This is a genomic window from Streptomyces sp. NPDC030893, from assembly GCF_055571535.1.
Genome location: NZ_JBVIFC010000009.1, coordinates 230,083 through 276,826, shown reverse-complemented (window position 1 = coordinate 276,826; position 46,744 = coordinate 230,083). Strand labels below are relative to the sequence as shown.

Annotated in this window: 41 protein-coding genes and 2 pseudogenes (1 of these 43 cut by a window edge); 23 read left to right on the top strand and 20 right to left on the bottom strand. The window is 72.5% G+C overall.

The window, feature by feature from the left end; translation table 11 throughout:
- Positions 1–409: 409 nt before the first annotated feature.
- Together ACZ434_RS19525 and clpB are read right to left on the bottom strand one after the other, a co-directional pair.
- Complete coding sequence (locus ACZ434_RS19525; protein ID WP_468457369.1) at positions 410–940, bottom strand: YbjN domain-containing protein; 531 nt, start codon at positions 938–940, stop codon at positions 410–412.
- Between the two features lie 182 nt (positions 941–1,122).
- On the bottom strand, positions 1,123–3,720 hold the full coding sequence (clpB, locus tag ACZ434_RS19520; protein ID WP_468457367.1) for an ATP-dependent chaperone ClpB: 2,598 nt from the start codon (positions 3,718–3,720) through the stop codon (positions 1,123–1,125).
- 173 nt (positions 3,721–3,893) lie between these two features.
- Here clpB and ACZ434_RS19515 point away from each other — a divergent pair, with 173 nt between their 5' ends.
- Positions 3,894–4,310 (top strand): pyridoxamine 5'-phosphate oxidase family protein, encoded by a 417-nt coding sequence (locus ACZ434_RS19515; RefSeq protein ID WP_468457365.1) that lies wholly within the window; start codon positions 3,894–3,896, stop codon positions 4,308–4,310.
- Between the two features lie 168 nt (positions 4,311–4,478).
- Here ACZ434_RS19515 and ACZ434_RS19510 read toward each other — a convergent pair whose 3' ends face one another.
- Together ACZ434_RS19510 and ACZ434_RS19505 are read right to left on the bottom strand one after the other, a co-directional pair.
- Complete coding sequence (locus ACZ434_RS19510; protein WP_468457404.1) at positions 4,479–4,775, bottom strand: (2Fe-2S)-binding protein; 297 nt, start codon at positions 4,773–4,775, stop codon at positions 4,479–4,481.
- A gap of 40 nt (positions 4,776–4,815) precedes the next feature.
- A complete protein-coding gene (locus ACZ434_RS19505) occupies positions 4,816–4,962 on the bottom strand; it encodes a hypothetical protein (protein ID WP_468457363.1) in 147 nt (48 codons plus the stop codon).
- A 117-nt stretch (positions 4,963–5,079) separates the two neighbouring features.
- On the opposite strand from ACZ434_RS19505, the gene ACZ434_RS19500 reads away from it, so the two are divergent.
- Complete coding sequence (locus ACZ434_RS19500) at positions 5,080–6,081, top strand: helix-turn-helix transcriptional regulator (RefSeq protein ID WP_468457402.1); 1,002 nt, start codon at positions 5,080–5,082, stop codon at positions 6,079–6,081.
- Between the two features lie 19 nt (positions 6,082–6,100).
- Positions 6,101–7,090, top strand: a complete 990-nt coding sequence (locus ACZ434_RS19495) for a helix-turn-helix transcriptional regulator (protein WP_468457361.1) — start codon at positions 6,101–6,103, stop codon at positions 7,088–7,090.
- On the opposite strand, the gene ACZ434_RS19490 is transcribed toward ACZ434_RS19495, so the two are convergent.
- The 7 genes from ACZ434_RS19490 to ACZ434_RS19460 all read right to left on the bottom strand — a co-directional run bounded on the left by ACZ434_RS19490 (position 7,053) and on the right by ACZ434_RS19460 (position 14,981).
- Positions 7,053–8,084 (bottom strand): helix-turn-helix transcriptional regulator, encoded by a 1,032-nt coding sequence (locus ACZ434_RS19490; RefSeq protein ID WP_468457359.1) that lies wholly within the window; start codon positions 8,082–8,084, stop codon positions 7,053–7,055. The genes ACZ434_RS19495 and ACZ434_RS19490 overlap by 38 nt on opposite strands.
- Positions 8,085–8,288: 204 nt before the next feature.
- Positions 8,289–9,395: a sugar ABC transporter substrate-binding protein gene (locus ACZ434_RS19485; protein ID WP_468457357.1), complete on the bottom strand. Its 1,107-nt coding sequence runs from the start codon at positions 9,393–9,395 to the stop codon at positions 8,289–8,291.
- Between the two features lie 274 nt (positions 9,396–9,669).
- Positions 9,670–10,119, bottom strand: a complete 450-nt coding sequence (locus ACZ434_RS19480; protein ID WP_468457355.1) for a heat shock protein transcriptional repressor HspR — start codon at positions 10,117–10,119, stop codon at positions 9,670–9,672.
- Positions 10,120–10,125: 6 nt separating this feature from the next.
- Positions 10,126–11,307 carry a molecular chaperone DnaJ gene (gene dnaJ, locus ACZ434_RS19475; RefSeq protein WP_468457353.1) on the bottom strand — a complete coding sequence of 394 codons (1,182 nt, stop codon included), beginning with the start codon at positions 11,305–11,307 and terminating at the stop codon, positions 10,126–10,128.
- A 36-nt stretch (positions 11,308–11,343) separates the two neighbouring features.
- On the bottom strand, positions 11,344–12,009 hold the full coding sequence (grpE, locus tag ACZ434_RS19470; protein ID WP_468457351.1) for a nucleotide exchange factor GrpE: 666 nt from the start codon (positions 12,007–12,009) through the stop codon (positions 11,344–11,346).
- On the bottom strand, positions 12,006–13,850 hold the full coding sequence (gene dnaK, locus ACZ434_RS19465; RefSeq protein ID WP_468457349.1) for a molecular chaperone DnaK: 1,845 nt from the start codon (positions 13,848–13,850) through the stop codon (positions 12,006–12,008). The genes grpE and dnaK overlap by 4 nt, the downstream gene beginning before the upstream one ends.
- A gap of 93 nt (positions 13,851–13,943) precedes the next feature.
- Entirely contained in the window at positions 13,944–14,981 is a 1,038-nt protein-coding gene (locus tag ACZ434_RS19460; RefSeq protein ID WP_468457347.1) for an MraY family glycosyltransferase, read from the bottom strand.
- 299 nt (positions 14,982–15,280) lie between these two features.
- On the opposite strand from ACZ434_RS19460, the gene ACZ434_RS19455 reads away from it, so the two are divergent.
- Positions 15,281–17,611, top strand: a complete 2,331-nt coding sequence (locus ACZ434_RS19455) for a heterodisulfide reductase-related iron-sulfur binding cluster (protein ID WP_468457345.1) — start codon at positions 15,281–15,283, stop codon at positions 17,609–17,611.
- A gap of 118 nt (positions 17,612–17,729) precedes the next feature.
- Here ACZ434_RS19455 and ACZ434_RS19450 read toward each other — a convergent pair.
- From ACZ434_RS19450 to ACZ434_RS19430, 5 genes and pseudogenes are all read right to left on the bottom strand, one after another.
- Positions 17,730–18,638, bottom strand: a pseudogene (locus tag ACZ434_RS19450) (FAD-dependent oxidoreductase).
- 36 nt (positions 18,639–18,674) lie between these two features.
- A complete protein-coding gene (locus tag ACZ434_RS19445) occupies positions 18,675–19,079 on the bottom strand; it encodes an NUDIX hydrolase (protein WP_468457343.1) in 405 nt (134 codons plus the stop codon).
- Positions 19,080–19,128: 49 nt separating this feature from the next.
- Positions 19,129–20,067, bottom strand: coding sequence for an FAD-dependent oxidoreductase (locus ACZ434_RS19440; RefSeq protein WP_468457341.1), 939 nt, complete (start codon positions 20,065–20,067; stop codon positions 19,129–19,131).
- Between the two features lie 4 nt (positions 20,068–20,071).
- The gene (locus ACZ434_RS19435) at positions 20,072–20,497 is read right to left on the bottom strand and encodes an isochorismatase family protein (RefSeq protein ID WP_468457338.1); all 426 of its coding nucleotides are present in this window, start codon (positions 20,495–20,497) and stop codon (positions 20,072–20,074) included.
- A 271-nt stretch (positions 20,498–20,768) separates the two neighbouring features.
- On the bottom strand, positions 20,769–21,059 hold the full coding sequence (locus ACZ434_RS19430; RefSeq protein WP_468457336.1) for a hypothetical protein: 291 nt from the start codon (positions 21,057–21,059) through the stop codon (positions 20,769–20,771).
- A 183-nt stretch (positions 21,060–21,242) separates the two neighbouring features.
- On the opposite strand from ACZ434_RS19430, the pseudogene ACZ434_RS19425 reads away from it, so the two are divergent.
- The 4 genes and pseudogenes from ACZ434_RS19425 to ACZ434_RS19410 form a co-directional block, all read left to right on the top strand.
- A pseudogene (locus ACZ434_RS19425) lies at positions 21,243–21,326 on the top strand (histidine phosphatase family protein); the annotation flags it as partial.
- A gap of 69 nt (positions 21,327–21,395) precedes the next feature.
- Positions 21,396–21,593: a Scr1 family TA system antitoxin-like transcriptional regulator gene (locus ACZ434_RS19420; protein WP_468457334.1), complete on the top strand. Its 198-nt coding sequence runs from the start codon at positions 21,396–21,398 to the stop codon at positions 21,591–21,593.
- A gap of 65 nt (positions 21,594–21,658) precedes the next feature.
- A complete protein-coding gene (locus ACZ434_RS19415; protein ID WP_468457332.1) occupies positions 21,659–22,543 on the top strand; it encodes a DNA-processing protein DprA in 885 nt (294 codons plus the stop codon).
- Positions 22,544–22,557: 14 nt separating this feature from the next.
- On the top strand, positions 22,558–23,307 hold the full coding sequence (locus tag ACZ434_RS19410; protein WP_468457330.1) for a hypothetical protein: 750 nt from the start codon (positions 22,558–22,560) through the stop codon (positions 23,305–23,307).
- A gap of 378 nt (positions 23,308–23,685) precedes the next feature.
- Here the strand turns inward: ACZ434_RS19410 and ACZ434_RS19405 are convergent, their stop codons facing one another.
- Positions 23,686–26,562 carry an AAA family ATPase gene (locus ACZ434_RS19405; protein WP_468457328.1) on the bottom strand — a complete coding sequence of 959 codons (2,877 nt, stop codon included), beginning with the start codon at positions 26,560–26,562 and terminating at the stop codon, positions 23,686–23,688.
- 471 nt (positions 26,563–27,033) lie between these two features.
- On the opposite strand from ACZ434_RS19405, the gene ACZ434_RS19400 reads away from it, so the two are divergent.
- The 3 genes from ACZ434_RS19400 to ACZ434_RS19390 all read left to right on the top strand — a co-directional run bounded on the left by ACZ434_RS19400 (position 27,034) and on the right by ACZ434_RS19390 (position 30,531).
- On the top strand, positions 27,034–27,642 hold the full coding sequence (locus tag ACZ434_RS19400; RefSeq protein ID WP_468457326.1) for a helix-turn-helix transcriptional regulator: 609 nt from the start codon (positions 27,034–27,036) through the stop codon (positions 27,640–27,642).
- 163 nt (positions 27,643–27,805) lie between these two features.
- Positions 27,806–28,450, top strand: a complete 645-nt coding sequence (locus ACZ434_RS19395) for a Pvc16 family protein (protein WP_468457324.1) — start codon at positions 27,806–27,808, stop codon at positions 28,448–28,450.
- The gene (locus ACZ434_RS19390; protein WP_468457322.1) at positions 28,447–30,531 is read left to right on the top strand and encodes an ATP-binding protein; all 2,085 of its coding nucleotides are present in this window, start codon (positions 28,447–28,449) and stop codon (positions 30,529–30,531) included. The genes ACZ434_RS19395 and ACZ434_RS19390 overlap by 4 nt, the downstream gene beginning before the upstream one ends.
- Before the next feature lie 36 nt (positions 30,532–30,567).
- Here the strand turns inward: ACZ434_RS19390 and ACZ434_RS19385 are convergent, their stop codons facing one another.
- From ACZ434_RS19385 to ACZ434_RS19375, 3 genes are all read right to left on the bottom strand, one after another.
- Positions 30,568–31,938: a ricin-type beta-trefoil lectin domain protein gene (locus ACZ434_RS19385; protein ID WP_468457319.1), complete on the bottom strand. Its 1,371-nt coding sequence runs from the start codon at positions 31,936–31,938 to the stop codon at positions 30,568–30,570.
- Between the two features lie 114 nt (positions 31,939–32,052).
- Positions 32,053–32,433: a hypothetical protein gene (locus ACZ434_RS19380; RefSeq protein WP_468457317.1), complete on the bottom strand. Its 381-nt coding sequence runs from the start codon at positions 32,431–32,433 to the stop codon at positions 32,053–32,055.
- Complete coding sequence (locus tag ACZ434_RS19375) at positions 32,430–33,449, bottom strand: eCIS core domain-containing protein (RefSeq protein WP_468457315.1); 1,020 nt, start codon at positions 33,447–33,449, stop codon at positions 32,430–32,432. The genes ACZ434_RS19380 and ACZ434_RS19375 overlap by 4 nt, the downstream gene beginning before the upstream one ends.
- A gap of 219 nt (positions 33,450–33,668) precedes the next feature.
- On the opposite strand from ACZ434_RS19375, the gene ACZ434_RS19370 reads away from it, so the two are divergent.
- The 12 genes from ACZ434_RS19370 to ACZ434_RS19315 form a co-directional block, all read left to right on the top strand.
- A complete protein-coding gene (locus ACZ434_RS19370; protein WP_468457313.1) occupies positions 33,669–35,261 on the top strand; it encodes a phage tail sheath family protein in 1,593 nt (530 codons plus the stop codon).
- Between the two features lie 71 nt (positions 35,262–35,332).
- Entirely contained in the window at positions 35,333–35,776 is a 444-nt protein-coding gene (locus ACZ434_RS19365; protein WP_073933159.1) for a phage tail protein, read from the top strand.
- Positions 35,776–36,306 carry a hypothetical protein gene (locus ACZ434_RS19360; RefSeq protein WP_468457310.1) on the top strand — a complete coding sequence of 177 codons (531 nt, stop codon included), beginning with the start codon at positions 35,776–35,778 and terminating at the stop codon, positions 36,304–36,306. The genes ACZ434_RS19365 and ACZ434_RS19360 overlap by 1 nt, the downstream gene beginning before the upstream one ends.
- Positions 36,303–36,461, top strand: coding sequence for a DUF6760 family protein (locus tag ACZ434_RS19355; RefSeq protein ID WP_468457308.1), 159 nt, complete (start codon positions 36,303–36,305; stop codon positions 36,459–36,461). Before ACZ434_RS19360 ends, ACZ434_RS19355 begins: the two co-directional genes overlap by 4 nt.
- A 3,093-nt stretch (positions 36,462–39,554) precedes the next feature.
- Positions 39,555–40,019, top strand: coding sequence for an extensin (locus tag ACZ434_RS19350; protein ID WP_468457306.1), 465 nt, complete (start codon positions 39,555–39,557; stop codon positions 40,017–40,019).
- 66 nt (positions 40,020–40,085) lie between these two features.
- On the top strand, positions 40,086–40,511 hold the full coding sequence (locus tag ACZ434_RS19345) for a phage tail protein (protein WP_468457304.1): 426 nt from the start codon (positions 40,086–40,088) through the stop codon (positions 40,509–40,511).
- 74 nt (positions 40,512–40,585) lie between these two features.
- Positions 40,586–41,323, top strand: a complete 738-nt coding sequence (locus ACZ434_RS19340; protein ID WP_468457301.1) for a CIS tube protein — start codon at positions 40,586–40,588, stop codon at positions 41,321–41,323.
- Positions 41,323–43,233, top strand: coding sequence for a VgrG-related protein (locus ACZ434_RS19335; RefSeq protein ID WP_468457299.1), 1,911 nt, complete (start codon positions 41,323–41,325; stop codon positions 43,231–43,233). Before ACZ434_RS19340 ends, ACZ434_RS19335 begins: the two co-directional genes overlap by 1 nt.
- Positions 43,233–43,691: a GPW/gp25 family protein gene (locus ACZ434_RS19330; protein WP_468457297.1), complete on the top strand. Its 459-nt coding sequence runs from the start codon at positions 43,233–43,235 to the stop codon at positions 43,689–43,691. The genes ACZ434_RS19335 and ACZ434_RS19330 overlap by 1 nt, the downstream gene beginning before the upstream one ends.
- Positions 43,691–45,649: a putative baseplate assembly protein gene (locus ACZ434_RS19325; protein WP_468457294.1), complete on the top strand. Its 1,959-nt coding sequence runs from the start codon at positions 43,691–43,693 to the stop codon at positions 45,647–45,649. The genes ACZ434_RS19330 and ACZ434_RS19325 overlap by 1 nt, the downstream gene beginning before the upstream one ends.
- Complete coding sequence (locus ACZ434_RS19320; protein ID WP_468457292.1) at positions 45,646–46,266, top strand: phage tail protein; 621 nt, start codon at positions 45,646–45,648, stop codon at positions 46,264–46,266. Before ACZ434_RS19325 ends, ACZ434_RS19320 begins: the two co-directional genes overlap by 4 nt.
- On the top strand, positions 46,263–46,744 hold the 5' end (the start) of the coding sequence (locus ACZ434_RS19315) for an NADase-type glycan-binding domain-containing protein (RefSeq protein ID WP_468457290.1). Its footprint extends 1,015 nt past the window's final position; the window shows 482 of its 1,497 coding nt (coding positions 1–482); its start codon is at positions 46,263–46,265; its stop codon lies beyond the right edge, outside the window. Before ACZ434_RS19320 ends, ACZ434_RS19315 begins: the two co-directional genes overlap by 4 nt.

Below are 46,744 nucleotides of genomic sequence, written 5' to 3'. Positions count from 1 at the left end.
CGGACCCCCAGCGTCCCTCTCGCCGCATGACCGCCCCAAACAGCCCCAAACCCGGCGCCACATCCTTGACGAACGACATAGAGACACCCCCCCCGCAAGCCGGTCACTCGCACGAGTGACGCGGGCCTTCCGGCGGGGAGGGTGGGCGGGCGGGTAGTTCTTTCCCCCGGTTCTTTGGGGAGGTCAGCGCCCCACCGAACCCTCGCGGGCAGGGAACCGGTGGGCCGGGAGGACCCGCTACGGCCGAAGGGTCCGGCGTCGTCCGTGGCGCACGTCCACACCGTCAGCAACGGCACACCGAAAAGCCCGGCTCCGGCGGTCGACCTCGAGGGTCGCCGACCGGGCCGGGCTCTTCCGCGAACCGGCGGGTGCCTGTGCGCGCCCGTCCGAACGCCGTGCTCGGGACGGACTACTCGTCGTCCCCGGGCTTGTCCGTCTCGTTGATGTCCTGTTCCAGGCCGAGCTGCTCGACGAGCCACTTGTCGAACTCGATCGCGGCCCGCACCCAGCTGACCGTCGACGAGACGAAGTGCTCCAGGCTGACGCCCATGCCGATCAGCATCTGGGCCTCACCGATGAGACGGACCGTGCCGTCGTCGTGGGTGTGGGTGTACACCTTGGGCCACAGGGTGCGCCGGTTCCAGTCGTCGATGGACTCGAGCAGCTGGGGCTTCTCCTCGATCTCGTGCGGCCGGTCGTAGAACGTCCGGACGGAGAAGATCTGCTGGTCGCCCTCCCCACGGAACATGAAGTAGGTGCGGAACTGCTCCCACGGCGCCGCGAGGTCACCCTCGTCGTCGACGACGTACTTGAGCTCCATCTGGTCGAGGAGCTGCTTCACGAGGTCCTGATCCGGGACGACGGGGCCCGCCGGTCCTTGGGGCTGCGGCTCGGGCTGCTGGCCCCCGAAATTCGGAATCGAGGACGGGTCGATGGTCACCGTGAATTTCCCTTCGTACGGATCCCGCCATCCTCCCCCATGCGGGGAGGGGGGTGGCAAGCCCCGACGGGCCTGTCAGCCGTCGGCTGACTCGATCCGGTCAATGCCGGAGTACCCGGTGCCGGGGCGGGCCCAACGTCCTCGGGGGACGTCGGGCCCGGGCAGCGGAATCCGTTCGTCGCTCAGAGTGACTTCTCCGTCGCCGGTCCCACCAGCAGCCCCTCCTCGAAGCGGTCCACGCGGACCGTGTCGCCGTCCTTGATCTCGCCGGAGAGGATCTCCTTGGCGAGGCGGTCGCCGATGGCGGTCTGGATGAGGCGGCGCAGGGGGCGGGCGCCGTAGGCGGGGTCCATGCCCTCCTCGGCGAGCCAGGCCAGCGCCTCGGGGGTGATGTCGAGGGTGAGGCGGCGTTCGGCGAGGCGGCGGGAGAGGGACCGGAGCTGGAGCTGCGCGATGCGTTCCAGTTCGGGCTTGGTGAGGGCGGAGAAGACCACCAGGTCGTCGAGGCGGTTGAGGAACTCGGGCTTGAAGGAGGAGCGGACCACTTCCAGGACCTGTTCCTTCTTCTCCGCCTCGGTGGTCATCGGGTCGACCAGGTACTGGCTGCCGAGGTTGGAGGTGAGGACGAGGATGGTGTTGCGGAAGTCGACCGTGCGGCCCTGGCCGTCGGTGAGGCGGCCGTCGTCGAGGACCTGGAGCAGGATGTCGAAGACCTCGGGGTGGGCCTTCTCGACCTCGTCGAGCAGGACGACGCTGTAGGGGCGGCGGCGGACCGCCTCGGTGAGCTGGCCGCCCTCCTCGTAGCCGACGTAGCCGGGGGGCGCGCCGACGAGGCGGGCGACGGAGTGCTTCTCGCTGTACTCCGACATGTCGATGCGGACCATCGCCCGCTCGTCGTCGAAGAGGAAGTCGGCGAGGGCCTTCGCCAGCTCCGTCTTGCCGACGCCCGTCGGGCCGAGGAAGAGGAAGGAGCCGGTGGGGCGGTCGGGGTCGGCGATCCCGGCGCGGCTGCGGCGTACGGCGTCGGAGACGGCGCGTACGGCCTCGGTCTGGCCGATGAGGCGCTTGCCGAGTTCGTCCTCCATGCGGAGCAGTTTCTGGGTCTCGCCCTCCAGGAGGCGGCCGGCCGGGATGCCGGTCCAGGAGGCGACGACGTCGGCGATGTCGTCGGCGCCGACCTCCTCCTTGACCATGGTGTCCCGGGCCGCCTCCTCCTCGGCCTCGGAGGCGGCCTCCAGGTCGCGTTCGAGCGTGGGGATCTCGCCGTAGAGGAGTTTGGAGGCGGTGTCGAAGTCGCCGTCGCGCTGGGCGCGTTCGGCCTGGCCGCGCAGTTCGTCGAGCTTCTCCTTGAGTTCGCCGACGCGGTTGAGGGACTGCTTCTCCTTCTCCCAGCGGGCGGTGAGTCCGCGCAGCTCCTCCTCCTTGTCGGCGAGGTCGCGGCGCAGGCGCTCCAGGCGTTCGAGGGAGGCGGCGTCGGTCTCCTTGCCGATCGCGAGTTCCTCCATGCGCAACCGGTCGACGGCGCGCTGGAGTTCGTCGATCTCGACGGGAGAGGAGTCGATCTCCATGCGCAGGCGGGAGGCGGCCTCGTCGACGAGGTCGATGGCCTTGTCGGGGAGGAAGCGGGAGGTGATGTAGCGGTCGGAGAGGGTGGCGGCGGCGACGAGGGCGCTGTCGGCGATCTGCACCTTGTGGTGGGCCTCGTAGCGGCCCTTGAGTCCGCGCAGGATGGCGATGGAGTCCTCGACGGAGGGTTCGGCGACCAGGACCTGCTGGAAGCGGCGCTCCAGGGCGGGGTCCTTCTCGATGCGTTCGCGGTACTCGTCGAGGGTGGTGGCGCCGACCATGCGGAGTTCGCCGCGGGCGAGCATGGGCTTGAGCATGTTGCCGGCGTCCATGGCGGAGTCGCCGCCGGCGCCCGCGCCGACGACGGTGTGCAGTTCGTCGATGAAGGTGACGACCTGCCCGTCGGAGTCCTTGATCTCGGCCAGGACGGTCTTCAGCCGTTCCTCGAACTCGCCGCGGTACTTGGCGCCGGCGACCATGGCGCCGAGGTCGAGGGCGACGAGCCGCTTGTCCTTCAGCGACTCCGGGACGTCGCCCTTGACGATGCGCTGGGCGAGGCCCTCGACGACGGCGGTCTTGCCGACACCGGGTTCGCCGATGAGGACGGGGTTGTTCTTGGTGCGGCGGGACAGCACCTGCACGACCCGGCGGATCTCCTGGTCCCGTCCGATGACGGGGTCCAGCCTGCCTTCGCGGGCGGCGGCGGTGAGGTCGGTGCCGAACTTCTCCAGGGCCTTGTACTGGCCCTCGGGGTCGGCGGTGGTCACCCGGCGGGTCCCCCTGGTCTTCTGGAAGGCGTCCTGCAGCTTCTTCGCGGTCGCGCCCTGCCCGGAGAGCACCTCGCCGGCGGCTCCGCCCTTGGCGGCGATGCCGATGAGGAGGTGTTCGGTGGAGAGGTACTCGTCGCCGAGGTCGCGGGCGCGGGCCTGGGCGTCGGCGATCACGGCGAGCAGGTCCCGGTTGGGCTGCGGCGGCGCGACGGTGGAGCCCGTGACGCTCGGCAGACCGGCGAGGACCCGCTCGGTCCCGGAGCGTACGGCGGCCTGGTCGGCGTCGACGGCGGCGAGCAGGTCCGTGATGTTCTCGTTCTCCTGCCCGGTGAGCAGGGCGAGCAGCAGGTGGGCGGGGGTGAGGTCGGGGTGTCCCTCGGTCACGGCCCGGTTTCCGGCGGTCTGCAGTGCTTCCCGGCTCCGGTTGGTCAGCTCGGCGTCCACGTGTCCGTTCTCCTCCTTGGTGACCCGTCGGTGACAGTGACCCTCAGCGGCCTTCGGCAGGCCTTCAGCCGGCCTGGTGCGGCCTCACGGCTGACTCGGTCAACGTACACAAACTTGAGTCTATTCCACTCAAGGCCGTGCCCGGGAGCGCGACGGGGGCTAAGTTCCAGGGCATGACCCTCACGTACTCGGTGGATCCGGGTGATCCGGACACGTCGTATCTCAGCTTCTGGCGCGAGCGGCACCTGTGCACGCTGACCACCCTCCGTCCGGACGGCACCCCGCATCTGGTACCCGTCGGAGTGACATACGACCCCGAAGCCCGGCTCGCTCGGGTCATCACGAACAGGACGAGCGCCAAGGTGCGCCATGTGCTGGCGGCGGGCGAGGAGGGCGCGCCCGTGGCGGTCTGCCAGGTGGACGGCGGGCGGTGGGCGACGCTGGAGGGGCTCGCGGTGGTCCGTACGGAGCCGGAGCGCGTCGAGGAGGCGGTGCTGCGGTACGCGGAGCGCTACGGGCGGATGCCGTCTCCGAACCCGTTGCGGGTGGCCATCGAGATCACGCTCACCCGGGCGATGGGACGCGCGTGAGGCGGGCGGCGCCGGCCGTCGCCGCGCGGGGCGGATTCCGGCCATCGGGCGGCCGTCCGATACCCGGACATGTTCCGTAAAACTGCAGCGGCGTCACCGTGTTCAGGTCACGGTGACGCCGCTGCGGGGGGAAGCACCTGCGCGATCTTTTACGACGGGGGAATCGCGTCAGGCACTGCGGGGGGTGGCCGAGATGGTCCGGGGGACAGGGGAGTCGGACTCCACCTGCCGGTGGTCCCGCTGGTCCAGGTTCACAAAGATCATTCCGTACCGGATGGCACACCGCACGGGCTGCGGCGCTCCCCGGGGCCGCCGCAGGCACCGGTACGCCCGTACGTCCCCGTCCTCGTCCCGCGTGACCACGACCGGCTCTCCGAACACCGTCACCATCAACGAGTCACCGCTGTGGGGGAGCGCGGTGACCAGATCGATGAAGTGCCAGCCGGAGCGGTAGGCGGTCGCCATCTCGCGGCGGAAGGAGCGGTCGTCCGGTGGGGTGGTCACGTCAACGCCCCGAGTCGGCGACGATCGACGGCCAGTGGCTGTCGGCCAGCGTCTCACTCTTCGCGTCGGCGTAACCGCTCAGCGCTCCGAAGGCAGCGGCGACGGAGAGGGCGGCTGCGAGCACCGAGCGAAGCAGTCTCTTGCGCATAGTCGGCTTCGTCCTCACGTGTAAGTCTCCTCATTCCCCCGTCCAGTAAGACGATGGCTCATTCGAACACGTCGTGGCCACACAAACGGTGCATCATGTTCCTGCACGTTCAGGACCCTGGGGGGTGGAGATTTGGTGACACATCGGGCTCATACGACACATTCCCATGCGGTGACCGAACTGTGTGAGGCGGGCGGCCGACTTTATGCGAACGCCCTGCGTGTGGGGAGGGTCTCGCGTGAGGAAGCGGCGGAGGCTCCGTGTCTGATGGAACTCGCCCTGCTGCACCCCGATCCCGACGACAAGAACTGGCTGCGCCCGGTGCCTCCGACGATCGCCCTGGCCCAGCGGCTGCACCCCATCGAGCGGGACATCGCGGAACGACGGCGGCTGTCGGTCCGGCTGGCGGACGTCTTCGAACCGTTCATGGCCCTGGGTGCCCAGACCGTGACCACGGAGAACTCCATCACCGTGCTGGAGGGCGGCGAGCGCATCAACGCCGCCCTCAACCTCGCCGCGACCCAGTGCCAGACGGAGATGCTGACCATCCAGCCGAGCGACGACCGCTTCTCCGAGCGGAGCATCGTCCAGGGCCTGGAGCGGGACAAGCCCCTCATCGAGCGGGGTGTCCGGATCAGGACGCTCTATCAGCACACCGCCCGGTACAGTCCGGAGAAGCGGGCCTACGTGGAGCAGCTCTCCGCGGGCAGGGTGGAGTACCGGACCATCGACGAGGTGGTGGAACGCCTCATCGTCTGCGACGAAACGGTCGCCTTCATCCCCACCCGGGACGACCAGCAGGTCGCCCTCGAACTCCGTCAGCCCGGCCTCGTCCGCTATCTGATCAAGGTGTTCGAGTTCATGTGGAGCCGCTCGGTACCGCTGACCGCCGGCGCACCCTACGACACCGCCCCCGGAGGCATCACCGACATCCAGCACTCCATCGCCAAACTCCTCGTCGAGGGCCATGTGGACGAGGCCATCGCCCGGCGTCTGGGCATGAACGTACGCACCTGCCGCGCCCACATAGCCAAGCTCGCCGCCACCCTCGGCAGCGGCAGCCGCGCCCAACTGGGCTATCTGATCGCGCAGTCGGGAATCCTTCAGCGGGACCAATGAACCGGGGAGCTGACCAGGCATGACCGGGAACGCGCACGACACCGGACGGGAGACCCTGGGCGAGGAGGCCCTGGGCGAGGAGGCGCTGGGCCTGTACGCCCACACCCTGCACCAGGGCCACGTACCCGCCACCGCGGCCGCCGAGGCCCCCCAACTCCTCCGTCTGGGTCTGCTCCGTCCCTCCTTCGACGACCCCGGCCGGCTGGAGCCCGTCGCACCGCACGTCGCCCTGCACCGGCTGCTGCGGGCCTCCGCGGACCGTGTCGCCGGGGAACGCCGGCGCGAGGAGCGGCTCGTCGAGGCGCTGGAGCCGCTGCTGCGGGCCGGCGGGCCCTCGGTGCCGACGGCACCCCTCATCACCGCGCACAACGGCAAGGAACACATCGGGCAGGTCATCGACGAGGCGATGACCGACGCCACCGAACTGCTCTCCATCCAGCCGTACAGCAGTTACATCAACCCCGACCCGGCCCTGCACGAGCCCGCGCTCCGGCGGGACCAGGCCCTGCTCGACCGCGGTGGCCGCATCCGCGCCCTCTACCAGCACACCCTGCGCCACGCGCCCCCGCTCGCCGCCCGCTACGAACACCTCACGGGCGACGTCGAGGCACGGACGCTGGACGAGATCACCGAACGCCTCGTCATCGTCGACCGCTCCGTCGTCTTCCTCCCCGCCAACGCCGACCGCAGCTCCGCCCTCGAAGTCCGCCAGCCGGCGCTCGTGGGGTTCCTGGCGACCATCTTCGACCGGCTGTGGCGCCTCGCCACCCCGATGTACCCGCGAGCCGTCCACCGGCGCAGCCTGAACGGCGTCACCCCCCGCCAGCGGGCCATCGCCGCCCTGCTCGTCGAAGGCCACACCGACGCCGTCGTCTCCGACCGCCTCGGCATGAACGTCCGCACCGTCCGCGAGCACATCGCCAAGCTCGCCGCGACGCTGGGCAGTCAGAGCCGGGCGCAGCTCGGCTTCCTCATCGGGCGGTCCGGGATCCTCGACCACCGCGAATGACCCCGGCCCCCGCCGCCCCGTCCAGTCCCGCCTGCGCGATCCGCACCCCCAGCTGCGTACGGCTCGCCGCCCCCAGCGTCTCCGACAGGCGGGCGATGTGCGCCCGGCAGGTCCGTACGCTGATGCCCAGGCGTTCCGCGATCACCGCGTCCTGGTGGCCCTCCGCCAGCAGCGCCGCGATGGACTGTTCCCGGTGCGAGATGCCCTCGATGCCGGTGTCGGGCAGCGGGGCGGTCAGCGGGATGGCGAGCCGCCACAGCCGTTCGAAGACCGTGCCCAGGTACTCCACCAGCGCCGGGTGACGCAGCTCCAGGGCCATGGTGCGTTCGGGGTTGGCGGGGATGAAGGCGACCGTCCGGTCGAAGAGGATCAGCCGCTCGATCACCTCGTCCAGCGTGCGCGCCTGCACCGCGTCGCCCATCAGCTCCAGGTAGGACAGCAGCCCGTGCCCGTGCCGGGCCACATGCGTGTACAGGTCCCGCATGCGCACGCCCCGGCCGCGCAGCGCCGTCGCCCGGTGCAGGCCCTCCGACAGCTCCGCCTCGCGCCGGATGCCGCCCGGCTGGACGGTGAGCACCTCCGTCGTGCACGCCTGGGTCGCCTCGTCCATGGCCGCCTGGATGCGCGCGAGCCCGTCCAGCACCCGGATCGCCGGGCCCTCCGCCGCGGACGGCGAGGCGGGCAGCCGGCGGCCCAGACCGGCGTACCACTCGAAGGCCTCGACGGCCGAGCCGACCCGGCGCTGGCTCGCGCTCACCTCGTCGTACATCCCGCGCAGCAGCCGCGTCATGACCTCCTGCGGGGCGGTCGGCACCAGCCAGTCCATGTCGTCCGGGTCCGGGTGCAGCAGCGCCAGTTCCAGCAGGCAGGGCACCGGGTCCGCGTCCCGGCGCGGCAGCCGCCCGCGCCGTACGGCCCGGGAGTACACGCGGTCCCCGGCCTCGCACAGCCGGTCGGCGCCGTGTGGGTGCCCGTCCGTCCCGCGCCCGGCCATCGCCCGTCCCACCCCCGGTTCCGCCCCTCGGTTCGTGTCGGTCCGCCTCGGAGCGCTCGCGCTTCCGCAGGCGCAACTATGCGCGGACCGTCCCGGCTCCCGCAACGTGAGCGGCCCGCTCCCCCGAGCGCCTCGCCGCGAGAACGGCGAAGGCCACCCGCCGGTCCGGGACCGGCGGGTGGCCGAAAGACGACGGCGGAAGGGCTAGTTCAGCTTGAGCGCCGCGCAGGCTTCCTTGTAGTCCGCCGTGCAGATGTCGGAGACCTCGTAGATCTCGTCGGCGATGACGGTGTCCGCGATGGTGTCCTTCGTCAGGGCGACCACGGGCACGAGCTGCGCCGGGATGTCCTTGTCGGTGGGGCTGTCCACACGGTCGCGGGTCAGCGAGTCGAACTGGATGTCCCGGCCCTGGACCTTCGCCACGGCCATCTCCGCGGCGTTCTCCGCCTCCTGCGGGTAGGACTTGTAGACGCTCATGTACTGGTCGCCTGCGAGGACCCGCTGCACCGCCTCGAGGTCGGCGTCCTGCCCGGTGATCGGGGGCATGTCGGTCACGCCGGCGGCGCTCAGCGCCTTGACGATGCCGCCCGCCATGCCGTCGTTGGCGGAGTAGACCGCCGCGATGTCGTCCACGCCGATCGCGTTGATCGCCTCGGTCATGTTGGCCTGGGCGTTCTCCGCCTTCCAGTCCTTGGTGTCGAAGGACTTGGCGATGGTCACCTTGTCCTTGAGCTCGGAGAGCGCGGACGCCTTGAGCTGCTTGGCGTTGGGGTCGGTCGACGAGCCGTTCATCATCACGATCTTGTCGGTGACGCTGACCTCCTCGCCGAGCGACTCCAGCAGGGAACGCGCCTGCACCTCGCCGACCAGCCCGTTGTCGAAGGAGATGTACGCGTCGATCGGGCCCTCGGCCAGCCGGTCGTAGGCGATGACCGGGATGCCCGCGTCCTTGGCCTTGCGCACGCTGTCCGCGATGGACTTGGAGTCGACCGCGTCCAGCACGATGACGTCGACCTCGTCGTCGATCATCTGCTGCATCTGGCTCGCCTGCCGGTCCGGCTTCGACTCGGCGTTGGCGTACTGGACCTTGCCCTTCCTGTTGGTGAGGGACTCCACCTTCGACTTGAAGATCGGGTAGTCGAACTGCTCGTACCGGGCGTTCGCCTTCTCCGGCAGCAGCAGGCCGACGGTGATGTCGTCTCCCTTGGCCGGGCTCGCGTCGTCGCTGGTGCCTGTCGCGTCGAGCATGCCGCAGCCGGCGAGCATGACGGACATCGAGGTGACGGCCACGGATATGGCGATACGACGCATGCGGGGGCTCACTTCAGGTGCGTTGTGGACGTGGGCACAGCTTTGCGGCCCATGTGACTGAAAAGCCAACGCTTCAGCCCCCACCGGAGTCAAGGTCCACCACTTAACAAGATGAACACAACACGATGCGCTGAACTCGTGGAAGACCTGCGGGCGACCGGCAGGGATCATCTGGACACGCAGCCATACCATAATCACAAACGTGTTCGCGCATAAGGCAAGGGGCCCGGAGGTTCACGAACCGCCGGACCCCTTGGCCCACTTGACCTGCGAGTCAGTCGGACTGCTGCCGCTTCGGCCGCCACACCACCAGCGCGCTGGTCTGCTGCACCTCCTGGTACGGCACCAGATCACGGCGGTACGACGCGTGCACCGCGGCCTCGCGCTGCCGCATCGCCGCCGCCGCTCCGTCGAGCGCGCCCTCCAGTTCGGCCACCCGGGCCTGGAGGGCCGCGACCTGGTTCTCCAGTTCGATGATGCGCTTGATTCCGGCCAGGTTGATGCCCTCGGTCTGGGACAACTGCTGCACCTGACGGAGCAGTTCGATGTCCCGCGCCGAGTAGCGCCGACCCCGGCCCGCCGTACGGTCCGGTGACACGAGCCCCAGCCGGTCGTACTGACGCAGCGTCTGCGGGTGCAGACCGGAGAGCTGGGCCGCCACCGAGATGACGTAGACCGGGGTGTCCTGGGTCAGTTCATACGGATTGCGTCGACGGCCGTCCATCTGAGATCAAGCTCCCTTCGCGGCCTGGAACAGCTCCGCCCGCGGATCCTCGTCCGCGGTCGCCTCGCGATACGCCTCCAGCGCGTCACGAGCCTTCCCCGTCAGGTCCTTGGGAACACTCACTTCCACGGTGACCAGCAGATCCCCGCGGGTGCCGTCCTTGCGGACCGCGCCCTTGCCCCGCGCCCGCATGGTGCGGCCGTTGGGCGTGCCCGGCGGCAGCTTCAGCGTGACCGGCGGGCCGCCGAGCGTCGGCACCCGCACCTCCCCGCCGAGCGCCGCCTCCGGATACGTCACCGGCACGGTGACGGTGAGGTTGTCGTCCTTGCGGCCGAACACCGGGTGCGCGCCGACGTGCACGACGACATACAGATCGCCGGCCGGTCCGCCGCGCTCGCCCGGAGCCCCCTTGCCGCGCAGCCTGATCCGCTGGCCGTCGCTGACGCCCGCGGGGATGCGCACCTGCATCGTCCGCGAGGACTTGGCGCGCCCGCTGCCCTTGCAGACCTCGCAGGCGTCCTCCGCGATCAGCCCGCGGCCCTTGCAGTCCGGGCACGGGTCGGTCAGCGAGAAGCCGCCGCCGGAGCCGCGCGCCACCTGCCCGGTGCCGACGCAGGTCGGGCACACGCGCGGTGTGCCGTTCTTGTCGCCGGTGCCCGAGCAGGCCTTGCACGCCGCCTGCGACGACATCCGCAGCGGGACCGTCGCGCCCTCGATCGCCTCGGTGAAGCTGAGCGTCACCTCGGACTCGATGTCCTGGCCGCGGCGCGGCTGGGTACGCGTGGTCCCCGTACCGCCCCGGTTGAACAGGCCCCCGAAGACGTCACCCAGGCCGCCGCCGAAGCTGCCGCCCGTCTGGCCGCCGGCACCCTGACCCCCGAAGAGGTCACCCAGGTCGAAGTTGAAGGAGCCGCCGCCGCCCGCGCCCGGCCCCGGACGGAATCCTCCGTTGCCGAAGAGCGCGCGCGCCTCGTCGTACTCCTTGCGCTTCTTGGGGTCGCCGAGGACGTCGTTCGCCTCGGAGATCTCCTTGAACCGCTCCTCCGCCTTGGCGTTGCCCTTGTTGGCGTCCGGGTGGAACTCGCGGGCGAGCTTCCGGTACGCCTTCTTGATCTCGGCCTCGGTGGCGTCCTTGGGGACGCCGAGGACCTTGTAGAAGTCCTTCTCGATGAAGTCCTTGGTGCTCATCCCCGACGTCCCTCCTTCCCTGCGTCAGCTTCCGCGTCAGCCCTCCTCGGGGCCACCGCTCTCCTTGTTCTCCGCGTCGGCCTGCGCCTCGGCGGGCTCCTCGGCCGGCTTGACGGTCTGCGCGCCCGGCTGGGGCTCGGCGACGGCCACCCGCGCGGGGCGGATGGTGCGCTCGCCGATGCGATACCCCGGCTGGAGAATCGCCACGCACGTCGTCTCCGTGACGTCCGGCGCGTAGCTGTGCATCAGCGCCTCGTGGATCGTCGGGTCGAAGGGCTCGCCCTCCTTGCCGAACTGCTGGAGGCCCAGCTTGGCCACCGTGCTCTCCAGCGACTCGGCGACCGACTTGAAGCCGCCGACCAGCTCGCCGTGCTCGCGGGCGCGGCCGACGTCGTCGAGCACCGGAAGCAGCTCGGCCAGCACGTTGGCCACGGCCACCTCCTTGACCGCGACGCGGTCCCGCTCGACGCGGCGGCGGTAGTTCTGGAACTCGGCCTGGAGGCGCTGGAGGTCCGCCGTGCGCTCGTTCAGCGCCGTGCGTGCCTGGTCCAGCTGGGCCACCAGGGCCGCTTCCTGGCCCGTGTCCCCGGCCGGGGCCGCCTCCTCCTCCGCGGAGGGGGCGGCGGCCTTCGGCTCGGCTTCGTCGGAGGGGACGTCGGGCTGCTGCGACTGCTCGTCGAAGCCCGGGGTCTCCTCGGTCACGCCGCACCGTCCTTGCGGTCCTCGTCGACGATCTCCGCATCGACGACATCGTCGTCCGCCTTCGCCTCGCCGGCACCGGCGGACGCGCCACCGGCGGCCTGGGCGCCCTGGGCGTCGGCGTACATCGCCTGGCCCAGCTTCTGGGAGACGGCGGCGACCTTCTCCGTGGCGGTGCGGATCTCGGCGCTGTCCTCGCCCTTGAGCTTCTCCTTCAGCTCGGCGACGGCCGCCTCGACCTCGGTCTTGACCTCACCGGGGACCTTGTCGCCGTTGTCCGCGAGGAACTTCTCCGTCTGGTAGACGAGCTGCTCGCCCTGGTTGCGGGACTCGGCGGCCTCGCGGCGGGCGTGGTCCTCCTCCGCGTACTTCTCGGCCTCCTGGCGCATCCGGTCGACCTCGTCCTTCGGCAGCGAGGAGCCGCCGGTGACGGTCATCTTCTGCTCCTTGCCGGTGCCGAGGTCCTTCGCCGTGACGTGCATGATGCCGTTGGCGTCGATGTCGAAGGACACCTCGATCTGCGGGACGCCGCGCGGCGCCGGCGGCAGACCGGTCAGCTCGAACATCCCGAGCTTCTTGTTGTACGCGGCGATCTCGCGCTCGCCCTGGTAGACCTGGATCTGCACGGACGGCTGGTTGTCCTCGGCCGTGGTGAAGATCTCCGAGCGCTTGGTCGGGATCGTGGTGTTGCGCTCGATCAGCTTGGTCATGATGCCGCCCTTGGTCTCGATACCGAGGGACAGCGGGGTGACGTCGAGCAGCAGGACGTCCTTGACCTCGCCCTTGAGCACACCGGCCTGGAGGGCGGCGCCGATGGAGACGACCTCGTCCGGGTTCACACCCTTGTTGGCCTCCTTGCCGCCGGTCAGCTCCTTGACGAGCTCGGCGACGGCGGGCATGCGGGTGGAGCCGCCGACCAGGACGACGTGGTCGATCTCGGACAGCGCGATGCCGGCGTCCTTGACGACGTTGTGGAACGGCGTCTTGCAGCGCTCCAGCAGGTCCGCGGTCAGCTGCTGGAACTGGGCGCGGGTCAGCTTCTCGTCGAGGTGCAGGGGGCCCTCGGCGGAGGCGGTGATGTAGGGGAGGTTGATCGTGGTCTCGGTGGACGAGGACAGCTCGATCTTCGCCTTCTCGGCGGCCTCGCGCAGACGCTGCAGCGCCATCTTGTCCTTGGCCAGGTCCACGCCGTGGCCCGACTGGAACTGCTTGACCAGGTAGTCGACGACGCGCTGGTCCCAGTCGTCGCCACCGAGGTTGTTGTCACCGTTGGTGGCCTTCACCTCGACGACACCGTCGCCGATCTCGAGCAGCGAGACGTCGAACGTACCGCCACCGAGGTCGAAGACCAGGATGACCTGCTCGTCCTTGTCCAGGCCGTAGGCCAGGGCGGCGGCCGTGGGCTCGTTGACGATGCGCAGCACGTTCAGACCGGCGATCTCGCCGGCCTCCTTGGTCGCCTGGCGCTCGGCGTCGTTGAAGTACGCCGGGACGGTGATGACCGCGTCCGTGACCTTCTCGCCCAGGTACGCCTCGGCGTCGCGCTTCAGCTTCTGCAGCACGAAGGCGCTCATCTGCTGCGGGTTGAAGGGCTTCCCGTCGAGCTCGATCTTCCAGTCGGTGCCCATGTGGCGCTTGACCGACCGGATGGTCCTGTCGACGTTGGTCACGGCCTGGCGCTTGGCCACCTCGCCGACCAGCACCTCGCCGTTCTTGGCGAAGGCGACGACGGACGGCGTGGTCCTGGCGCCCTCGGCGTTGGTGATGACGGTGGGCTCGCCGCCCTCCAGAACGCTGACGACGGAGTTAGTCGTGCCCAGGTCGATGCCGACCGCACGTGCCATTTCGATTCCTCCAGCTGACTTGAGTGGAACGGACTCAAGCATGCATGACGACCGGCGCAGGGTCAACAGAGCTGAGTCGGCCGGACTCAAGTCTTATCCGTTCCTTACACGCAACTGCCCCGTGACCTGCGACGACGCACTGGAGGACCGTTGACGTGGACGGAAAACGGGGGTGACGGGAAGGCGTACGAGCACGAGGACGACCACCACGGCGACCCCTGCCACCCACAGCACCGCACCGCCGGACATCCGCCCGGTGTGCACACCCACCCCCACGAGTACCCCGCCCAGCGCGGCCACACCGGGCAGGACGGCCACCGCGCGCGGGGCGATGCCGAGCCGGCGCAGCCGGTGCCCGAGATGGTCCGGCCGCCCGCGGGTCAGGGGCCACCGCGCCAGCCGCCGCGCGAGCACCACCAGCACGGCGTCCGCGCACACCACCGCCGTCAGCGCGAACAGCACCCCGGCACCGGTCCCGATCCCCTGCCCGGCCCGCGCGAACACGGCCGCCGAGGCGATGACGAACCCCGTGAACAGCGAGCCGCCCGCTCCGAGCGCCGCCCGCGCGGGATGCCAGTTGTGCAGCAGGAACCCGGCGAGGGCGGCGGCCAGCACGCTCAGCAGCACCGCGATCCCGTCCATCAGCTCGGCCGCCGCACAGGCCGCCACGCCGAACGCCGTCACCGTCCCCACCGTGCCGGCCAGCCCGTCGGCATGGTCCAGGCCGCGGAAGGCGGCGGCGACGGCCACGATCCACCCCGCGGCGAGCACCCCGCCGGGCACCCCGGTCCACTCGTACGGCACGACGAGCGCCGCCGCCACGGCCGTACCGGCGACGGGAACCGGCCACCGCAGCCGCCACACGTCGACGGCGATGCCGAGCAGCCCGACGCACGCCCCGGCGACGAGGAGCCGCCCGACCCCGGTACCGAGCGGCGCGAGACCGGCCGCGTCCCCGGCGGCCGCGACCAGCCCGGTGACCAGCACGACGGCCGCTCCCCCGGACAGCGGCAGCGGGCGCCGCCGTCTGCGGTCCAGGACTCCCAGGCGCAGGGCGGGGGCCCGCAGCAGGGCCGTGAGGAGCACGGACAGCAGCAGGGCGGTGGCGGCGGCGGCGATCCCGTAGAGCACGGATATAAGTTAGGGGCGTATCGACCGATTTAGCGCGAATAACACGATCGGATCCCGGACGCCATCCGGGACACCCGCCGGAGCACACGCCGGAGCACCCGCCCGGAACCCCCTGGAGTCACCCGCGTAGGCAACCCTCAGCGATTCAGATCACCCCGCGCCCGGCTACAGTGCGGCCGGAGATCGGGGTAGTCTCGAACGGACTGCATAAGTTACCGCTTAGTAATTTCGGGGAAGCCGTACCGGAGCCCCCGAGGACCCACCCTCTCCACACCCCCTCGCAGGCCCGAGGAGCCCCCATGCAACTCGCCGCGATCATCGTGTCGCTGGTACTGACCGTGGTCGGCGTTGCGCTGCTCGCACGCGCGATCGGCCAGTTCGTCCGGTACTTCAAGCTGGGCCAGCCGGTCCCGGCCGGTACCCGGACCGACAATCCCTACCAGCGCAGTGTGACCCTGGTGAAGGAGTTCCTCGGCCACACCCGCATGAACCGGTGGGGCATCGTCGGCATCGCCCACTGGTTCGTCGCCGTCGGCTTCCTGACGCTGCCGCCGACCCTCGCCCAGGCCTTCGGCCAGCTCTTCCAGGCCGACTGGGTGCTGCCGGTCCTCGGCGGTTTCCTGCCGTTCGAGATGTACATCGAGTTCATCGGCGTCATGACCGTGATCGGCATCGCCGTCCTCATCGTCATCCGGCTGCTGAGCCTGCCGACCCGCCCGGGCCGCAAGTCCCGCTTCACCGGCTCCAAGTCCGGCCAGGCGTACTTCGTCGAGGCGGTCATCCTCACCATCGGTCTCGCCATCTACGTGCTGCGCGGCCTCGAGGGCGCCCTGCACCACGTGGACGGCTACGAGCCCGCGTACTTCGCCTCGTACCCGCTGGTCCTCGCCTTCGACGGCCTGTCGGTCGAGACGCTGCAGAACCTGGTCTACCTGACCGCCATGATCAAGATCGGGACCTCGTTCGTCTGGATGATCGTCGTCTCGCTCACCCTCAACATGGGTGTGGCCTGGCACCGCTTCCTCGCCTTCCCCAACATCTGGTTCAAGCGCGAGGCCGACGGCGGGACGGCGCTCGGCGCCCTCCAGCCCATGACCTCCGGCGGCAAGCCGATCGACTTCACCGACCCCGGTGACGACGACGTCTTCGGCGTCTCCCAGGTCGAGCAGTTCTCCTGGAAGGGCCTGCTGGACTTCTCCACGTGCACCGAGTGCGGCCGCTGCCAGTCGCAGTGCCCCGCCTGGAACACGGGCAAGCCCCTCTCCCCCAAGCTCCTGATCATGTCCCTGCGCGACCACGCGCACGCCAAGGCCCCCTACCTGCTGGCCGGCGGCGGCAAGACCATGGAGGGCGAGGAGAAGGCGTCCGAGGAGCAGCTGGCGGGCGTGCCCGCGGCGGCCCTCGCCGAGGCCGAGCGCCCGCTGATCGGCACCGCCGGGGACGTGTCCGACGGTGGCTTCGCCACGGGTGGCGTCATCGACCCGGACGTGCTGTGGTCCTGCACCACGTGCGGCGCCTGCGTCGAGCAGTGCCCCGTCGACATCGAGCACGTCGACCACATCGTCGACATGCGCCGCTACCAGGTCATGATCGAGAGCGCCTTCCCCTCCGAGGCGGGCACGATGCTCAAGAACCTGGAGAAGAAGGGCAACCCCTGGGGCCTGGCGAAGAAGCAGCGCCTGGAGTGGCTCAAGGAGGTCGACTTCGAGGTCCCGGTCGTCGGCAAGGACATCGAGGACCTCTCCGAGGTCGAGTACCTGTACTGGGTCGGCTGCGCCGGGGCCCTGGAGGACCGCGCCAAGAAGACCACCAAGGCCTTCGCGGAACTCCTCCACATCGCGGGCGTCAAGTTCGCGATCATGGGCGGCGACGAGAAGTGCACCGGTGACTCCGCCCGCCGCCTCGGCAACGAGCCCCTGTTCCAGGAGCTCGGCATGGAGAACGTCATGTCCCTCAACGCCGCCTTCGGCGAGGAGATGGACGACGACGGCAAGGTGACCGAGGAGTCGCGCAAGCCCAGGTCGGCGAAGAAGATCGTCGCCACCTGCCCGCACTGCCTCAACACCCTCGGCAACGAGTACCCGCAGCTCGGCGGCGACTACGAGGTCATCCACCACACCCAGCTGCTCCAGCACCTGGTGGACGAGGGCAAGCTCATCCCGGTCACTCCGGTCGAGGGCATCATCACCTACCACGACCCGTGCTACCTGGGCCGCCACAACAAGATCTACACGCCCCCGCGCGAGATCATCGGCAAGGTCCCGGGCCTGCGCAACGAGGAGATGCACCGCCACAAGGAGCGCGGCTTCTGCTGCGGCGCCGGCGGCGCCCGGATGTGGATGGAGGAGCGGATCGGCAAGCGCATCAACGACGAGCGCGTCGACGAGGCCCTCGCCCTGAACCCGGACATCATCTCCACCGCCTGCCCGTTCTGCCTGGTCATGCTGACCGACTCGGTCAACGGCAAGAAGGCTGCGGCTGAAAGCGGCTCCGCCGCGGGCGTCAAGCCCAAGGAGTCCATCCAGGTCGTCGACGTCGCCCAGCTGCTGCTGGAGTCCGTCAAGACCCCGGTCGACCCGGCCGGCGAGGAGGAGAACGAACCCGCTCCGGAACCGGAGCCGGTGAAGTAACCCTCCGGGGGCGCCGGCCCACACCGGTCCCGCCCCCTCACCCGCATCCCGCAGCGCCCCGTCCCGGCTCCGGCCGGCGACGGGGCGCCGCCGTAGGGGTACCGGCTTCGCGCCCTCGTCAGGGACGCACAGTCTCTCCCTCGCCGACCAGCAGTGACCTGGCCTCCTCAGCGCACCCCCAGGACAGGGTGACGCCCGCGCCCCCGTGCCCGTAGTTGTGCACGGCCAAGGTGCCGTCCTCCCGCTGTTCCGCCTCGACTCGGACCGTGGCACGCGTCGGCCGGGCACCGATCCGGTACTCCAGGACGCGGGCCCGGGTGAGGCGAGGTTCAACCTCGGCGCACCGAGCGAGGATGCCGGCCGCCGCCTTGTCGTCGGGGGCCAGGCCACCTTCGCCGTCGATGGCCGTGCCGCCCAGGACGACGGTGTCGCCGTGAGGGTAGAAACACAGCAGGTCCGGCGAGAGGCCGGTGTCCTCGGAGAAGAACTCGGTCAGCCCCGGGTTGGTGACGACGACGTGCTGGCCGCGGATGGGTCGAAGATCAGGGTCCGGGAGTAGGTCCTTGGCACCGAGGCCCGTGCAGTTGACGATGACGGTGGCCGGACCGGCATCCGAGAGCGCGGCCAGACGTCGCCGCTCGACCGTTCCCCCAGCGGCATCGAGCCGACGCAGGAGGTGGGCGAGATAGGTCGGCATGTCGATCAGCGGCACCATGAACCGGTAGCTGGGCAGGGTGGTGGCCCAGTCCGGCGGCGCCTCGGCCGTACGAGACGCCTCAATGCCACCGGTGAGCCGGACACCCGTGGCCGGGTCTTCGGCCAGCTCGCGGAAGACCTCCAGGGACCGCTGCCCCCACTGGTCGACCTTCTCCTTCGGCTCGGCCGGATACGGCCCCCACATCGCCCCGGCCGCCAGCTAGGTGACGCCCGGCACCTGCTCGGTGATGACATGCACCGAGGCTCCGCCCTCCGCGAGAACGACGGCGGTGGTGAGCCCTGCCACCCCCGCCCCGACAACGAACAACACGCTCCTGGCGTCTCAAGGGCGTTGATCCGACATCGCTCACGAGAGCAGAACCGTGTCGAGGTAGTCCTGCACCGGCTCGAACAATCCGTACGGCACGTACTGCGGGATCTCGTCGTGCGTGGCCCAGACCGAGCCGACCACCTCATCAGGACTCACGATGACCGTCTCGTCGCCCACGGGTCGGCATGCGATGTAGTAAATCTCGCAGCCCGTCATCGGGTGAACCCGTTGTCCGAGCATGCTCCGGGCGGTCACCAAGAGCCCGGTCTCCTCCTGAGTCTCACGCGCTGCGGCTTCTTCGAGAGATTCGCCAGATTCGATCTTCCCTGCCGGGAACTGCCACAAGAGTGAGCCTTCCGGCACGCGTCGTCGCACGAGCAGGACGCGCCCACCTCGAACGACAACCGCGGCGGCGACTGCAGGCTCTGCCTCGCTGGTCACGGAGATCCCCCTCCTGAGTGCCGTCGTCACCGCATCAAGCAGCTGCGTCTCAGCCCTTGGTGAGCACGTCCCTGGCCGCGTAGTAGGCGTGAAGCGCTGCCTCGCTACCGGAGCCCAGGGCGGTCATGATCCGTTGGAAGCGGGCGGAGCGGAGGTCGCCGGCCACGATGACGCGGGGGTGCTGATCGGTGGGCGGGCAGTATCCGTCCGCACCACGGGTCAGGTCGCCCGATGGGGCGGTCGGCGCGTTCCCGATGCTGAGGTAGGCGGCGTCCGCTGTGATCGTCTGCCGTTCGCCGTGCCTGCCCACCGCTTCCGCTGACACCGCGGTGCGTTCCGCGGACCCCAGCGTCAGGTGCTCGACGGGGAGGAGGGTGACTCGGGGGTCCTCGCGGATCTCCTCGACCTTGTACGCGTCGGCCGCCGGGTACGTCACCAGCAGGCGGGTGTCGGTGGTCGGGTAGGCGCGCAGGAAGGTGCCGATCGGGCGGTCGCCGCCGAGGACGAGGAGCGTGCGGCCCTCGGCGTCGTCCGCTTCGGCCTGCCAGAGCGGGGGCAGCGTCAGGCCGTCGGGGGCGGTGATCCAGCCAACGTCGCGGGGTTGGAGGGGGCCGACGCCAGTGGCGACGATTGCGTACGGGGCGGTGAGACGGGCGCCGGTGTCGACTGTGACGGTCACGTGGACATCGTCGGCACGGAGCTCGGTGACGTACCGGCCGAGTTCGAGGCGGCACAGCTCCGTGCTCTTCAGTTCCGTGGTGATGGAGTCGGCGAGCTCGGGGCCGCTGGTGTAGCCGCCGAGGACGTTGTTCAGGGCCGGGATGCGATAGAGGTTGCGGCACAGCGTGTCCGGCTCGATCAGGATCGAGCGCATACCGACGCTGGCGGCCGTCCGGGCGGCGGCGCATCCCGCTGGGCCACCGCCGATGATGATCAGGTCCGTGTCGTGGGTGGCGGGCGAACCGGTACGGAACGGTGTGTCAGCCATGGAGTTATTCCAGCACCGGGGCCCCGGCGTACGCAGCGAGTTGCGCCATCGCGTATCCGCTGGTGACGAGTTGGCCGGTTCCGATCAGGCGGCGGGCGACGAGGAGGCCGGCGTCGTGGACGTCGGGGCCCGCGTCGCTGGCGCAGGCGTCCGTGACGATCCACGGTGCGTAGCCGTGCTCGAAAGCGTCCGCGGCCGACTTCAGGACACAGCTCTCCGTGGCGATCCCGCAGAAGACCAGGTCGGTCCAACCGGACTTGGCCTTTCCTCCGGTCGCCCTGTTGTGCAGGTGCACGGCCCTGGACCTGGCGACGCACTCGTTCCACAGCCGGCGGCACCGGCCCCACTCCGCCGCCAGCAGGGCGCGAGCCGTGGACGACACCCGCAACCGGTACGTGTACCGGACATGCCCGACCTTCTCCTCCGCCATCCCACCCTCCCCCTCACGGCCTGTGGCCAGAACACCGTGCCGTCCCGAACCCTGCGAAGGACCATACGTACGACAGCCGCACACACGCCCGCCGATCCCGCAACCATCACCCCGGCCAGCAACCACAGGCACACGCGTTCGGTTCATCTTGGGTCGGGCCGGTAGCCATACGGGCGCTCCGCGCCCGCCTCCGGGCTTCGGCGACGCTCCGCGTCGCCATACTCGGATGCGATTCCTCCCCGGCGTGAACGCCGGAGCCTCCTCGCAAGAATCAGGTGAAGCACCACAGGGCCTGGACGGTCAATTCGCAGGTGACCAGTTCGTCGATGGTGAGGCTGCGCTCACGGGAGTGGGACGCATAGGCGACGCCGGACCAGCCGGCGTATCCGGTGGACACTCCCCGTACGCCGAAGGACACGATGTCCGGGTGGTCGAAGCCGGTGGCGAGGAGCGACTCCTCGACCGAACCGTCCAGGGGCTCGGGTCCGTCCGGGGCACCGCGGTCGACCAGGACCGAGGGCGTGGACAGCAGGCGCAGGGCGGTGTCGTGGGCGTCTCCCAATGGCCGACCGATCCGGCGCATATCGTCCGCAAGCTGCACTGGGACCGCGCGGCGCCCGGCGGCCGACTCGATACGTACTACGCCGGGGCGGACTTCCCGATCGCCGACGGCCTCATCGACATCCCGGTCTCCCGCCTCGACACGTACGCCCTGAGCATCAATGGCCGCCGGCACCACCTGGACCGGGCCGCCACCCTCGTCTCGCACCTCACGGGCCTGCCGATTGTGGCCACCTCCGGCCTCCTCGCCGAATGGCGCGCCCCGAGCACCCGCTGAGGCCGTGGGCGGTCATCGACGAGGTGGTACTGCACCGTCGCTCCCCCCGCCCCCCAGATCATGCGCGACCAGCTCCATCCCCTCATCGACGTTTCCGAGGCCGTCGGCATCACCGTCCAGATCATGCCGCTGGACGCCACCCCGCATCCAGGCGTGGCCGAGGGCTTCGAACTGGTCTCCTTCCCTGTCCCCATGCCAGCCGTAGTGCAGTTCGAAAACATCAGGGCACCAGCTACGTCGAAGGAGCCGACGACGTGAAGCGCGTAGTCCTCGTCCCTCCCCTTCGGCTGCCCGGGGTGAAGTCGGCTTCCTATACTTCTGGCATGGACCAGGACCTGGAGCGGGCCGCGCTTGTCGCCCTGATGCGGCGTGGGGATCGCTCCTGGCCGGATCTCACCGATCAGATCGAGTCGGTCGGCAGTGCCCGGGAGGTCCTGGACAGCGCGCTCGACGCCTCGGGGCAGGGAGCACTGTTCGACACCGGCCCCGAGGTGGACCTGGAGGCCGTCGCCGGCGAGATCGCCGCGTGGGAGCGCGAGGGGATGCGCCTGGTGACGATCCTGGACGAGGAATACCCGTTCTACCTGCGGTTGGTCCACCAGCGCCCGCCGTTCCTGTTCCTGCGCGGCACGCCGGTCGAGGATGATCCAAGGGTCGCTGTCGTCGGCACCCGCACTCCGACGCCGGAAGGTGTCGCTCACGCCCGCGCCGTCGCAGGCGGGCTCGCGGAACGCGGCGTCACGGTGGTCTCCGGGCTGGCCGCCGGGGTCGACACGGCCGCGCACGGCGCCGCACTCGCTGTCGGAGGCCGTACGGTCGCGGTCGTCGGCACCGGTCTGCGCCGTGCCTACCCGGCACAGAACGCCCGGTTGCAGCGGGAGATCTCCGAGCGGGGGCTGGTGATCTCGCAGTTCTGGCCGGACGCGCCGCCGTCGAAGGTTTCCTTCCCCCTGCGCAACGCGGTGATGAGCGGCTACAGCCTGGCCACCGTCGTGATCGAGGCGGCCTATCGCAGCGGAGCCCGTATGCAGGCACGCCTCGCGCTGGAGCACGGCCGCCGGGTCTTCCTCATGCGGTCCCTGATGACCCACGAGTGGGCCCGCGAGTACGCGACCCGGCCCAACACCACCGTCATCGACGGGCCCGAGGACGTCTTCCGACAGCTCGACTCCCTCGTCCCCGCCACGGGCGAACTGACCTGGGCATAGTCGGGAGCACCCGGGTGACCACCGTTGTCGGGCTGTCCGCCCGCTACGCCAACTTCCTCGTCCACCCGCTGCTGCCCGGCCCCGGCGTGTGCCAGGTCTGCCGTGGTCCCGCCAAGGGCGGGTATCCGACGTGCTGGCCGTGCCACGAAGCAAGCAGAATCCTCGGGACGGGCGTCGCCGACACCGTGGTCCCGGTCAGCCTGGCCCTCAAGCGGGAGCAGTACGCCAACGAGCTCTGGCGGTACAAGAACGCGGCGGGTCCTCAGCAGCAGTACTTCCGGATGGGGCTGGCAGCGGTCCTGTGGCGGTTTCTCGCCGCGCACGAGGGCTGCATCGCGGACCGGTGTGCCGTCCCCGGGTTCGGCATCGTCACCACGGTGCCCAGCACCAGCGGGCGGGCAGATCATCCACTGCGCACCATGGCCGCCGGCATGGTAGGCGCGACCAGGGATCGCTACCGGGACCTGCTCGCGCCGGTCCCGGACGCGGCCGCACTCGGGCGCACGGCATCTCCGTCGCGCTACACGTCGTCGGCGCTCTGGGGTGACGACGTCCTGCTCGTCGACGACACCTGGACCACCGGCAACCACGCCCAGTCCGCAGCCGCCGCCCTGAAGTCCGCGGGTGCCCGCAGCGTGGCCGTCGTCGTCCTCGGCCGCCACCTCAACACCGACTACGCGGACACGGCCGGCCACGTCGAGCAGGCCCGGCTGCGCCGCTTCTCCTGGGACATCTGCGCGCTTCGGACCTGGGGTCACAGGTGAGGCGTCCTCCCTGGCGCGGTCACCGACCCGGGCGGTGGGAAAACCGGTCGACCAGCGTGGGGAACGATCACTGTACGGGCTGGTACACGCCCTGACCGAAGAGTTCCGTCGGTGCCCCTTCATAGCCTGCTGGCTGCCCGGCGGGCCGGACAGCCGGTCTCGAACCGGCCAGGTGAAACGCGTGGATCGGAAGGCCTGCCGGAGAGAGGTCTCGTCGCCTGTCTCGGCCGGCAGGGCGAGGGAAGCGGGGTGGCCTGTGCCCGTACGACAGGGCCGCCCGCATCGCGTCAGCCCGCGCGGGCCGGGGTACGGAGCAGGGCCGTGGACAGCTCGGTGCGGACGCCCCCGCCACCGTACGACGGCACGGCCCCGGCCGGGTCAGCCCGCGCGGGTCCGGGTGCCGGGCGGGGCCGGGTGCAGGGCGGTGGGGAGTTCGGTGCGGCGGCGGATGCCTAGTTTGCGGTAGGCGGCCGTCAGGTGGGTCTCCACCGTGCGGCGGGCTATGTGCAGCGAAGCGGCTATCTCCGCGTTCGTCCGGCCCTCGGCCGCGAGGCCCGCGACGCGGCGTTCGCTGCCGGTGAGCGCCGCCGGACCGGTGCGCGGGGCGCCGGCGCGCCGGGCGCCGCCCTCGTGGAGCAGCTCCTCGGCGACGGTGCGCAGCCGGGCCGCGCCGAGGCGTTCGGCACGTTCCACGGCCTCGCGGAGCGTCTCCCGGGCGCGGGAGCGCTCCCCGGAGGCGTTGAGCAGACGGCCGTGGGCGATCAGGGCCGAGATCAGCTCCGTTCCGACCGGCCCCTCCCGGAGTAAGCCGACCGCGCGGCCGGTGAGCCCCAGGCCGCGCCGGCCGCCCGTCGCCTCGCCCAGCACCCGCAGCGCGCGGCCCCGTACGCGCGGGGTGTGCCACACCTCGGCGAGCCGCAGCTCCTCCTCGGCGAGGGCCATGGCCTCCCGGGGCCGGCCGAGCGCCAGCCGGCACTCGGCGGCGCCGACCCGCCAGGGGGCGACGACGGACCTGAACGCCTCGCGGGCCGTCTGGCGCCGTCCGCACTCCATGAAGTCGTCCAGCGCCGCCGCGGGGTCCCCGGCCGCGGCGCGCAGCACGCCCCGGGCGTACAGGAAGCGGTGGGTCCGCCAGGAATCCGGTGCCGTGCGCAGGTCGATCCCGTCCACGAGACGGGTGGCTTCCTCCAGCCGGCCCGTCTCCACCAGGGCGATCACGGCCTGTGTGTGCGCGCTGGTGGGTCCGGACGTCCCGGCGCCGGAGGATCCGGTCCTCGGGTCGGCGAGCACCGTGTCGAAGTCCGCCCGGGCCGCGGCGAGATCCACCCGCACGTCGAGCAGGAGATGGTGCATGGGGTGCAGCAGGAAGGAGTCGAGCGAGTCCAGGGCCCGCCGCACCAGTCGCTGGGCCTCGTCGAGTTCGTCCGCCCACTGGGCCACGGCGGCGGCCGTGCCGAACAGGAACGGCTCGGTGAACGGGTCGACCGGCCCCTCGGTGAGCGTACGGATCTGGGCCATCGCGTCCCGGGAGGAGATCAGGCCGGCCGTGGCCTCGTAGCGCACGATCAGCATCCGGTGGGCCGCGCCGAGCAGGTCCGGGGCGTCCCCGTCCGGCCCGGACCGCCGCCGGTACTCCTCCCTCAGCGCGCCCAGTTCCTCGTCGGACATCAGTACGGCGACGGCGCGCAGCGTGCGGACCAGGTCGGGCCGGCCCGCCAGCCGGTGCTCCTCCTCCCGGAACATGCGCAGCGCCGCCCGGGTCTCCCCACTGCGGGCGAGGGCCGTGGCCAGGGCCACCATCGCCCGCACCAGGTCCCGGGGCCCGGCGGGCAGCCGTACGGCCTCCGCGAGCCGGGCGATGCCGCCGGACGGGTATTCGGCGCACTCCAGGGAGCCGAGCTGGATGAGGACGGTGGCCCGGCGGACGGGCTCCATGGGCTCGTCCAGGGCGCGCCGCAGGAACGCCACGGCGCAGCGCGGGCGGCCGGCGCGGACCTCCTCGGCCGCCGCCTCGACCAGCACGTCGACGGCCCAGGACTCGGCCACGGCGGAGGCGTGCACCAGGTGTCCGGCCACCACGGCGACCTCGGCGCCCTGGCGCATCAGTTCCTCGGCGGCGGCGCGGTGGGCCGCCCTGCGGCGTCCGCTCGTCCAGCCGCTCAGCACCGCGTCGCGCAGCAGCGGATGCGCGTACCGGTGCAGGCCGTCCGCGCCCTGGTGCAGCAGTCCCAGGCGGGTCATCGCGGTGAGCCAGCCCGCGACCCGGCTCCCGTCCGCCCGGGCCGTCGCGGCGACGATCCGGGCCTGGGCGGCCCGGCGTTCGGCGGGCGAGCCCTCCGGGCACCAGTCCCGCGCGGGCACGGTCCCGTCCGCGGACGGGGCCCGCCCGGCCCCCGCGTCCGCTTCCCCGCTCTCCAGCACGGCCAGGGCACGGGCGACCTCGGCCGTCGCCCCGCCCGCGCCGGCCAGCCACCAGGACACGACGTCCGGGTAGGCGCCCGGGTACAGCGCCGCACAGGTGTCCGGCAGCGCCGCAGGCTCGGCGGGGCCGTCGGCGGGGCCCGGGGACGACAGGTCGTCCAGCAGGGCCCGCAGCAGCAGCGGGTTGCCCGCGCCCGCCCGTACGCAGTCGGCCACCCGGTCGGGGGCGGCCCCGGGGAAGGCGGCACGGACCAGTGCGGCACCGGCGCCGGCGCTCAGCGGGGCGAGGGTGTGGGAGCGGACCAGGGCGGGGGAGAGCCCGTGCGCGAGACCGGCACCGGGCGGGTCGATGTCGTACTGGCTGCGTTCGGTGACCACCAGGAGCACCGGCAGCCCGTCGACGAGCCGGGCCGCCTCCGCCAGCCAGCGGTGCGACGAGGGGTCGGCGGCGTGCACGTCGTCGACCCCCACGAACAGCGGGGCCTCGGCCGCGTACTTCTCCAGCAGCCGCCACGACAGCGCGGCCCGCGTCCGGTCGTACGCGGGCCGGGAGCCGCCGGGCTGCGCCGGGGGGCCGGCGGCGAAGGCGGCCTCCTCGCCCAGGAGCTGGTGGACGACGCACCAGTGCGTACCGCTGTTCTCCTCGGTGCAGCGGGCCCGCAGCACCCGCATCCCGTGGTCCGCCGCCTGCTGCGCGGCGGCCCTCAGGAGCGCGGTGCGGCCGGTGCCGGTGGCGCCGCGCAGCAGGACCAGGCGGCCCGAGCCCGCGCGAGCGCGTGCGGCCTCCTCGGCCAGCAGCCGCAGGGCGTCGTCCCGTTCGCTGAGGGGTTCCACCGAGGGCAACGGTTCCTCCTGGGCCGGGGCGGATCGGGGGCGGGTGACGGGGAGGCGGAGCAGCGGCCGTCCCCTCCGTGAGGACGTGGGAACGGGTCCGCCGGATGTCCCGACGGGCCAGATCGAACGGCCTCTTGAGGCAGGAATCGAAGTCAAGGGGTGAATCCTTGCCGCGGGTATGGACGAAGCGCACCGGGTCGTGTTCCATTCCCGCAGAGCCGGGCCCCGTCCCCGGCACGGCGCACAGGGCACGCCCGAGGGGCGGCCGGCGAGTGGTGCGCCTGATCTCGTGGTGCGTCTCGTGGTTCTCCACGATTGCCCGCGCCCCGTCCCGCACAGGAGTGTGGTTCCGAAGCATCGGACGCGGGCGCCTCGGCGGTACCCGCAACTCGGGTATGGGGAATCGGTTTGCGCAGCTCGTTCGGAACCTCGGAAGCGGCCCCGGCCGCCGGGCAGGGGAGCCGGATCCCCGTGGTGGTCGACGCCCCGGACCCCATCTCCCGGGCCGGCGCGGCCAGTGAACTGAGCCGGCACCCGGTCATCGAGCTGGTGGAGAACGGCCGCCCCGGCCCGGACACCGTGGCCCTCCTCATCAACGACCACCTGGACGAGGAGCTGCTGACCCGGATGCGCAAGCTGGTGCGCAGCGACGGCAGCCGCGCCGTGCTCGTGGTCGGCGCGATCCGGGAGAAGGAACTCCTCGACGTGGTCGAGTGCGGGGTCGGCGCGATCGTCTGGCGCCACGAGGCCACCGCCCACCGGATGGTGCGCGCCGTCGTGGCGGCCTCCCGGGGTGACGGGGATCTTCCCGGGGACCTGCTGGGGCGGCTGATCAGCCAGGTGGGTACGTTGCACCGCACCTCGGCGGGCCACCCCGGGGGGCCTTCCTCCGGGCTGACGGCACGTGAGGCCGATGTCCTCAGGCTCGTCTCCGAGGGGCTGGACACGGGGGAGATCGCCGGCAAACTCTCGTACTCCGAACGCACGGTCAAGAACGTGTTGCACGGCATCACCACCCGGCTGCACCTCCGCAACCGGGCGCACGCTGTCGCGTACGCCCTCCGGGAAGGTTACATCTGACCGAACAGGCAACCGAATTGACCCACTCGGGCAGCCCGCCGTGCCCGCCCCCGAACCGGGCGCGGGCACGGCACCGTGCGTCCACGGGCACGATCGGAACGGCCCGGCGGCCCGGTGGTCCGGCAGCCGGTGAGCCGCGCATCGGCAGAGCAGGAGTACAACGGTGATCCACGAGGTGGACGAGGTCCTCAAGGGGCTTCTCAGCGGCGGCGCCCTGGCCGGCTCCGGCATCGAGGTGTCCCTGGACGCCCCGACCCGGGACTGGGCGGCCCGCCGCAACGCGCCCGCCCTCAACGCCTACCTGTACGACATCCGTGAGGAGGTCTCCCGGCGCGAACGCGGCGCGGTCGCGGTCGCCGACGACAGCGGCCGGACGGTGAAGCGCCGCCTGCCACCGCGCTGGTTCCGGCTGTCCTACCTGGTCACCGCCTGGACCAAGCAACCGCAGGACGAGCACCGCCTGTTGTCCGCGGCGCTGGCCACGCTGCTGCCCCGCGAGATCCTTCCGCCCGCCCAACTCCCCGGCGCCCTGGGCGCGCTGGGGCTCTCCATGCAGCTGACGGTGGCCGGCACCCAGACCGAGTCGCGGTCGCTGGCCGAGATCTGGTCCGCGCTCGGCGGTGAACTCAAGCCGTCGCTCGACCTGGTGGCGCTCGTCCCGTTCCCGTCCTTCCCCGAGTACGACGCGGGCCCGCCGGTCACCGAGGGCGCGGTCGTACGGGTCTTCTCCGTCGACGGCGCCCAGGACGGCTCACCCGGGCGCGGCCACCGTCCGCACCACGTCGAGCAAGGGAAGCGGAACCGTTGAACGGCCACCCCCACGACCCGGCCGAGGCGCTCCTCGAACGCGTCACGCGACTCCGGGAGCGCGTCGCCCTGCTGGTCGAGCACCGCGCCGCCGGCGACCCGACCGCCGACGACCCGCTGCGCGGCCTGTACCTGTCCGAGCAAGCCGTACGGCACCACCTCCACACGGTCCCCGCACCGCCGGGCACCGAGGGGCAGAGGAACGACGAGCCCCCCGGCGAGCACCCCGGCGAGCACCCGGGCGAGCACCCCGGCGAGCCCCCCGGCGACCGGCTCGGTCCGCTCGCGCGGCGGCTCGGCCTGGGCCCGCTGGAGGTCTCGGTGCTGCTCGTGGCGCTCGCCCCGGACCTCGACCGCTCCTTCGAACCCCTCTACGGCTACCTCAATGACGACGTGGGCCGCCGCCGCGCCACCACCGGGCTCGCGCTCGACCTGTGCGGCGCCCCCGTGCACCGGCCCGAGGCCCGCGCCGTCTTCCACCCCTCGGCGCCCCTGCGGTCCCTGGCCCTGCTCGGCGTCGAGGAACCGGAACGCCCGTTCCTCAGCAGGTCGCTGCGGGTCCCGGGCCGGCTCCTCGCCCACCTCCTCGGCGACGACACCCCCGATCCCGCCCTCACCGGGCGGGCCCGCCCGCTCGCCGTGCCGGCCGCCGCGGATCCGCCCGGCGGCGACACCTTCACCGGGCGGCTCGCCGCCCGGCTGGCCGCCGGCCCGCTCACCGTCTACCTGCGCGAGCACCGCGAGGGCGAGGGACTGGCCCATGTCGCACGGGCCCTGCCCGGCGGAGCCCTGCACTACACCCCCCAGGGGCCGCACGACGGGGAGCCCCTGAACGCCCTGCTGCGCGAGGCCCGGCTGCGGGACCGCCCCGTGGTCGTCTCCCCGCTCCCGGACGACCCCGGGGCACTCGTGCGGGCACTGTCGGTGCCCGATGTGCCGGTGGTGTTCACCGGCTCCCGGCCGTACGACCCGCAGTGGTGCGACCACGACCCCCTCGTCCTGGACGCCCCCCGGCTGGGCACGGGCGCCGTGGAGACCTGGGCCGCGGCCCTGGACGACGGAGACGACGGGGCGGAACCCGGTGCCCGTACGGGCACACCCGCCGCACCCTCCGGCGCCCTCGGCTTCGACCTCGCCGCCACCGTGGCCCCGTACCACCTGAGCACGGACCGGGTGGCGCGGGCCGTACGGGCCGCCCGGGGCCTCGCCGCGTTCGACGGCACCGCCCTCACCCCCGGCCACCTCAGGCTCGCCGCACGCCAGCAGTCGACCTCGGGTCTCGAACAGCACGCCCGGCGGATCCGGCCGGCGGTGACCTGGGACGACCTGGTGCTGCCCGAGGCACCCCTGGCCCAGCTGCGGGAACTGGCCCGGCGGGCCCGGCACCGCGACCGGGTGCTCGGCGACTGGCGGCTCAGCGCCGGCGGCGGCCGGGGCCGGGGCGTGCTGGGGCTGTTCGCCGGCGAGTCGGGCACGGGCAAGACGCTGTCCGCCGAGGTCGTCGCCGCCGAACTGGGCCTGGACCTGTACGTCGTGTCGCTGTCCTCGATCGTGGACAAGTACGTCGGCGAAACCGAGAAGAACCTGGAGCGCGTCTTCTCCGAGGCGGACCGCACCGACGCCGTCCTGCTCTTCGACGAGGCGGACGCGGTGTTCGGCAAGCGGTCCGAGGTCAAGGACGCGCACGACCGGTACGCCAACATGGAGAGCGCCTACCTGCTCCAGCGCCTGGAGTCGTTCGACGGCATCGCGCTGCTCACCACCAACCTGCGGGCCAACATCGACGAGGCGTTCACCCGGCGCCTCGACCTCGTGGTCGACTTCCCGTTCCCGGACGCCGGCCAGCGGCTCGCGCTGTGGCGGCACAGCCTCTCCCGCGTGCCGTGCGCGGACGGCATCGACGCGCACGCGGTGGCGCGGGACTTCGAGCTGGCCGGCGGTTCCATCCGCAGCGCCGTGGTCACCGCCGCCTACGCGGCCGCGGACCGGGGCGGGCCGGTCGGCACGGCCGACCTGCTGGAGGGCGCGCGACGGGAGTACCGCAAGGCGGGGCGGCTGGTGCCGGGCGAGGGCACCTGGTAGCCGCCCCGGCGGGGGCGGGGCGGGTCCGGTACCGGGTCAGACCGACTGGCGCTGCCACTTCTGGTTGGGCGTGCCCCCGCACGTCCACAGGTGCAGCCCCGTCCCGTTGCCGGTGCCGCTCCACATGGCGTCGACGCACTTGTCCGCCTGCGGGTTGACGAGGTCCCACGCGGGGCTCATCACGAAGCCCTGGGCGGGGTTGCCGCTGCACCGGGCCACCTGGATATGGGCGCCGTCGTCCGTGGAGCCCCTGGCCACGTCCATGCACAGGCCCATGGAGCGGACGGTGCCGTCGCCCCGGAAGTCCCACCGCTGGTTGGCGGCCCCGGGATCGCAGTCGTGGATTTCCAGCTGGGTGCCGTCCTCCGCCTTGCCCTTCTTCAGCGGCACGGTGATGCACCGCTCGGACCCGTTGCCCACGATGAGGTCACCGACCAGGGCGGCCGGCTCCTCCTTCTCCTGGCCGCCGCCTCCGCCGCCGGACGGCTTCTCCTCCTCGGAGCCCGCACCGTCCGAGTCCCCGGAGTCCTCCGGTTCCTCCTTCTCCGGCGCCTTCACCTCCGCCGAGGGCGCGGTGCTCGGCAGGGCGGCCGGCGCGGACAGCGCGGGACTGGGGACGGGGATCGCGCCGGCTTCGCCCTGCGCCATCTGCTCGGTGGCCAGGGAACGGACGTCGGGCTTGTACGTCAGCCAGATGACCACGAACGCGACCGCCAGGGCCAGCGTCATCCCCAGCACCGTCGCCAGCCACCCGGGAAGGAAACCGCGCTGGACGAACTTCCCCTCGGTCTCCAGCGGATCGACACCCGAACGCTGCACCGCCAGCGTGTACGGACGCTCCTGCTTCGAACCGAACCAGATGATCTCCCGCGGCTTCAGCCGCGCCTTGACGAACACCGCCCGCCCCGGCTCGATCTGCACATTGCCCGGATCCAGGTCGAACGAGAGCTGGTCACCGTTGTCGCTGCCGCTGAGCGACGCGGTCACCTTCGTGTTCCCGAGGTTGTCCACCGCCAGCTTCGGACGCCCCCGCAACCGCCCCTTCACCACCGGCGGCACCAGCTCCGCCCGCACCTCGGTGAACGGGGTGACCGTCACGTTCCCCTCGGGAACGGCGGTCGCCTCGGGATGCTCCGTCGGCGTGATCCGCACCGCGTACGGATGCGGTCCCGCCACCGCGTCCGGCGTACGCGGCACGGAGAACGACACCTCCACCGACCCCGTCGTCCCCGGATACAGCCGCAGCACCTGCGGCTCCACCCGCGTCCACGGCGCGAGGTCCCCCACCGGCTCGAACCGGTACTCGTCCACCACGTCGCCGGTGTTGCGCACCCGCAACCGCACCGTGGCGCCACCGCCGGGATCGACCGTCGTCGACGCCGGCTCAAGAGAAGTCCAAAGGGTCACGCGCCGACGCTACGGGAGCCGCCCCAAGGGGTCAGGAGCCTCCGAGGCAGGTCCGGCTGCCCGGAAAGGCACCCGGTTGCCCGGCCCGGTGGCGATACGTGCCGGGACCCGCGGTCAGTCGTCCGCCTCCCCTTCGGACGCGGACTCGGCCGGGTCGTGGCTCTGCCCGTCGGCCAGGTCCGTCATGTCGCCCCTGAGGACCCCGTCCTCCAGGCTCTTGCCGGCCGCCTGCGCCTCCCGTCCGATCGCGCCCACCACCTCCGGGTGGTCCTTCATCCACTCCGGCATCACCCAGCCCGGGAAGAACTGGTCGTGGGTGCCCGCTGCCTCGACCTCGTACCCCCTGGGCCGGCCGATGTACTCGTTGACGGCTTCGAAGGCCCACTGGCAGCCGCGGCAGGCCTTCTTGACACCGCCCATCATGACCGTCCGGACGGGCTCTCCCTCTCTCGCGTTCTCCAGCCAGTGCGCGACGTGCCGGCCCAGGAGGGTCATCTCACCGTGCCGGGACGTCTCCGCCGCCGACTCCTCACCGTCCGCGTACCACCGGACCGGCTTGCGCAGGGCCGCCTCGACGGCGAGCAGGCCCGCGGCCCCGCCGTGCTGCCTGGCGTAGGAACCGTCGACCTGGGCCCGGAACTTGAGCCGGTCCCTGGACCTGAGCCACTCCCGGTGGGCTTCTTGGTGCGGAAGCCGTCGTTGGTGTCGCGGATGGTGTTCAGCGCGATCCGCGCCATCCGGTCCAGCATGCGCAGCGTCACGTCCCGGTCACCGGCTCCCGTCTCCCGGGTCTGCCGGAAACCGGACACGGGGGCGGCGGCCTCCTCGGTCGCCGTCGCGGGAGCCCGCTGCACCTGTGACGCCTCCGCGTCCCCGGCCCGCCGGACGCCGTCCGCCGCACCGGGCGGGGCGGACCGCACCGGCGCCGCGCCGCTCATCACGCGGCGGGCGTTCGCCTCGGCCTCCCGCTCGAAGCGGTCCGCGGGGTCGCCGACCCTCAGCCCGTCGCCGTTGTCCCGGCCGGCGACCGGACCGTCGCCCTGCTGGATGACGTGGGTCAGCTCGTGCGCGAGGGTGGGCTCGTCCGCGCCGCCCCGGCCCACCACCACGTGACTGCCCGAGGTGTACGCGCGGGCCCCCACCTCCGCGGCGGAGCGCTGGGCCGCGGCGTCCGTGTGCAGACGTACGTCACCGAAGTCCGCGCCGAGCCGGGCCTCCGTCTCGGTGCGCAGCGGGGCGTCCAGGGGCCGGCCCGCGGTGCGCAGCACCGGGTGCACGGCGGACCGCTGCACCGAGGGGGAGGACGTCGCGGCGGGCAGGTGACCACAGTCCGCGTCGTGCCGGTGCCGCTCCTCGGCCACGGCCCGGGAGCCCGCCGCGTTCCCCGCCGCCCGCTGCAGGGCGAGCAGCCCGCCGGAGGAGCCCGGGACGGCGCGTCCACCGTCCCGGCGGGGCTTCGGCGACGGGCCGCCCGGGGTCCGTTCGCGGCTCTGCTTGTCCTGCCTGCGCACGGGCGCTCCCCTCGACGGCGGATACACGTCACGCCCCAGGCTGCCAGGGCCGCCGGGGGCGGGACATGGCCCGAGGGGCAGTACCGGGGGCAGTACCGCGTGCCTTGCCCTTCCGGGCAACGGAGGTGCCCCGGACACGGCACTCCCAGACGTTTCGAACGCGCGCCGCGCGCGCGAGGGTGAGTACAGACCTGACTCGTACCCCGAGGAGAGCAGAGCATGCCGTCCTACCTGTCGCCGGGCGTCTACGTCGAGGAGGTGGCCAGCGGCTCGCGCCCCATCGAGGGAGTGGGAACGTCGGTGGCGGCCTTCGTCGGGCTCGCACCGTCCGGCCCGCTGAACGAGCCGACCCTGGTGACCAACTGGACCCAGTTCGTCGCCGCCTTCGGTGCGTTCACCGACGGGTACTACCTGGCGCACTCCGTCTACGGCTTCTTCAACAACGGCGGCAGCGCGGCCTACGTGGTCCGCGTCGGCGGCACCCCGGACGGCGCCGCGGGCGAGACGTCCGGCGCCCCCGCCGCGGTGACCGGCGCCTCCGCCCCGGCCGCCCTGACCGCCGGGCCGCCGCAGCAGCTCGGCACCTTCACCGTCACCGCCGTGGCCGCCGGCTCCGGCCCGCTCAGCGTCGAGGTCTCCGACCCCGAGGGCGAGGGCCCCGCCGAGCGGTTCAGGCTCGTCGTCAAGGACGGCGACCGGCCCGTCGAGAGCTTCGACGTGAGCGCCAAGAAGAGCAGCCGCACCTACGTCGTCACGCAGGTGAAGGAGCGCTCCAAGCTCATCACCGTGCAGGAGGCGGCGCCCGCCGCGCAGCTCGCACGCCCGGAGAACCAGACCGTGGCGCTCGTCGCCCCGGCCGCCGCCCCCGCCGCTCCGGCCGTCACCGGTGACGCCGGGAACCACCCCGGCCCGGCCCAGTACATCGGGGACTCGGCGGACCGCACCGGTTTCGGCGGCCTGGAGGCCGTGGACGAGATCTCCATGGTCGCCGTCCCCGACCTGATGGCCGCCTACCAGCGCGGCGCCATCGACCTGGAGGCCGTCAAGGCCGTCCAGCTCGGCCTGATCGCGCACTGCGAGATGATGGGCGACCGCGTCGCCGTCATCGACCCGCCCCCCGGCCTGAACGCCCGTGACATCCGCGTGTGGCGCCAGGAGACCGCCGGCTACGACTCCAAGTACGCCGCGCTCTACTACCCGTGGGTCAAGGTCTTCGACCCGGCGAGCGGCCAGAGCCGCACCGTGCCGCCGAGCGGTCACATCGCCGGCATCTGGGCCCGCAACGACTTCGAGCGCGGGGTGCACAAGGCGCCCGCCAACGAGGTGGTGCGCGGCGCCGTCGACCTGGAGCTCCAGATCACCCGCGGCGAGCAGGACCTGCTCAACCCGATCGGCGTCAACTGCATCCGCGCCTTCCCCGGCCGCGGCATCCGCGTCTGGGGCGCCCGCACCCTGTCCTCGGACCCGGCCTGGCGCTACCTGAACGTCCGCCGGTACTTCAACTACCTGGAGGAGTCGATCCTGATCGGCACCCAATGGGTGGTGTTCGAGCCCAACGACCACCAGCTGTGGGCCAGGATCCGGCGCAACGTCTCCGCCTTCCTCGTCAACGAGTGGCGCTCGGGCGCCCTCTTCGGCGCACGCCCGGAGGAGGCGTACTACGTCAAGTGCGACGAGGAGACCAACCCGCCGGAGTCCGTCGACCTCGGCCGGGTCATCTGCGAGATCGGCATCGCGCCGGTCAAGCCGGCCGAGTTCGTGATCTTCCGGCTGGCCCAGTTCTCCAGCGGCAACGGGGAGCTGGAGGAGTAGCGGAGGCCCTCCGCCTCCCCCGCTCCGCGCTCACCGCTCCCCCACCCTCTTCCGAAGGAACGTAACGACACATGAGTCTGCAGCCGGGTGACGCCCTCACGTCACACAATTTCGGCCTCCAGATCGACGGTGTGATGGTCGAGTACCTCGCCGAGGTCAGCGGCCTCAGCCTCGAACAGGACGTCATCGAGTACCAGCAGGTCTCGGCCCAGGGCAAGCCCGTCACCAAGAAGATGCCGGGTGTGAAGAAGGCCGGCACCTGCACGGTCGTCCGCGGCATGACCCAGTCCGCCGCGTTCAACCAGTGGATCAACGAGTCGGTCAACGGCGCGATGTCCACGGCCCGCAAGAACGCGACCATCATGGTGATGGACTACCAGAACAACCCGGTCAAGCGGTACAACATGCGCAACGCCTGGTGCAGCAAGATCGACACCAGCACGGTGAAGGCCGGTGAGGCCGCCGCGCTGACCGAGACCGTGACCATCACGTTCGAAGAACTGGTCATCGAGTAATGCGCCGCACCGCCGCCCGGCCGGGTTCCCTCCCGGCCGGCGCCGCACCCGCCGAGGGGGCCGCCGACACGGCCGTCGACACGGCCGCCCAGGGGCCGTTCGCGGAGAGCCCGGCGCCCCCGGAGCAGGCCGCGCCCGACCCCGCCCCCGCGGGCCGGACGCTGCGGACCGAGTTCCCCTTCGAACTGCCGCGCGGGTACGTCGACGACTCCGGGACCGTGCACCGGCACGGTGTGATGCGGCTCGCCACCGCCCGGGACGAGCTGATCCCGCTGCGCGACATGCGGGTGCAGGAGAACCCCGCGTATCTGTCGGTGGTCCTGCTCGGCCGGGTGATCACCAGGCTGGGCACGCTTCCGCTGGTGCACGACGGGGTGGTGGAGAACATGTTCGCCTCCGACCTGGCGTTCCTCCAGGACTTCTACCGGCAGGTCAACGCCGAGGGCCACACCCGGGCCGGCGTGACCTGCCCCCACTGCGAGCAGCCGTTCGAGGTCGAACTCGGCGGGAGCCGCCTGGGGGAATCGTGACGTACGCGACCGACCGGCTGCACGAGGAGATCGCGTACATCGCCTACCACTTCCACTGGAGCCTGGAGGACATCCTGGACCTCGAACACGGCGACCGCCGCCGGTACACGGAGCGGATCACCTCGCTCGTCACCCGCGCCACGGCGGAGGGCTGACGAGGCATGGGATTCCTCGACCGGTTGCGGAGGAACGCGCCGGAGAGGCGGGGCGGGGCGGATACGCCCGCTCCGGCTCCGGCGGCGGGCATGGGCGCGGATGCGGGTACGGGTGCAGTCCCTGCGGAGGTGTCTGGGGAGGCGTCCTTCGCGTCCGCCGGTGACAGCGGTGGCGGTGGCGGTGAGTCCGGGGCCGTGGCGCGTACCGCCGACTGGCCCGGGCTGCCACCGATCCAGCGGGCCACCGCCCGGCCGTCGTGGCCGGTCGCCGACCCGGGATTCGGCGGCAGGCTGAGCACCTGGCAGAACCCGGCCTTCACCGGCACGCTCTCCCACGCCGTGCTCGACGGCGCGCCCGGCGGACTGGTCCAGGGTGTCCTCACCGCTTCGGCCCGGCCCTCGCCCGGACTCGAACTTCCCGCACTCTCCCTGCCCGTCGCCGCTCCCGCCGCCCCCGGCGATCCCGGCACCGGTCAGGAGCTGCCGCCGGTGCAGCGCGCGGCAGCACCCTTCGCCGTCGACCGCCCCTCGGGCCCGTCGGTCACCCCGGTCCCCGCCACGGCCCCCCGGCCCGCGGCCCTGACCCGGACGACGACCCCGGCCGCGCCGGTCCGGCGGCGTGCGCTGCCGGTCGCCGCCGGCCAGGGCGGAAGCGGCGCCGGTCCACGCCCGGCGGCCTCCCCGGCCACCGGAGGTGGCGCTCCCTCCGGGGCGCGCCGCCGACCGCTGCTCGACGCACCCATGACGGCCCCGCCGCCGGAATCCGCTCCGCTCACGAAGGCACCGGCCTCCCCGGGCTCCGTTGGTTCCCCTGACCTCCCGGTCTCGGACACCCCTGCCGGCGCCGGGCAGGACCCCGTGGTCCAGCGGGCCGCCGTCCCGTCCGGGCGGCCGGCGTCCGTGCCGCGTGAGGACACCAGGGACACGGCGCGGGAGCAGGCACCGGTGCCTCCCTCGCCGACGCCTCCCGTACGGTCCCTGACGCCGGCCCGGGCATTGACTCCCGCCGTACCGTCCGCGCTGTCGCCGGTGGCACCGAAACTCCGTCCCGCGCCCGCGGCCGTACCCCTGCGGCAGGCCGCGCCCGCCGTGCAGCGGCGGGCGGCCCGGTCCGGCGGCGGTGCCCCGGCCACACGTCAGCCCGACGCCGCCGGGCCGTCGGGCGGCCCAGGGGCCGGGGGCGCGGGGTCGTCGGGCGGCTCAACTGCCACAGGCGGCGGGCCGTCTGGTGGTCCAGGTGCCGCAGGCTCAGGGCCGTTGGGCGCTCCAGGGGCAGTGGGCGCCGGGCCGTCGGGCGGCTCAGGTGCCGCAGGCGCCGGGCGGTCGGCGCGGCAAGAGTCAGCGCCCGGGCCGTCTGGTGGTCCAGGTGTCGCAGGCGCAGGACTGTTGGGCACTCCAGGGGCAGTGGGCGCCGGGCCGTCGGGCGGCTCAGGTGCAGCAGGCGGCGGGCCGTCGGGTACCGCGGGCGGTGACGGCGGCACGGTCGCCCCTGCCGCGACTGCTCCCGTTCCGGCTGCTCCGGGAGGTCCTTCGGGGACGCCGGTGGTGTCGTCCGGAGCGCCGACGGTGCGGCGCGCACCGGCCGCACCCACCGGTCCGTCGGCCGGCCCTTCCGGGAGCGCGCGGGGCGACACACCCGCCGCCTCCGCGCCGGCTCCCGTCCCCGTGACCGCCGTGCAGCGCCTCGCCCGGCCCGGCTCTACCGCACCCGTCGCACCGCTCCGCCGGGTCCCGTCGACCCCGGTGCACCGGGGCACCGACGTTCCCGCGTCCCCCGGCCCCACGTCCTCGCCCGGCTCCACCGCACCCGTCGCACCGCTCCGGCAGGTCCCGTCGGCACCGGTGCACCAGGGTGCGGACGTTCCCGCGTCCTCCGGGCCCACGTCCTCGCCCGGTTCCTCCCCGTCCGTCGCCGCGGTCGGCGAGGTCCCGGCAGCGTCCGGCGCGCAGGGAGCCTCCGCCGACGAGGCGGTCTCCGTCCAGCGGGCCCGGAGCACGGGCACCGCACCGCGGCCCGGTGTCCCGGCCACGCCTGTGTTCCCGGACACGAGCACTCCCGAAGCCACCGCTCCCCCCGTGCGGCGCCCGGCGGACTCCGTCACCGCCCCCGGCGACGTACCGGCCATCCAGCGCCGTACAACTCCCGGAACGGGAACCCCAAGCACCCCCCTCTCCCCGCCCACCGCCACCACCCCCGGCAACACGTCGGCCATCCAGCGCCGCGCAACCCCGGCAGCAGGGAACCCGAACGCCCCCGTCCCCACACACCCCGCTCCCAGCGACGCACCGGCCATCCAGCCGCGTACAACTCCCGGAACAGGGACCCCAAGCACCCCCCTCTCCCCGCCCACCGCCGCCACCTCCAGCAACACGTCGGCCATCCAGCGCCGCGCAACCCCGGCAACGGGGAACCCGAACGCCCCCGTCCCCACACACCCCGCTCCCAGCAACACACCCGCCGCTCAGGGCCGTACAACTCCCGGAACGGGCGCCCCGGCCGGTGCTCCACCGGCCGGGGCCGGGACGGGGCGTGCCGGGTTGTCGCCGCTCGGCTTCACCTCCGTACCCGTGCCGAGGCCGTTGCCCGTGCCGGACGGCACCGCCTCCGCGCCGGCACCCGCCGCCACGCCCGTAGGGCCTCCCATTCAGCGGCTCTCGGCGACCCGGCCGAAGCCGCCCGTTCCGGCCGCACCCGGCGCGCCCGTGGTCCAGCGCTCGGAGTCCCCCCGGCCCCCGGGTTCCGCCGACCCGCTCGGTGGCAACAGGAGCACCGCCCCCGCACCGGGCCCCCGCGCCGAGACGGGCGCGCCCGTGCAGCGCCTCGCCCGGCCCGGCTCACCGGTATCCGCCCGCCCGGCCGGCTCCGTGCCCGCATCGCACCGCCCCGCGCTCCCCGGCCCGCAGGCCGGGGCCCCCACCGCCGCACGGCCCGGCCTCGGCGCTCCCCTTCAACGTCGCACCACAGCCGCACCCACACCCACTCCCGCATCCGCGCCGGGTCCCGCCGTCCCCACGAGCTCTCCGAGCGCGCATGTCCCCGCGCCCCCGGTCAAGCCCGCGTCGCCGTCTCCCGGTGCGCGGGCCACCGCCCCCGTGCCCGCGCCCCCGGCCGCACGGCCGGCGGTGCCCGCCTCCCCCGGTCCGGTTCCGCTCCGCGCCCCCGCCGCCTTCGTCCCGGTCATCCCGGTCATCCCGGTCGTCCCGGCGCCCGCAGTCTCCTCCGCGCCGTCCGTGCAGCGGGCTGCTCCGGCGGCAGCCCCCGGCGCCCCGGCGCTCCCCGCTCCGCCGGTCCCGGTCCAGCGCGCCGCCGCGCCCGCCGCCGGCTCACCCCCGCCGCCCACCCCCGAACCGCCCCCGCCGAACTCCCCGGGGCCGCTCCCCCCGCACGGCCCCCGCCCCACCCCGCACCCCGGGCAGTCCTTCGATCCGCGGGCCCTGACCGACGGGCAGATCGACGAGCTGACCCACCGTCTGCTCGGCCCGCTCACCCGTCTCCTGCGTACCGAGCTGCGGATGGACCGGGAACGCATCGGCCGGCTCCGCGACCCCCGCTCCTGACCCGTACCCGGCCGCTCCCGCCCTCGCCCCCGTCCACCGTTCCGCCCCTCTCCGAAAGGCCCTCCGATGTCCAGCGGTCTCGATCCGGGATCCACCATCTTCTTCACCCTCACCATCGACGGGGAGAGCCTCGGCGCGTTCAACGGCTGCGAGGGCCTGGCGTCGACGGTGGAGGTCGAGCAGTTCCAGGAGGGCGGCAACAACGGGTTCGTGTGGCAGCTTCCGACCAGGGTCACCTTCTCCACCATCCGGCTGACCCGTCCGCTGACGCCGGACACCTCGAAGGTCGCCGCGTGGATCTCCTCCGTGACGACCGGCGTCACCCGCCCCACCGCCCAGATCTCGGCGCTGCGCGCGGACGGCTCCGAGGTGGCCCGCTGGGGACTGATCGACGTGCTGCCGGTGAGCTGGCAGGGCCCCTCCCTGGACCCCGCGAACCCGGGCGTGGCCACGGAGGTCCTGGAGATAGCGCACCACGGCTTCACGGACTGACCGCGACCGGCACCACGAACAACGCACCACACCGAGCACCGAGCACCGAACACCGAGGACGGAGACGAAGGACCATGGCAGCCAAGGGAGGCAAGGGCTCCAAGGGCGGCGCGGGCAAGAGCCTGGTGCGGGCCACGCTGGCCATCCACGAGCCCCCCATCGGCGACAGCACCACCCCGGGCGGTCTGATCAGGACCTTCGACTTCGACTTCAACCCGGCACAGCTGACCCTCACCCGCCGGGCCCAGTGGAAGAGCACCCCGTCCGCCGCCCTGCGGGACGGTCCGCTGCCCGAGTTCATGGGGGCCGAGGGGCGGAGCCTGTCGATGGAGATCTTCCTCGACTCCTCCGGCGACCCCGGTGACAGCAGCGTGCTGAAGAAGGTCGAGGCGCTGTTCTCCTGCTGCGAGGTGACCGCCAAGAGCATCGCCGCGGACCAGCCGTCCACCCCGTGGGTGGTGTTCGAATGGGGGTCGTTCTCCACGGCGCGGTTCACCGCGTACATCGGCAGTGTGGGGGCGAACTACACCCTCTTCGGCACCACGGGCGTACCGATCAGGGCCACCTGCCAGGTGGAGCTGAACGAGATCCCCGGCCAGACCAAGGGCCAGAACCCGACCTCGGGCGCCCTCACCGCGCGGCGCGTGCACCGGGTCGTGGCGGGCGACACCCTGCAGTCGCTGGCCTGGCGGGAGTACGGGGACGCCGCGGCCTGGCGCTCGATCGCCGAGGCCAACGACATCGACGACCCGTCCCGGCTGCCGGGCGGCACCGAACTGATCCTTCCGGCGGCCGGGGAGGTCGCGTACTGATGGTCAAGGCGTCCTTCTCCAACATCGTCGACGTCACGTTCGACGGAAAACCCGTGCCGCCCTACTTCGCGCCGCTGCTCGTCGGCGGCTGGGTCGACCTGGGCGCCGGGGTGCCCGGCGCCTTCCGGGTCACGTTCCGCGACGCGCACGGGATGGTGCTCGGCAAACTGGGCATCAAGTTCGGCACCGAGGTGGTGATCTCCCCCGTCGCCCACGGAAAGGGCGCCGGCGACCCGCTGCTGACCGGCGAGGTCACCGGCATGGAGACCGACTACGACGGCACCGGCACCTTCACCGTGATCCGCGGCTACGACCGCGGCCACCGCATGATGCGCCGCCGCCGGGTCGCCGCCTACCGCAACCAGACGGCGTCCGACATCGCCCGCACCCTGGCCGGGCAGGACGGTGTCGCCGTCGGCAAGGTGCAGTCGACCAGGACGGTCTACGAGTTCATCAGCCAGGCCAACGTCACCGACTGGGACTTCCTGTCCCGGCTCGCCGACGAGAACGACATGGTGATGTCCGTCGACGCCAAGGGGAAGTTCCAGTTCGTCAAACCCGACCCGGCCTCCGGCGCGCCCCCCACCAGCACGCCGGGCGAGAAGAGCCCGTTCGTCCTCCAGGCCGGCACCGACGTGCTGCGCTGCCGGGCCGCGGTGACCTCCGCCGACCAGTACGGCAGGGTCGAGGCGCGCGGCTGGGACGTCGTCGCGAAGAAGGAACTGACCTCGACCGCGCCCACCACCGCCCACCCCGGCATCTCCATCGGCACCACCCCACAGAAGGCCGCGTCGGCGTTCGGGGTCGTCACCCTCGTGGAGACGGAGAAGCCCTACGACCGGCAGAACGAGGTGAAGTTCGCCGCCGACTCCCTCGCCGACGACGTGACCTCGTCCTTCGCCGAGCTGGAGGTCGTGGTGCGCGGCAACCCCAAGCTGCGCCCCGGCGTCCCCGTCACCCTCACCGACGTGGGCGCCCCCTTCGAGGGCAAGTACACGGTGACGTCCGCCCGGCACGTGTTCGGCGACGGCAAGCACTACGAGACCTGGATCACCGTCAGCGGCCGCCAGTGGCGCTCCCTGTTCGGGCTCACCTCCGGCGGCGGAGGCACCGGGGCGGCCGCTGCCGCGCCCCGGCTGCCCAGTGTCGCCAACGCCCTGGTCACCGACGTACAGGACCCGCTCAAGCAGGGCAGGGTCAAGCTGCGGTTCCCGTGGCTGGACGACACGTACGTCTCCGACTGGACCCGTACCGTGCAGCTCGGCGGCAAGCGCGGCGGCGGGATCTTCCCGCTCGACGTGGGCGACGAGGTGCTGGTGGCGTTCGACCGGGGCGCCCTCGACCACCCGTTCGTCGTCGGCGGGCTCTACAACGGCGTGGACAAGCCGTCCCCCGTCCGGGACGTACCGCTGCACGACAGCGTGAAACGGCGGGCGATCCGGCACACCCTGTCCGACCGCGACGCCAACCGCGTCGACCTGCTCAGCCAGACCACCGGCGCCCGCAAGCAGGGCGTCCGCGTCGCCTCCGGCGACGACAAACTGATCATCAACCTGGACCGTACGAAGACGGAGATCACCGTCGACAGCAAGGGCAGCGTCGTCATCAAGGGAAGCCGCTCGGTCTCCGTCGAGGCGGGCACCGACCTCACCCTGAACGGCACACGGTCCGTCACCATCAAGAGCGGCGGCCCGCTCACCCTCCAGGGCCGCGGCGCGGTCAGCCTCAGCTCGTCCGTCGGCGCCGTCAGCGTCGACGCCAAGGGCGCCCTCTCCCTGAAGGCCATGGGCCTGGCCTCGCTGACCGCGATGGGCAGCGTGCAGATCAACGCGGCGGCCGCCGTGGGCATCCGGGCCGCCACCGTCCCGATCATGGGGCTGCTCACCGCCAACGGAAAGCCGGTGATCTGATGGCCGAGCAGTTCGTCGGATCCGGCTGGGCGTTCCCCCTGCGCATCGGACCCACCGGGGGCATCGCCCTGGTCAGCGGCGAGAAGGAGATCGAGGAGGCCATCCGGCTGGTGCTGGCCACCGCGCCCGGCGAGCGGCCGATGCGCCCGGAGTTCGGCTGCGCCATCCACGACCTGGTGTTCGCCCCCGTCAACGAGGCCACCGCCGGCCGCATCCAGCACGAGGTGTACGCGAGCCTCGACCGCTGGGAGCCACGCATCGAGGTCGAGGACGTGGAGGTCACCGCGGGCCCCGGCGAGGGCGTCCTGCACATCGACGTCCGCTACTCCGTCCGCGGGACCAACAGCCCGCGCAGCCTCGTCTTCCCCTTCTACGTCATCCCCTCCCACGACGAGCCCGGCACGAGCGGCACGGCCGGTGCGGGCGAGTCGGGCCCCCTCCCCGAAAGCGACCGCTGATGGCCCTGCCCTCTCCCCACCTCGACGACCGCCGCTTCCAGCAGTTCGTCGACGACGCCAAGCGCTACATCCAGCAGCGCGCCCCGGAGTGGACCGACCACAACGTCTCCGACCCCGGGGTCACCCTGGTCGAGGCGGTCGCCCACATGGCGGACCAGATCGTGTACCGCCTCAACCGGGTGCCCGAGAAGAACCACCTGGCCTTCCTCGACCTCGTCGGCATCACCCTGTTCCCGCCCACCGCCGCCCGTACCGACGTCACGTTCTGGCTGTCCGCGCCGCAGGACGAGCCGGTGCTGCTGCCCGAGGGCACCGAGGTGGCCACCACCCGCACCGAGCGCGACGAGGCCGTGGTCTTCGCCACCGAGCGCGAACTCACCGTCGTCCCCTGCTCGCTGGGCCGGCTGGCCGTGCAGAACCAGGGCGAGCCGGTCGCCGACCGCACCGACGACCTGGCCGAGGGCAAGGACGTCCTCTGCTTCACCGAGGCCCCCCGCCCCGGCGACTGCATGCTGTTCGGCCTCAGCGCCGCCGTCCCGCACTGCGTCGTCGCCCTCGAACTCGACAGCCGCGTCGACGGCGTCGGCGTCGACCCGCGCCAGCCCCCGCTGGCCTGGGAGGCGTGGACCGAGGACGGCTGGACGGAGTGCGAGGTCGACCGCGACGCCACCGGCGGCCTCAACCGGCCCGGCGAGGTCGTCCTGCACGTCCCCGGCGGCCACGTCCTCTCCCGCAACGGCGGCCACCAGGCCGGCTGGCTGCGCTGCCGGGTCACCGAACCCCTCACCGGCCAGCCCTTCTACACCACCTCCCCGTCCGTACGGGCCGCCGAGGCGTACACCCTCGGCGGCACCACCGGCGCCGTGCACGCCGAGACCGTGCGCGACGAGGCACTCGGCGAGTCCACCGGCCTGCCCGGCCAGCGACTGCGCCTGGCCCACGCGCCCGTCGTCGGCGACACCCCGCCCGTCCTGCTGCAGACCGCCGAGCACGACGGCTGGAAGGACTGGGACGTCGTCCCCCACTTCGCCGCCTCCCGCCCGCACGACCGGCACATCACCCTGGACGCCACCACCGGCGAGATCGCCTTCGGCCCCGCCGTACGCGAACCCGACGGCACCCTGCGCCAGTACGGCGCCGTCCCCCCGAAGGGCGCCGTCGTCCGCGCCCGCCGCTACCGCACCGGCGGCGGCAGAGCCGGCAACGTCGCCCGCGGCGCCGTCCGCGTCCTGCGCCGCTCCGTGCCGTACGTCTCCGAGGTCGTCAACCGGGAGGCCGCGCGCGGCGGCGTCGACGGCGAGACCGTCGAGGAGGCCAAGACCCGGGCGCCCATCACCCTGCGCGCCCAGGAACGCGCGGTCACCCTGCGCGACTACGAGGAACTCGCCCGCCGCGCCGCCCCCGACACCGCCCGCATCACCTGCCTGGAAGGAGACGAGAGCGAGCACGGCGCCTACGCGGTCCGGGTCCTGGTCGTCCCCCAGGCCGTGCCGGACCCCGGCGGGCGGCTGCGCTTCGAGCAGCTCGTCCCCGGCGACGCGCTGCTCTCCCGCATCACCCGCCACCTCGACGAACGCCGGCTGATCGGCACCCGCCTCGCCGTCGGCCCGCCGTTCTACCAGGGCGTCACGGTCGTCGCCACCGTGCACGCCTTCCGCGGCACCGACACCGACCGGGTCCGCCGCCAGGCCCACGACGCCCTCTACCGCCACCTCGACCCGCTCACCGGCGGCGCCGACGGGCGGGGCTGGCCCTTCGGCCGGCCCGTCCAGTCCGGCGAGATCTTCGCCGTGCTCCAGCGCGTACCCGGCGTCGAACTCGTCGACCAGGTCCTCCTCCACCCCGCCGACCCGATCACCGGCAAGCGCGGCGAGGCCACCGACCGCATCGACCTGTCCGCCCCGTCCCTGGTGTTCTCCTTCGACCACCGGGTCCGCGTGATCGGGGACGGCGCGTGAGGGGCTCCATCGACGGGCTGGGCTCCTCGGCGCCGATCGGCGCGATGCTGCCCGCGATCTTCGCCGACGACGATCTGGCGCAGCGCTTCGTCGCCGGACTCGACGAGGTCCTCGCGCCCTTCCTGGTCGTCCTGGACAACCTGGACTCCTACTTCGACCCCGCGCTCGCCCCGCTCGACTTCACCCGCTGGCTGGCCGACTGGGTCGGCGCCGAGACCGACGGCATCGAGACCGACGGCGCCCCGGCGGGCGGCCTCACGGGCGGCCTGGCGGGCGGTCTCGCGGGGGAGCAGCGGCTGCGGGCCGCCGTCGCCGCCGCCACCTACCTGCACCGGGTACGGGGCACCCGGCGCGGGCTGTCCGAAGCGGTGCGCCTGGTGTTCGGCGTGACGCCGCGGATCACCGAGAGCGGCGCCGCCGAATGGCACGCCCGCCCGCTCGGCCCGGTGCCCGGCGACCGCCGACCGCACCTGCACGTCTCGCTGGCGCTGCCCGACCCGACCACCGCCGACACCCACCGGCTGGACACCCTGGTCGCGGCCGCCCGCCCCGCCCACATGCCCTACACGGTCGAGGTCACCGCCGCGACCGCCGCCGAAAGGACCACCGACAGATGACCAGCCCCTCCTCCGGACCCGGCCGGGCCGCCCCCAGCTGCGCCGAGTGCGGCACCCCGGCGGAACCCGGTCAGTCCTTCTGCGACTCCTGCGGAGCGGTCCTCGGCTGGGCCGGCGACGGCCGCCCGGGACGCACCGAGCCCACGGCACGGACCGCGTCGGCCCCCGGCGCCGGTACGGGGCCCGCCCGGACCGACACCGGCCACGGGGACGGCCCCGACGACCGGGACCGTCCCACGATCCCGAGCCCCCGCACGGCCCCGGCGCCCTCCGGCAGCCCTCACAGCACCGCGCCGGCGCCCACCCCGGCAGCGACGGCGACGTCGCGGGCCGACGCCCCGTACGGGCACGGTGACGGACACGACGCGCACGGCGGGCACGGCGGGCACGACGGCCACGACGACCGACCGGGCCACGCCACCGCACCCGCCACATCCACCGCAGGAGCCGCAGGGGCCGCAGGGGCCGCCCCCCACCC

Bases quoted from the DNA above. Each gene is read 5' to 3' on its own strand.
- ACZ434_RS19365 (WP_073933159.1), top strand. From the start codon at position 35,333: ATGAGTCTGCAGCCGGGTGACGCCCTCACGTCACACAATTTCGGCCTC.
- dnaK (WP_468457349.1), bottom strand. From the start codon at position 13,850: ATGGCACGTGCGGTCGGCATCGACCTGGGCACGACTAACTCCGTCGTC.
- ACZ434_RS19370 (WP_468457313.1), top strand. From the start codon at position 33,669: ATGCCGTCCTACCTGTCGCCGGGCGTCTACGTCGAGGAGGTGGCCAGC.
- dnaJ (WP_468457353.1), bottom strand. From the start codon at position 11,307: ATGAGCACCAAGGACTTCATCGAGAAGGACTTCTACAAGGTCCTCGGC.
- ACZ434_RS19360 (WP_468457310.1), top strand. From the start codon at position 35,776: ATGCGCCGCACCGCCGCCCGGCCGGGTTCCCTCCCGGCCGGCGCCGCA.
- ACZ434_RS19340 (WP_468457301.1), top strand. From the start codon at position 40,586: ATGGCAGCCAAGGGAGGCAAGGGCTCCAAGGGCGGCGCGGGCAAGAGC.
- ACZ434_RS19345 (WP_468457304.1), top strand. From the start codon at position 40,086: ATGTCCAGCGGTCTCGATCCGGGATCCACCATCTTCTTCACCCTCACC.
- ACZ434_RS19435 (WP_468457338.1), bottom strand. From the start codon at position 20,497: ATGGCGGAGGAGAAGGTCGGGCATGTCCGGTACACGTACCGGTTGCGG.
- ACZ434_RS19480 (WP_468457355.1), bottom strand. From the start codon at position 10,119: ATGGACGGCCGTCGACGCAATCCGTATGAACTGACCCAGGACACCCCG.
- ACZ434_RS19330 (WP_468457297.1), top strand. From the start codon at position 43,233: ATGGCCGAGCAGTTCGTCGGATCCGGCTGGGCGTTCCCCCTGCGCATC.
- ACZ434_RS19325 (WP_468457294.1), top strand. From the start codon at position 43,691: ATGGCCCTGCCCTCTCCCCACCTCGACGACCGCCGCTTCCAGCAGTTC.
- ACZ434_RS19485 (WP_468457357.1), bottom strand. From the start codon at position 9,395: ATGCGTCGTATCGCCATATCCGTGGCCGTCACCTCGATGTCCGTCATG.
- ACZ434_RS19495 (WP_468457361.1), top strand. From the start codon at position 6,101: ATGACCGGGAACGCGCACGACACCGGACGGGAGACCCTGGGCGAGGAG.
- ACZ434_RS19505 (WP_468457363.1), bottom strand. From the start codon at position 4,962: ATGCGCAAGAGACTGCTTCGCTCGGTGCTCGCAGCCGCCCTCTCCGTC.
- ACZ434_RS19510 (WP_468457404.1), bottom strand. From the start codon at position 4,775: ATGGCGACCGCCTACCGCTCCGGCTGGCACTTCATCGATCTGGTCACC.
- ACZ434_RS19515 (WP_468457365.1), top strand. From the start codon at position 3,894: ATGACCCTCACGTACTCGGTGGATCCGGGTGATCCGGACACGTCGTAT.
- ACZ434_RS19490 (WP_468457359.1), bottom strand. From the start codon at position 8,084: ATGGCCGGGCGCGGGACGGACGGGCACCCACACGGCGCCGACCGGCTG.
- ACZ434_RS19420 (WP_468457334.1), top strand. From the start codon at position 21,396: ATGCGCGACCAGCTCCATCCCCTCATCGACGTTTCCGAGGCCGTCGGC.
- ACZ434_RS19380 (WP_468457317.1), bottom strand. From the start codon at position 32,433: ATGACCCTCCTGGGCCGGCACGTCGCGCACTGGCTGGAGAACGCGAGA.
- ACZ434_RS19455 (WP_468457345.1), top strand. From the start codon at position 15,281: ATGCAACTCGCCGCGATCATCGTGTCGCTGGTACTGACCGTGGTCGGC.
- ACZ434_RS19415 (WP_468457332.1), top strand. From the start codon at position 21,659: ATGGACCAGGACCTGGAGCGGGCCGCGCTTGTCGCCCTGATGCGGCGT.
- ACZ434_RS19335 (WP_468457299.1), top strand. From the start codon at position 41,323: ATGGTCAAGGCGTCCTTCTCCAACATCGTCGACGTCACGTTCGACGGA.
- ACZ434_RS19440 (WP_468457341.1), bottom strand. From the start codon at position 20,067: ATGGCTGACACACCGTTCCGTACCGGTTCGCCCGCCACCCACGACACG.